We start from the raw sequence: 55,729 nt of genomic DNA on the forward strand, positions 1-55,729 counted from the left end.
ATGGTACTGCAGGGGGGACCCTGTGGGAGAGTAGGACACCGCCGAACAAATATTGAGAAAGCCCCCGCACTTCGGTGCGGGGGCTTTCTGCGTTTTCGGCACTGCTTTCCTGAATTTCTAGAAGGCCACATCCGCCGTTTCGACGGTCCCGCCCTCGCGGCCGGGCGCGCTGTGCCACTTCCAGTAGAGGTTGGTGTGGGCGATCACCTGCTCCGGTGCGGGAGCGCCGTACTCGGTGTTGTCCTCCGTGGTGTGGGCGTCGGCGACCAGCGTGGCGTCGTACCCACGGACGAGGGCGCCGTGCAGCGTCGAGCGGATACAGACGTCGGTCTGGGCACCGGTGACGACGAGCCGGCCTACCTTGCGCTCGGCCAGGGCGGCCTCGAGTTCGGTGTCCTCGAAGGAGTCCGGCCAGGACTTGTGGACGAGGGGCTCGGTGTCGTAGCGGGTCAGCCCCGCCACGTACTCCCAGCTGTCGCTACCGCGTTCGAGGTGTTCGTCGTTGTGCTGCACCCAGATCACCGGCACGTCCTCCGCACGTGCCTTGTCCAGCAGGGTGTTGATGTTGGCTATGACGGCGTCACGGCCGGGCGAGCCTGCCATCACGCCGTTCTGTACGTCGATGATGAGGAGTGCTGTGTGGGGCCGACCGAGCAGAGTCGTCATAGGGCTTCTCCCTGGTTCGCGTGTGCCTGTCGGCACGGAGCATGCACGGCAAAACAGTAGGACCTGCCACTGACATCGGTACTACGGTGGCTTGCATGACCACCATGACCAGCGGTGACTACGTGATCCGGGCGATTCGCGCCGACGAGTGGCCCGCCGCCAAGGCGCTGCGGTTGCTCGCGCTCCAGGATCCGGTCGCGCATCTCGCCTTCTTGGAGACGTACGACCAAGCCATGGCGAAGCCCGATTCCTTCTGGAAGGGGCGGGCTGAGGGAGCCGCGGAGGGCGCCACCGCGGCGCAGCAGATCATCGCCGAGGGGCGGGACGGGGAATGGGCCGGGACGTTGACCGTGCTGGTTGAGGAGGCAGGAACGAAGGACTGGGCCGGTCTTCCCGTGGAGCGGAGGCAGGCGCATGTCGTCGGAGTGTTCGTGCGGCCCGAGTGCCGAGGGATCGGCCTGACGGAAGTACTCTTCAACGCCGGCGTGGAGTGGGCCTGGGAGATGGGGGCCGAGCGCGTGCGGCTGATAGTTCACGAGGACAACGGGCGTGCCAAGAGGTTCTACGGCAAGGCCGGATTCGTACCCAGTGGGGTCGTCGTGCCGTTGGAGCAGACGCCCGGGGAGACCGAGTTGGAGTACGTCCTTGAGCGGGATGGAAGCTGACTGACGGGCTACACGGGCAACTCGTCGTGCGGCCAGCGGCTGCGGGCCTGTTCGCGGGAGCGGAGGAGGGCCAGGGCCGGCAGACCGTGGTCCGCTCCCGTGGACAGCAGGTCCGGGAGCCGCGGGAGCGGGGCCACGGCCGCGATGTCGTCCAGGACCAGGGTCAGTGGTGGGTCGAGCCGACCGGAGGATGACCGTTCGGCCATGTGCCGGCCGCGCTCGACCACGCTGGAGACGAGGGCCGTCAGGAGCGGCATCGCGCCGGGGTTGGTCCTGGGGTCCTCGATGGATTCACCGACCACATAAAGCGTGCCCCCTTCGTCGACGAAGGAATCCAAGGCGAGGGCATCAGTTCGGTTTGGAGTGCATGCTTCGCGGATGTTGACCGTGGAGAGCGCGGACAGGGCACGGCTCGTCAGTTCGTGGGCCATGTCCCGGCGTTCGGGATGCGAGGTGAGCGCGGCCTCCAGTTCGCCCGCGGCGCCGGGGGCCGCCTTGGGGTGGGTGCGCAGAGCGCGGACCGCGTCCTGGATCTGCGTGCCCTGGGCCCAGCGATGGACGTGGCGGATGCTGCGGCTGTCGAGGGCGGCGGCGTGGAGGTAGCTGCGCAGGAGGATCTCGGCGGTGTCGCTGACGGCCTGGTCCAGACGGGCGGTCGGCTTCACCGGGGCGAGCAGGGCGGCTGCCCGCTGGACCGCCGTCTGCTTGTCATGGCAGCCCGCGGCGGGGGACCAGTGCAGTCGGGCGGGGGTGTCGCAGAGGTGGGTGGGGTCGTAGAGGAGGACCGGGCCCAGTTTGGCTCTCGCGTCCTTGGTCTCCTGCCAGAGGCCGGCGTTGGACGTGACCACGATCAGGGGGCCCGCCGCGTCGCGGATGGCCTGGGCCGCCGTGGCCTGGCGGGTTGCCGGCGTGCCGTACAGCACCGCGCCTTCGGCGCGGTTCGTCTCCCAGCCGCCCACTCCTCCATCGCCTGCGAGGGGGACGGCCGTTTCCACAGGCTCCGGCTCACTACGAGGCGCAGGCACCTCGGGCAGCGGCTCGGGCGCCCGAACAGGTGCCGGTGCCGGCACATCTGCCGGCGCCGGGGAAGCCGCGCCCGTCGCCGCCGCAGCCTCCGTCCCGGCACCTGTCCCGGCACCCGCCCCGGCCTCCATCTCGTATCGCCGCCGGGCCCGCCCCGCCCGCCACCGCGCGACCGTCCCGATCACGAACACGGTCAGTACGAACAGCACCATCAGCTGCCCTATGAACAGCCCCCAGAACAGCCCGTACCCCGACAGCTGTGCCGCCGGGGTGTCCGGCCAGGCGCCCGTGATGTCGTGCGGATGGCCGATCAGGTGGCGCATGGCCACGGGGGTGCCGGTGAAGGTGACGCCGGACGGCCAGGCGCCGCCCGCGAACCAGCCCGCGAGGCCCGTGGCCGACCACACCAGCAGGGTCATGCCGAGCAGGAAGGCGAGGAGGCCGATCAGCAGGCCGTCCGGGATGCCGCCCTGGCCGTCCCGCCGACCGCGCCCGTCGTCGTATCGCCCGCCGTCGTATCGCCCGTGGTCGCGGCCGTCGGGTCTCACGCCGCCTCCCCTACGCCACCGTAGACTCCGACGACCCGTCCAGGTCGCCGATGTGCTGTTCCACGAAGGCCGCCGCCCGCTGTTCCGCCTCCAGTTCGGCGGCACGCAGGGCGTCGTCGGCGGCCAGGTCGAAGGACGACTCGGTCATCGCGCGGTCGGTGAAGACCAGCGGGCGTTCCGTCTCCGTCACCAGGTGCTTGACCACCTGGACGTTGCCGTTGACGTCCCAGACGGCGATGCCGGGGGTGAGGGTGGGGATGATCTCCACCGCCCATCTGGGCAGCCCCAGCACCCGGCCCGTGGCCCGCGCCTCGTCGGCCTTCTGGGCGTAGATCGTCCGTGTCGACGCCATCTTCAGGATCGCCGCGGCCTCCTTCGCCGCCGCTCCGTCCACCACGTCGGACAGATGGTGGACGACCGCGACGAAGGACAGGCCGAGCCGCCGGCCGAACTTCAGCAGCCGCTGGAACAGCTGGGCCACGAAGGGGCTGTTGATGATGTGCCAGGCCTCCTCGACCAGGAAGATGCGCTTCTTCCGGTCGGGGCGGATCCAGGTGTGCTCCAGCCACACGCCGACGATCGCCATCAGGATGGGCATGGCGATGGAGTTGCGGTCGATGTGGGAGAGGTCGAAGACGATCAGCGGGGCGTCCAGGTCGATGCCGACCGTGGTCGGGCCGTCGAACATGCCGCGCAGGTCACCGTCGACGAGCCGGTCCAGGACCAGAGCCACGTCCAGGCCCCAGGCCCGTACGTCGTCTATGGCGACGTTCATCGCCTCGGCGGACTCCGGTTCCGGGTGCCGTAGCTGCTCGACGATGTCGGTGAGCACGGGCTGGCGGTCGACGATCGTCTCGTTGACGTAGGCGTGCGCCACCTTCAGGGCGAAGCCGGAACGCTCGTCGAGGCCGTGCCCCATCGCGACCTCGATGATGGTCCGCAGCAGCGCCAGCTGACCCGTGGTCGTGATCGCGGGGTCCAGTGGGTTCAGGCGGATGCCGTGGTCCAGGGCCGCCGTCGGGTCCAGCCGGATCGGGGTTATCCCCAGCTCCTCCGCGACGAGGTTCCACTCGCCGACGCCGTCCTCGCCCTGTGCGTCCAGGACGACGACCTGGCGGTCGCGGAAGCGCAGCTGGCGCAGGACGTACGTCTTCTCCAGCGCCGACTTGCCGTTGCCGGACTCGCCGAGGACCAGCCAGTGCGGGGCGGGGAGCTGCTGGCCGTACAGCTGGAACGGGTCGTAGATGTAGCCCTTCCCGGAGTACACCTCGCGGCCGATGATGACGCCGGAGTCGCCGAGGCCGGGGGCGGCGGTCGGCAGGTAGACGGCCTGGGCCTGGCCCGTGGAGGTGCGCACCGGCATCCGGGTCGACTCGATCCTCCCGAACAGGAAGGACGTGAAGGCTTCCGTGATGGCGGACAGCGGGTCCCGCATCAGCGCATCAACTCCTACCTTCGGATTCCGGTGGCGAACGGGAGCGTGTTCACGAACGCGCGGTGGTGCTCGCGGTCGCACCATTCGAGCTTCAGGTACGACTTTCCGGCCGACGCCCTTATCGTGCGCTTGTCGCGGGCCAGCGCCTCGGGGGTGCGCGAGGAGACGGTGATGTAGCCGACCAGATTCACTCCGGCGGCGCCGCTGGCGAGGTCCTCACCGCGCTGGTCGAGGCGGCTGTGGGCGGCCACGTCGCGCGGGTCGACGGTCCGGTTCATCTTGGCGGCGCGGGAAGCCTCGGCCTCGTCGTTGGTCTTCTCCGTCAGCATGCGCTCGATGGCGATCTCGGTGGGTTCGAGGTCCATCGTCACGGCGACCGTGCGAATCACGTCCGGGGTGTGGACGAGGAGCGGCGCGAGGAAGTTCACGCCGACGGGCGTCATCGGCCATTCCTTGACCCAGGCCGTGGCATGGCACCAGGGCGCGCGGGTGGCGGACTCCCGGGTCTTGGCCTGGAGGTAGGTGGGCTCCATGGCGTCCAGTTCGGCCGGCCAGGCGTTGCGCCTGGTCATCGCCTGGATGTGGTCGATCGGGTGGTCCGGGTCGTACATGGAGTGGACGAGGGAGGCGAGACGTCCCTGCCCCAAGGGCTGGCGCACCCGGATGTCGGCCTCCTGGAGCCGCGAGCAGATGTCGGTGAGCTCACGCGCCATGACGACGGCGAGCCCCGCGTCCCGGTCCAGCTTCCGCCCGCCCTGCGGCCGGGCCGCCCGGGCCATGGCCTGTGCCTCGGAGGCCAGCTCGCGTGTGTAGTGCATGCAGGCGACGAGGTAGGCGCGGTGCTGCTCGCTGCTGGTGGACACCATGGACTGCAGCTGGTCGTACGACTGCTTGAGCCATCCCGGCGAACGGTCGTCCCCGCGCTGGGCGACGTCCTTGGCGTGGGCGTCGGGGTCGGCGGGCAGGGTGCGGGCGAGCATCTGCAGGCGGGTGACGAAGCCGTCGCCGTTCGCCACGTGCTTCAGCAGTGTGCCGAACCGGTCGACCAGGGCCTCCTGGTCCTCGGAGTCGCGCAGGCCGACACCCGGGCCCTCGATCTCGATGGCCGCGGTGACGGTCTTGCGGTCGGCGTGCAGCAGTACGGCGATCTCGTCCGGCCCGAAGGGCGCGGCCAGCCAGGTGATGCGGCCGATGCCGGGCGGCGGCCCGATCTCGACCTCACGGCCGTCCATGCGGGTACCGGCCTCCATGACGTCGGAGCGGTAGACGGCACTCCGCTTGACGGTGCGCTTGAAGCTGCGGTTGATCTCGAACCACTTGTAGAAGGTGCGGCGCTTGTACGGCACGTACACCGCCGCCAGCGCCAGCATCGGGAAGCCCGTCAGCAGCACGATCCGCAGGGACAGGACCGGGACGAGGAGGCCGCACATCATGCCGAGGAACGCGCCCGCGATGATCAGCGCGATCTCGCCGGACTCGCGGTTCCGGCCGATGATCCCGTTCGGCCGGGCGCGGCCGATCAGATACGTACGGCGGGGCGTGATCGGATGGGACATGTGGGACTCGGTCGTCAACGCCCTTCACCTCCCGAGCGGTTGCTGTTGCGGGTGTTGCTGGCGTGCGGGGTGTTGGCCGGGCTGGGAGCGCGCGGCGCGGGCGCGGCGCCGCCGCCCCCGCTCGGGGTGCGGCTGCTGTGCGCGGCGACTCCGCCGGAGGCCGGGTTGGCCGGGCGGGGGGCGCCGGACGACTGGCCGCCGCCTCCGGTGTTGTCGGCGCGGGTGCTGTGCGTCTTGATGCCCTGCGCGACCAGGGTCGCCGGGGAGCTGATGACCGCGGCGGCCTTGCCCTCGGCGCCCTGCATGATGCGGTTGTTGCGGCCGCTCGCGATCTCGTCGCCGAAGCCGGGGACGAAGCGGTAGATCATCGCGCTCGCGAAGATGGCGAGCAGGATGATGGCGAGGCCGGACACGACGGCGGAGAAGGAGTCCGGGCCGTTGTCGCCGGACAGCGCCCCGGCCAGGCCCAGCACTATCACGATGACGGGTTTGACCAGGATGACGGCGATCATGATCCCGGCCCAGCGGCGGACGTGTCCCCACAGGTTCTTGTCCACCAGGCCCGCGTAGACGACGGTGCCGAGGAGGGCGCCGACGTAGAGCAGGGCGGCGCGGATCACCAGCTCCAGCCAGAGGACGCCGGCGGCGAGAATGCTGACCAGCGACACCACGATCAGCATGATCGGGCCGCCGCCGATGTCGTTGCCCTTGTTCAACGCGCCGGAGAACGTGCCGAAGAACGTGTCGGTCTGGTCTCCGGTCGCCTTGGCCAGTACGTCCGTGACTCCGTCGGTGGCGGATACCACCGTGTACAGGATCAGCGGTGTGAACGCGGAGGCCAGCACCGTCAGCCAGAGGAACCCGACGGCTTCCGACAGGGCGGTGGTCATGGGCACGCCGCGTACGGCTCGCTTGGCCACGGCCAGCAGCCACAGCAGCAGCGTGAGGATCGTCGACGCCGCGAAGACGACCGCGTACTGCTTCAGGAACTTCTCGTTCGTGAAGTCGACGTTCGCCGTCTCCTTCACCGCGTCACTGAGCTTGCCGATGGTCCACGACGCGGCGTCGGCGCAGCCCTTGGCGAGGGAGGCGAGGGGGTCGAGGGTGTCGGAGAGGGGGTCGTTGCTGGTTAGGCCGGATTTGCCGCCGGAGCCGCTGCTGCCTTTTTCGCAGTAGTCCTTGGCCGGCCCGTGGATCAGGTCGCACGGGTCATTGCTCTTGGACGGCGACGGACTGGGTGCCGCGAAGGCACGGCCGGCCATGAGGACTGCCGCCGTCTGCACGGCCGTAATGGCGGCGGTCAGCTTGAGTACGCGGCTAGCGGGCATAGGTGAAGCCTCCGTACTCCTCGACTGCCTTCGCCATGTCATCAGCGCTGGAGGCCTTGTCGTCACCGGGGACGGGCGCCGGGCCTTCCTTCTGGGAGTGCGTCACGATCTTCCAGTCACCACCGGACCATTCCAGCTTCATGGTGATGGTGAACCAACTGTTGGTGACCGGGTTGGTGGAGTTGTCGCCCGCGAGCCCGAGCAGCCCGCTGCACCAGACCTCGACGGTAGCGTTGCTGGTGGTGAACTCGGTGACCTTGGTGCCGATCGGGCTTGTGCGGGAGACGAACGTGTAGCCCTTCGGGGCGGTGCCGTCGTCGTTCAGGCCGACACTCCTGCTGAACGCGGGCGTGTACGCCTGGTCGAGGGACGTCTCGAAGCTGGTGACACGGGATGGCGTGATGATGGTCTGCAGGATGGCGTCGCGCTGCGTCTTGCTGAACATCTCGGCCGAGCCCAGTGCAACGGAATAGTTGGCCGCCGCACTCTCCGCCCCCTGCTGATCCCGCGAGAACCCCGTAGGAATCCCCCCGGCCTTCGAAGTGACCGGCTTCGTGCCGCTCGCCGCCGTCGCCGCCGTCTTCGGCTTGTTCCCGGAACCGTTGTCGTCGCCGGAGGCACTGTCATCGCCCCGGTTCGCGAAGGCGATCGCCGCGATGAGGAGGACGACGACGCCGACCACCGTGACCAGGCTCCGGGAGGATGACCGACCGCCTCGGCGGGCCCCACCGTAGGGGTCGCCGCCCCGTTCGGGCAGCCGGGTTCTGGTCTCGCCCGCGCCGCCGTAATCCTGCTCGTCTCCGAGACTCATGCCGCGTACGCCCCCTCGACCTCGTACCGGAACGCGTAGATGTACGACGGTAGCCGTGCTGGCTCCCGCGCGGGCGCGGTGTGGTGACTCGACATCAGGGAAACGCAACCTCAGCCGGTGGGCACGACGGGCGGGTGGGGTGGTGGGGGCCGGGCGTGCCCGGAGGACTGGAGGAGTGGGGGGACCGCTACACGGCCATGCCGTACACGATGGTGAACAGCGTGCCCAGGGAGCCGATGATGAAGACTCCCGTCAGACCGGCGATGATGAGGCCTTTGCCCTGTTCGGCGCTGAAGGTGTCCCGGAGGGCCGTCGCGCCGATGCGCTGTTTGGCCGCACCCCAGACGGCGATGCCGAGGCAGAGCAGGATGGCGACGGCCATCACCACCTCGATCATCACCTTCGCTTCGTTGCCGAGGCTGCCGAAGGGCCCCCAGTCCGGAGCGATTCCGCCGATGATGGTGTTGATGTCTCCCTTGTCGGCCGCAAAGAACACGTAAGTCACCGCCCCTGGTGGGTATTTCCGCAGTCCCCCTGCGGTGTGCAGAGGTCAGGCCTCATTGTCGCCGACGATGGCGCCGCCGTATGTCGACTTGGCGTCATTGAATGGCGGGTTTCGCACGAGTGGACCGTACGGTCACTCTGTGTATCACGGCAGGTCACGCCGGGCAATGAGGCCTGAGCGGAACCTGTCGTGTGGTTCCGTCGTTGTGCTCCTCTATGACCCCGTGCGCTTTCTGACGGCTGGTCGGATGAGGTGCCGTCACGATGGTCTCACGACGAAGGGGCCCCGGCGATTGCCGAGACCCCTTCGGTAAGAGAAACGGGTCACGGCCGGCTGCCGTGACCCGTCCTCTTTGCGTGCCGCCGAGGGGACCCCACGTCCCCCTCACCGTGGCGGCTCCCCGTGACCCGACGGGGAGGTCAATCCCTGGTGCTCACCCGGTGAAGGCGTCCGTGCCCTGCGGGGTGCCCCAGCCGGTCGGGCCGTCGTAGCCGGACCCGGCGGTGCACAGGTAGGTCGCACTGGAGGAGCAGCTGCCGTTGCTGCCGCTGGTCACGTCGTTGAGGGCCGAGGTGCCGGCCGACTCGTACGGGTACTCGGCGGGGTAGTCGCCGCTGCCCGGGGTGCCCGCGAGGGCGTAGACGCCCGCGATGATCGGGGCGGAGGCGCTGGTGCCGCCGAAGGTGTACCAGCCGGCGGTGACCCCGTAGGAGTCGTAGACCGAGACGCCGGTCGCCGGGTCGGCGACGGCCGAGATGTCGGCGATGGTGCGCTTGGCGCAGCCGGTGTCGGTCTGCCAGCTGGGCTTGGTGTCGTAGGAGGAGCAGCCCGATCCGGTGCCCTCGGTGCTGCTGGTGTTCCAGACGCTCTCGGTCCAGCCGCGGGAGTTGGAGGAGGTCGACAGGGCGGTGCCGCCGACGGCGGTGACGTACTGGGAGGCGGCCGGGTACTCCGCGCCGTAGCCCTCGTCACCGGCGGAGACCGTGATCGCGACACCGGGGTGCTTGTAGTACTTGGTGTCGTAGGTCGAGTCGGAGGAGGACTCCGAGCCGCCGTAGCTGTTGGAGACGTACTTCGCGCCGAGGGCGACCGCCTCGTTCACCGCGGTGCCGAGGTTGGCGGTGGTGGCGGACTTGGCCTCGACGAGCGTGATGTCGCACTGCGGGCAGACGGCGGAGGCCATGTCCAGGTCGAGCGATTCCTCCTCGGCCCAGCCGCTGTCGGCGGTGGGGAGGGAGGCCGTGGAGCCGGTCTGGCTGACCTTCTTGAAGCAGCCGTTGGACGTGGTGCAGGCGCTCAGGCCGTAGTACGAGCGGTACTTCGCGAGGTCGGCCTCGGCGTTCGGGTCGTCGTAGGCGTCGACGATCGCGATGGTCTCGCCGGAGCCGTTCGAGGCGGCGGCGTCGGTCAGGCCGTAGGCGTCCTGGAGGTCGCTGGGGCCGAATCCGGTGGGGCTGGCGGCGGCGGCCTTCGGCGTGACCCTGGCGGCCTTGCCGGACTCCTTGGCCTGCGCTTTCTGGAAGGCGGTGGTTCCGCCGGTCACCCGGAAGGAGTCGCAGGCCAGCTCGCCCTTGTGCTTGGGCGTGGCGCAGGGGGTGGCGGCCCACGTCACCTTTGAGGAGACGGCCTTTGAAGATGCGTCCGTGGTGGTGGCGGCGTTCGCCTGGGCCGCGGTGCCGAGACCGGCGAACAGAAGTGCCGCGGTGGCGGCGCCGGCAGCACCGGCTCGGCGCCATCTGCCGGGTATGTGGGGGGAGTCGGGGGTGGTCGTACGCAACGTACAGCCTCCTGGGAAGGGGGGGACAGAGGCCTGCGGGTGGGGGGCCACCGGTGTGCTCACCGGTGGGGGCGGCGGCCCGCGACGACGATGTCTTGTTGAGTACGCGACAACAAGACGGGTGGCGGAATCCTGACTCCCGCGTTACTGAAACGGAGGCCGGGCTTACGGATCATTTGCGGGCGGATGGCACCGGGGTGGGGGCGGCTTGACCCCGCGCACAGCCCGGTCACAGCCTGGTTCCGGGGGCTGTCTACGCCGGTTGCGACGGCCCGTTCTCCACTCCCTCCACGAAGTGGTCGAACTCGCCCGCTTGCACGCCGAGCACGAAGGCGTCCCACTTGCGCCGGTTCGTGGTGACCACGTTCTCCGGGTCGCTCGTCTCCCGGATGTAGACGGGTGCCTCTCCGTCGTCCCCCTCGCCGAAGGCGATCTCGATCCAGGGCCCGGGCCCGGTCGCCTCCGGCGGGGCGGCGCGTTCCCAGGTGAGATCCGGGGGGAGGTCAGGCATGGTGTGACTCCTTCTTGAGGGCGGCGAGCAAGGCGCCGAAGGCGGTCGGGGTGGTGGTGAGGATCGCGGGGGTGGGGGCGGCCGATTCGGTGAGGTGGATCGCGTCGGGGTGGGGGGTGGGGGTGGTGGCTATGTGGATGCAGGAGTTGCCCTGGGCGCAGTAGGACGACTTCTGCCACATGAGTTCAGGCATCTTCGGTTCCCTCACAGGTCCTGGATCACTTTGCGGATGAAGTCCCGCGACTTCTCGGGTGAAAGTGCGCTGGCCTCCATGCGGTCGAGGAGGACCCGGTACTTGTCGAGCTGGGCTTCGGAGTCGAGGAACACCGGGCCGTGGGATTGGTCGAGGTTGACGGTGTCGAGCTGGGGAACGGGCCCCATGGAGTAATAAATGGACTGTCCCGAGCCCGGGAAGGTGCCGGCATCGAACGGAATCACGAGGACGGTGACATGGTCCCGTCCGCTCGTGTCCAGTAGGTGCTGAAGCTGCGCTCGCGTCACCGATGGCCCGCCGAACTGCATACGCAGGGCGGCCTCATGAATGATCGCGTGATGGGGAGTCGGTCGGTCGCGATAGAGCACCGCCTGGCGTTTGATACGGAACGAGATCCGGTGCTCGATGTCCGGCGGTGACATCTCCGGCACGTCCTGGCGGAAGATCTCGCGGGCGTAGTCCGTCGTCTGGAACAGGCCCGGAATGTGGATCGCCACCGCTGTGCGCAACCCGGTGGCGTGATGCTCGACCTCGGCGAGGTCGAGGAGTACGGCCGGCAGAAGCCCCCGGTACTCCTCCCACCACCCGCGCGTCCGCTCGATCGCCATATCGCTGAGAGCCTCGATCAGAGCCTTGTCGCCGCAGTCGTAGTGGCAGGCCAGAGTGCGCACTCGCTCGGGGCTGACACCAGCGCGTCCGGCCTCGACATTGCTGATCTGGTTCTGCTGCACGCCGAGGAGTCGACTCGCCCGAGTCGAGGTCAGGCCGGCGCGCTCGCGGAGTTTGCGCAGCTCAGTACCCAAACGGAGTTGGCGGCCCGTCGGGTTGTTTCTCACGGGTGTCCCGCCTTCCTCGTCACCCACACGGGTGGCAAATCAGCACTTTTACGAGAACCGTCTAAGAACTTTCCATCCGATCGCTACCTTACAACTGGGCCTCTCGCTCAGAAGCGCACCGTCCGACGGGACGGCAGGACACTGAGCTTCCAGTCAACTTCCCTCAGTGATCGGAAACTTCCATGGCCACCGTATCCCCGCCCTGGACCTACACCCTCCAACTCCCGCACGATCCACGCGCCCCGGGTATCGCGCGCGCGACTCTCCGGACGGTCCTGGCCGCCCACGACCTGTCCGCGCTCACCCCCACCGCCGAGCTCCTCGCGGCAGAGCTCCTCACCAACGCCCACCGGCACACCCGGGGGCCCTACGCGCTCCGTCTCCTCTCGACAGAACCGGGAGGGGTACGCGTGGCGGTCTGGGACAGCGACCCCCGGGTCCCGCCGGGCTTCGAGGCCGAGGGCGGTCCGGCCGTCGCACCGCCGCTCGACGCCGAAGGCGGGCGCGGGCTGCACCTCGTCCGGGCCTGTGCGGACTCGTGGGGGGCCTCCGTACTCCGGGAGTTGGGGGCTTCGAGGGGCGGAAAGCTTTTGTGGGCCGACTGCCAGGGGTAAGCGCGTCACAGTCAAATCTCAGATAAGGCGGGTATGAATCCTCACCTTCGTCGGACAAGGTGGGCCTGATGAAGCGCACCTCACGCATCTCGGTCACCTCACGTCCCGCCCTGCTCGGCGCCGTGGTGCTGCTGGCGCTGACGTCGGCCTCCGTGGCGGCCGCCGATGACGGCCCGGGCCCCTTCGGGGTCACCGTCGTGGCCGCCACGAACCGGGAGAGCGCGAGAGTCGGGGCACTCTTCGACGCGGACCGGGTCGGCAAGCTCGCCGGCGGGCACTTCTGCACCGCCTCGGTCGTGCACAGCGCTCACGGCAACCTCATCGTCACCGCCGCGCACTGCGTGGACGGTGACGACGGCGGCGACTCGGTGTTCGTGCCGGGCTACCGCGACGGCAAGGCGCCGTACGGAGTGTGGAAGGTGACGCGGCGGTTCCTGCCGGACGGCTGGTCCAAGGGGCAGGACGAGGACAGCGACGTGGCGTTCGCGGTCGTGGAAGGACTGGGCGGGGCGCGGGGGAAGCGGATCGAGGACGTCGTCGGCGCCAACCGCTTCGCCACCCGGACGACGACCGGGGCCACCGCCGTCACGGTCACCGGCTATCCCAACTCCGACGAGGCCCCGCTCATCTGCACCAACAAGCCGAGCGCGCACAGCGACACCCAGCAGCGGATCTCCTGCCCCGACTTCGCCGGCGGGACCAGCGGCAGCCCCTGGGTCAACGGGGACCACGAGGTCGTGGGCATCCTGGGCGGCCACGAGCAGGGCGGGACGACGCCCGACATCTCGTACAGCGTGGTGCTGGGGGCGGAGGCGGCCGAGCTTTACGGGGACGCGGCGAGCGATCCCTGAGGCCGCCGGGGCCCCCGGCTTTCCCACGGTTCCTTCACGTACTCTGACGATCTCTCAGTGGCCTGAATAGGCCGAAATGCTGGCCGAGTCGGTCGGTCTGAGGCCAAAGCGGACTTGAAGCGGGCGTGGATGGGGGAGGGTTGAGCCGTGCGGAAAGTATGGGTGGCCGGTGCGGCCGTGAGCGGGCTCGGGCTGAGCTTCGTCGCGCTGCTCGTGGTCGGGGTGTACGTCGTCGCCGGGAACCTCGCGGGCGGGGTGGGCGGCGGGGCCGTCTCGCTGGCCAAGGGAGCCGTGCCGGCCGCGTACCAGACGCTCGTTCAGAAGTGGGGCAATCTGTGTCCCGCCCTCAACCCGGCTCTGCTCGGCGCCCAGTTGTACCAGGAGAGCGGATTCAACCCGAGCGCCAGGAGCCCGGCCAAGGCGGAGGGGATCGCGCAGTTCATCCCGGGGACCTGGGCCACGCACGGTATCGACGGCGATGGGGACGGCGACCGGGATGTGTGGGACCCGAATGACGCGATCCCGTCGGCCGCTTCGTACGACTGTCAGCTCGCCTCGTACGTGAAGGACGTCCCCGGCGACGTCTCCGACAACATGCTCGCCGCCTACAACGCGGGGGCGTACGCGGTGATCCAGTACGGGGGCGTGCCGCCGTACTCGGAGACCCGGAACTACGTGAAGACGATCAGCACGCTCGAGAAGAGCTTCGCCGCCCCCGTCACCCGGGTCGACCCCAGCCGGCAGGCCGCCGCCGCCATCGCCTATGCGCAGAAGAAGCTCGGGACGCCGTACCTGTGGGGTGGGAACGGCACCGCTGACCAGGGCGGACGGTTCGACTGCTCCGGTTTGACCAAGGCGGCGTACGACAGCGTCGGGGTCACGCTTCCGCGTGTCGCCAACGATCAGTACAACGCGGGGCCGCACCCGAAGCGGGCGGAGCTGCTGCCGGGTGATCTGGTGTTCTTCTCGGATGATCTGACTGACTCTCGGGCCATCCGGCACGTGGGGATCTACGTCGGGGGCGGATACATGATCGACGCGCCCAAGCCGGGGGCCGTCATCCGGTTCGACCCCGTCGACACCCCCGACTACTTCGGAGCCACCCGGGTAACCGAAGATGGCGCGAAAGCGCTCCCGACCAAGGTGTGACCGTACGTGAACCCGCCCCCTGAGCTGCGGCTATGAGTCTCTCTTCGATAACGTCTGAGTGATCTTTCGGTGGAGAGTGGAACGTTGGGGCGGGGGACGTGCGTTCCTGTTGACGTAGCCGAGCGGACGACAGTGCGTCAGTGCAGCGGAAGCGGATCTACGAAACCACGGGGGTGGGTAGGAGCGGCGCACGAGAGGTGCGCCCGGAGAACGACGAAGGGGCCGCAGCACCATGGCTGTACTCGCCGATTCCGGATCTAACCCCGACGTCGACCTGCTGTACGACATCAACGGACTGGCCAAGGACGCGCCCCGGTGGGTCGACCGGGTGATGGAGTTCGTGGGTGAGTACGGACTGCTGCTCGCCATGGTGCTGGTGGTGCTGTGGTGCTGGTGGTCCGTGCGGAAGCGCTCCGCCAGTGGGGACGAGGCGGCCGCGTCCGTCGCCGGGCTCGTGTGGGCGCCGCTGGCCGCCGGGATCGCCGTGCTGGTGAACGTGCCCATCCGGGGGTTCGTGGAGCGGCCCCGTCCGTTCGTCGATCACCAGGGGCTGGACGTACTCGTCTCCGGGAAGAACGACTACTCGTTCGTGAGTGATCACGCGACGCTGACCATGGCCATGGCGGTCGGGCTGTTCGTCGCCAACCGGAAGTTCGGGCTCGTCGGGATCGGGCTGGCGCTGTTCGAGGGGTTCTGCCGGGTGTACATGGGCGTGCACTATCCGACCGATGTGGTCGGGGGGTTCGCGCTCGGGACCGCGGTGGCGTTGCTGCTGTCGCCGGTGGCGATGGCTTTGCTCACGCCGGTGATGAAGGCGGTGGAGCGGTCGCCTCGGGTGGGGTGGGTTGTCCGGCGGCGGTCATCGGAGGCCGAGGGTGCCTTTGTCCCCGAGGCGCGGAAGTCCGTGGCCTCGGAGGAGCGGGATCTCGCCGCGTAGGTGGCCGCCCCCCCCCGCCTACACTCCCTGCGGGTAGCTGAAGAACCTCTCCGGGTCGTACTGCTTCTTCACCTGGGCCAGGCGTGTCGCCGCGTCGCCGTAGTACGCCTTGCGCCAGTTCGTGAGGGTCGGGTCGGTGTAGTTCTGGTAGGCCGCGCCGGAGGCGTAGGGCTGCATGGCGTTGTGGGCCGAGGTGAGCCAGGACTGGGCCGTCGTGCCGGAGGCGCCCGCGCCCCAGGAGGCGATGTACTGGGCCAGCATCCGGGAGCGGCGGTGGACGAAGGCCGTGGCGGTGGGGGAGACGCGGTTGACGGCGCCGCCGAGTGCGGTGAGGGCGATGCTGCCCGCGCCGCCCCGCACCGACGTCAGCTGGGCCAGCAGCTTCTGGATGCCGGCCGCCGAGAGGGAGCGGTCGAAGAAGTCGGAGCGGGCGGCGTACGTTTCGCGGCCCAGGGCGCCCTGCGGGGAGCGGCCCGGGGTCGAGCCGGGGAGGTGGCACTGGGCGTCGGTGGAGAAGGAGGAGCAGCCCGCGTAGATCTCCATCGCCTCCTCGTAGCCCCGGCGGTGCAGCGAGACGCTGCTCGCGTTGGCGCCGACCTTGTCCGCGAGGCGGTCCACCGCGTTCTTGAGCTCGCCGTAGGTGCCGAGGGAGAAGGCGGCCACGGAGATCGTCGGGGTGTGGCCGGGGGTGTTCGCCAGGTGCAGGGAGGACCAGATCTCGTCGGGCTGGCTCGGGCCCCACTCCTGCCAGGCCTTGACCACCGCGGCGGCCTTCGCCCAGGGCCAGGTCAGGTATCCGGTGACGGCCTGGGGGGCGGGGTGGGTCTTGAAGTGGAGTTCGGTGACGACGCCGAAGTTGCCGTTGCCGGCGCCGCGCAGGGCCCAGAAGAGGTCCTTGTTGGTGGTGGCGTTGGCGGTGAGCTGCTTGCCGTCCGCGGTGATCAGGGTGGCCTGGGTGAGGCTGTCGCAGGTCAGGCCGTACGCGCGGGAGACCACGCCGTGGCCGCCGCCGAGCACCAGGCCGGAGACGCCGACCGTGGGGCAGGAACCGGCGGGGATGGTCACGCCCTTGGCGCCGAGCGCGCGGTAGACGTCGATCAGTTTGGAGCCGGCGCCGACGACGGCCTCCTGGCCGCTGACCCGGATCCGGTTGAGCTTGGAGACGTCGACTATGAGGCGGCTGTCGCCGGAGGACCAGCCCGCGTAGGAGTGGCCGCCGTTGCGTATCGCCACGCGTATGTCGTGCGCGTGGGCGTAGGCCAGCGTCGTCCGGATGTCGTCGGCGTGGGCGACGTAGGCGACCGCGGCCGGTTTCAGGCCGTCGAAGCGGGTGTTGTACAGCTGGTGGGCGGTCTTCCAGGCCGTGTCGCCGGGGCGGACCAGGGTGCCGTCGAGGTCGCGGGCGAGGCCCGCCCAGTTCGCGGCGACGGCCGCGCTGGTGGTCTTCATCGGCGTACGGGAGGATGTCGACGTCAACGCCCGCGCCGACGGGTCCGACGTGCCCGTCGCGTGCTTCGCGGGCCCGTCGGCCAGGCCGCCGCTCCCCTTGCAGCCGGCCACCGCGACCGTGGCCACCGCGGCCGCGCCGCCTGAGATAAACGTACGCCGTTCCATGCCCGTGCCTTTCGTCGGCTCCCGTGGAACGAGACGGCGCTTTGGGGGCCAAAGGTTCCACGGTGCGTAACCCGGCCGTTGGAACCTGTGCGTGCCCTCCCCGTGAGCATTCCGTGACCTCACCGGGCTGACGGCAGGGGTTCACTCCCCGTTCACTTCCGGCCATCGGCGGCTTCACCTGTTCTGCCTAATTTCGGCCTTACCCGGTGCGGAGTGCGGCCTTGTGGGCGCGCTGGCGCATCACACGACTTCGCACGCCGCCGACGGTGGCGGCTCCTGGAAGGAACTCCCGAAAGTGAAGCTTCAGCGCAAGAACCGGCTCCGCGCCCTCTCCCTCGGTGCTGTGGCCGTCTCCGGCGCCCTGGCCCTGACGGCGTGCGGCTCCGACGACACGGGCAAGAAGGCGAGCGACGACTCCTCCTCGTCGACGAGCGCCAGCTCGATCAAGTGCGACAACGCCAAGGGTCAGCTCCTCGCCGACGGCTCCTCCGCGCAGAAGAACGCGATCGACGCGTGGGTGAAGAGCTTCTCCCAGGCCTGCGGCGTGCAGATCAACTACAAGGGCGGCGGCTCCGGCGCCGGTGTCACCGCGTTCACGCAGGGCCAGGTCGCCTTCGCCGGTTCCGACTCCGCGCTGAAGCCGGAAGAGGTCAAGGCCTCCAAGAGCGTCTGCAAGGGCGGTCAGGGCATCGACCTGCCGATGGTCGGCGGCCCGATCGCGGTCGGTTACAACGTCCCGGGTGCCGACAACCTGGTCCTGGACGCCCCGACCCTCGCCAAGATCTTCGACAGCAAGATCACCAACTGGAACGACCCGGCGATCAAGAAGCTGAACCCCTCCGCGAAGCTTCCGAACCTGAAGATCCAGGCGTTCCACCGCTCCGACGAGTCGGGTACGACGGACAACTTCACCAAGTACCTGATCGCCACCACCCCGGACAACTGGAAGTACTCCGGCGGCAAGGCCTGGCAGGCCAAGGGCGGCCAGTCCGCTCCGCAGTCCGCGGGCGTGGCCCAGCAGGTGAAGCAGACCTCCGGCGCCATCGGCTACTTCGAGCTGTCCTACGTCTCGGACGGCCTCAAGGCCGTCTCCATCGACACGGGCGCCAGCAAGCCGGTCGCCCCGTCCACCGAGTCCGCCACCGCCGACATCGCGGCCGCCAAGGTCGTCGGCACCGGCAAGGACCTGTCGCTCCAGCTCGACTACAAGACCAAGGCCGAGGGCGCCTACCCGCTCACCCTGGTCACGTACGAGATCGCCTGCGACAAGGGCAACAAGGCGGACACCCTGCCCGCCACCAAGGCGTTCCTCCGCTACATCGCCAGCGAGGACGGCCAGAAGGCCCTGTCCGGGATCGGCTACGCCCCCATCCCCGACGCGATCATCTCCAAGGTCCGCACCACCATCGAGGGCCTGAGCTGACCTGAGTGCGGTCCGGCCCCGGTTCGGGGCCGGACCGCATCGTCCGGTGCACCGCCGCCAGGAGCCGACCCTCGTGAACGGCTCCACCGAGCCGCCCACCCGCAAGCGGCTCCGCAGACCGGAGAACCCGATGGACATGACGACGCAGACAACCGACGCACCTCCCCCCGTACCCGAGCCGACCGTGGCCGAGCAGAAGCGCAACGCCCGTGGCGCGACCCGCCCCGGTGACCGCATCTTCCTCGGCCTGTCCCGTGGCTCGGGCATCCTGCTGCTGGTGATCATGGCCGCGATCGCGGTCTTCCTCACCTACCGCGCCTCCCTCGCGATCAGCAAGGACCACGGCAACTTCCTGACCACCTTCGAGTGGAACACCAACCTCCAGCCGCCCTCCTTCGGCATCGCGGTCCTCGCCTTCGGCACGGTCGTCTCCTCGATCGTCGCCATGGTCATCGCGGTCCCGGTCGCGGTCGCCATCGCGCTCTTCATCACGCACTACGCGCCGCGCAGGCTGGCCGGCCCCGTCGCGTACGTGATCGACCTGCTCGCCGCCGTGCCGTCCATCGTGTACGGCCTGTGGGGCGCGCTCATCCTGGTACCGCACATGACCGGCCTCTACGACTGGCTCGACAAATACCTCGGCTGGACCGGCATCTTCTCCTGGGAGGGCGGCGCCCCCCGGTCGATGCTCACCGTCGGCATCCTGCTCGCGATCATGATCCTGCCGATCATCACCAACGTGAGCCGTGAGGTCTTCCGGCAGGTCCCGCGGATGCACGAGGAGGCCGCGCTGGCCCTCGGCGCCACCCGCTGGGAGGTCGTCCGCATGTCGGTGCTGCCCTTCGGCCGCTCCGGTGTGATCTCCGCCTCGATGCTCGGCCTCGGCCGCGCGCTCGGCGAGACGATGGCCGTCGCCACCGTGCTCTCCCCGACCTTCAACATCCAGGCCAGCCTGCTCGACCCGGGTGGCGGCACCTTCGCCCAGAACATCGCCAGCAAGTTCAGCGAGGCGACCCAGGACGGCCGTGACGCGCTGATCGCCTCCGGTCTGGTCCTGTTCGTCATCACCCTGCTGGTCAACGGTGCGGCCCGGGCGATCATCGCCCGCCGCAAGGAGTACTCGGGGGCCAACGCATGAGCACCGCCAGCCTCGCCGACAAGCGCCCCAGCACGCTGCGCGGCGCCAGCCTCCCGAAGTGGTCCCCGTGGGCCATCGCCGCCGGATCCCTCGTGGTCGCGGCCGGCATCGGCCTCGCCGCCGGCCTCGACAACAAGGCCCAGTGGGGCCTGATCGCCGCGATCCTCTTCGTCCTCGGTACGTTCGGCATCGCCGCCCGCGTCGAGGGCCGCCGCCAGGCCAAGGACCGCGTCGCGACCTCCCTCGTCTGGGTCGCCTTCCTGCTCGCCGTGATCCCGCTGGTCTCCCTGATCTGGGTGACCGTGGCGCGCGGCGTGAAGGTCCTCGACGTCTACTTCCTGACCCACTCCATGGGCGTCGTCGCCGACTCCGAGCCGGGCGGCGGCATCTACGCCGCCATCATCGGCAGCCTGGAGCAGGTCGGGCTCGCCACCCTGATCGGCGCGCCGATCGGCATCCTCACCGCGATCTACCTGGTCGAGTACGGGCGGGGCAGGCTCGCCACGGCCGTCACGTTCTTCGTCGACGTGATGACCGGTATCCCGTCGATCGTCGCGGGTCTGTTCATCCTCAGCCTGATGCTGATCTTCGACATGCAGCCCTTCGGCTTCGCCGGCTCGCTGGCCCTGGCCATCCTGATGATGCCGGTCGTGGTCCGTTCCACCGAGGAGATGCTCAAGCTCGTACCGAACGAGCTGCGCGAGGCGTCCCTGGCGCTGGGTGTGCCCAAGTGGCGCACGATCCTGAAGGTGGTCCTGCCGACCTCGATCGGCGGCATCACCACCGGCGTCATGCTCGCCATCGCCCGTATCGCGGGAGAGACCGCGCCGGTGCTGCTGCTGGTGTTCGGCAACCCGTTCATCAACAACAACCCCTTCGAGGGGGCGCAGTCCTCGCTGCCGCTGTACATCTACCAGCAGTACTCGCAGAGCGCGGGTGCCAATGCGGCGTACGACCGCGCGTGGGCGGCGTCCCTCACGCTGATCGCCTTCGTGATGATCCTCAACCTGGTGGCCCGGGGCATTGCCCGCTGGAAGGCCCCGAAGACCGGTCGCTAAGGCGACACTATCCGGCTCCGCCGGGCGGGGCCTCTCAGCGACCGAAGAGTCTGGAAGTGAAGTAGTTATGTCCAAGCGAATCGACGTGAGCGGGCTCACCGCCTACTACGGCTCTCACAAGGCGATCGACGACATCTCGATGACGGTCGAGCCGCGCTCGGTGACGGCGTTCATCGGGCCGTCGGGGTGTGGCAAGTCGACGTTCCTGCGCACGCTGAACCGGATGCACGAGGTCACGCCGGGTGGGCGGGTCGAGGGCAAGGTGATGCTCGACGACGAGGACCTGTACGGGACCGGGATCGACCCGGTGTCGGTACGGCGTGAGGTCGGCATGGTGTTCCAGCGGCCGAACCCGTTCCCCACGATGTCGATCTTCGACAACGTGGCGGCGGGGCTGCGGCTGAACGGGAGCTACAAGAAGAGCGAGCTCGCGGACGTCGTCGAGAAGTCGCTCAAGGGCGCGAACCTCTGGAACGAGGTCAAGGACCGGCTGAACAAGCCGGGGTCGGGGCTGTCCGGTGGTCAGCAGCAGCGGCTGTGCATCGCGCGGGCGATCGCCGTCGAGCCGAAGGTGCTGCTGATGGACGAGCCGTGCTCGGCGCTGGACCCGATCTCCACGCTCGCCATCGAGGATCTGATCGGTGAGCTCAAGGAGCGGTTCACGATCGTCATCGTGACGCACAACATGCAGCAGGCCGCGCGTGTCTCCGACCGTACGGCGTTCTTCAACCTGGCGGCTGTCGGGCAGCCGGGGAAGCTGATCGAGATCGACGACACGGAGCGGATCTTCTCCAACCCGTCGGTGCAGGCGACCGAGGACTACATCTCTGGTCGCTTCGGCTGAGCCGGCGGTCTGCCGAGACCCCTCGCGGTGCTGCATGGCGGTGCCACCGCGAGGCTGTGAGGGCCCGCCCCTGGCTCCCGGGGGCGGGCCGCTCCGCTGGGTGGGGCCGTTTCTTGTACGTCCCGGGGTGTGCGCGCTCGCCGGGTTTTCGCGGGGCTCCCTGGGGCTCCGCCCCAGACCCCGCCAGGGGCTGTCGCCCCTGGACCCCGTTTCCCACCCACCCACCCGTGCGGGTCGGCTGGAAGGTCGCCCCACCCTGGGGCTCCGCCCCAGACCCCGGCGGGGACTGCGTCCCCTGCACCCCACCCTGGGGCTCCGCCCCAGGCCCCGGCGGGGACTGCGTCCCCTGCACCCCACCCTGGGGCTCCGCGCCAGGCCCCGGCGGGCTGCGGTTCGGGTGCTGGCGGGGGCTGCGTCCCCCTGCGGGCTTCGCCCCCGCCCTCGGCGCGGCTGCGTCTCGCAGTCCCGTGGGGGTGCGGGGGCGCAGCCTCCGGTGGGGTTGAAGGGGCGGAGCCCCTGGGGGTGGGAAGGGCAGGGGCGGAGGGGGCGAGAGAGTGGTTCGCAGGGGCGCCCCCCTGTACGCGACAGCGGCGGCGCGGGCCTCCGCCCCACCCGGGGCGGAGGCCCCTCCCCGCCTACAGGAAAGCCAGGTGCACGATCCCGAATGACGCCGCGGCCACCAGGGCGGCTGCCGGCATGGTGATGAACCAGCCCAGGACGATGTTCTTGGCGACGCCCCAGCGGACGGCGTTGACGCGCTTGGTGGCGCCTACGCCCATGATGGCGGAGGTGATGACGTGGGTCGTGGAGATCGGGGCCTTGAAGAGGAACGCGGTGGCGAACATGATCGACGCACCGGTGGTCTCGGCGGCGAAGCCCTGGGGCGGGTCGAGTTCGATGATCTTTCGGCCGAGGGTGCGCATGATGCGCCAGCCACCCGCGTATGTGCCGAGGGAGAGCATCACCGCGCAGACGAGCTTCACCCACACCGGGATCGGGTCGCCGAAGGTCTTGTGGCCGGAGATGACGAGGGCGAGTACCACGACGCCCATGGTCTTCTGTGCGTCCTGGAGGCCGTGGCCGAGGGCCATGCCGGCCGCCGAGACCGTCTGCGCTATGCGGAAGCCGCGCTTGGCCTTGTGCGGGTTGGACCGGCGGAACAGCCACAGGATCAAGGTCATCACCAGGTAGCCGACGATCAGGCCGACCACCGGGGACAGGAACATCGGGATGATGATCTTGTTGAGCACGCCGTCCCAGTGGACCGCGTCACCGCCCGCGAGCGCCGCGCCGACCATGCCGCCGAACAGGGCGTGGGAGGACGAGGAAGGCAGGCCGAAGTACCAGGTGATCAGGTTCCAGACGATCGCGCCGACCAGCGCCGCGAAGAGGATCGCCATGCCCGTGGAGCCCGTGGGCGTCTCGATCAGGCCCTCGCTGACGGTCTTGGCGACACCGGAGCCCAGGAAGGCACCGGCCAGGTTCATCACCGCCGCCATCGCCAGCGCGGCGCGCGGGGTCAGGGCCCGGGTCGACACCGACGTCGCGATCGCGTTCGCCGAGTCGTGGAATCCGTTCGTGTAAGTGAAGACGAGCGCGACCGCTACGGTCACGATCAGAGCGAAGGTGTCCATGAAGCGGTCAGGACTCCTTGACGGCGATGGTCTCCACCGTGTTCGCCACGTGCTCGAACGCGTCCGCCGCCTCCTCCAGCACATCCACGATCTGCTTGAGCTTGAGCACCTCGATCGCGTCGTACTTGCCGTTGAAGAGGTGCGCAAGAAGCTTTCTGTGGATCTGGTCGGCCTGGTTCTCGAGGCGGTTGACCTCGATCCAGTACTCGGTGAGGTTGTCCATCGTGCGGAGGTTCGGCATCGCCTCCGCCGTCAGCTCCGCCGCCCTCGCCAGGACCTCGATCTGCTGCTCGACGCCCTTGGGCAGTTCCTCGACGTTGTAGAGGACGACCAGGTCGACGGCCTCCTCCATGAAGTCCATGATGTCGTCGAGGGACGACGCGAGGGAGTAGATGTCCTCGCGGTCGAAGGGCGTGATGAACGAGGAGTTCAACTGGTGGAAGATCGCGTGCGTGGCGTCGTCACCTGCGTGTTCCGCGGCCCGCATACGCTCTGCGATCTCGGCCCGGGCGGAAGCGTCCGCCCCGAGCAGTTCCATCAGGAGTTTCGAGCCGGTGACGATGTTGTCCGCGGAAGCGGCGAACATGTCGTAGAAGCTCGTCTCCCTGGGGGTCAGACGAAAGCGCACGTGGGGTCCTCGGGGTGCTTCGGTTTCGGTCAGGCTGATGCTAGGCGCATCATCCGGCCACGGCTAATGGGCCGTCCCCCAGTGTCACCCATCAGTCAAACCGATCATCACGGGGGCGTACCAAGACGCGTATACCCAGCAAAGTTGGCTACCATATACCCTGTAGGGGTATCTGTCCGGAGCCGTTCCGGAGCTATGGTCCGGAACTCGCTGTGACTGGAGGGGCGCGATGACGACGACCGAGGCCGGTGCCACGGCGCCCTCCGAGGCGGGCGGCACCACGCACGGGTACCACAAGCAGAAGGACGAGCACCTCAAGCGGCTGCGCCGGATCGAGGGCCAGATCCGGGGCCTGCAGCGCATGGTCGACGAGGACACCTACTGCATCGACATACTCACGCAGGTGTCCGCCTCCACCAAGGCCCTGCAGTCCTTCGCCCTGCAGCTCCTGGAGGAGCACCTGCGCCACTGCGTCGCGGACGCGGCCGTCAAGGGCGGGACGGAGATCGACGCCAAGGTGGAGGAGGCCACGAAGGCGATCGGCCGCCTGCTGCGTACCTGAGTGCCCCCGCGGGTCAGCTGTCGCGTTCCTCCGCCACGCGCAGCACCTCGTCGATGCTCGCCAGGCTGAGCCGGTCCTCGGCGGCGGACGCCGCGATGATCAGCTCCCCGCACAGCTCGATCTCGGCGAGGGCCACGTGGTCCTGAACTGCCGTACCGCCGACCGGAGCCACGTGCATCACCTCTTCTCTGCCGTTACCGACTTCCTAGAGTAGGCAGGGCTCTACACACCGCGCATGGCACGGACGGGCTAGTTCACGGGCCGCCGCGCTGACTAGTGCCCGGGGTCGCCGGCCGGTGCGTCGGGTGGCTGGTTTTCGGCGATCCGGCCCGCGTAGATGTCCTTCGGCAGCGGCAGCCGGACGTCCACCGGGGTGCCGAAGCCGTACAGCAGGGTCGTGGAGGCGACGGCCACGGCGGCCTTCCGGCGGCCGTTCACAAATCCGAAGCTCTGCCGGAGCTTGCGGATGCGGCCCTCGTCGTCGAGGTAGGCGTCGAACGGCACCTCGGCCGTGGCGAACCCCTTCGCCGCCGCTGCCAGTGCCTCCCGGTTGCCAGCGGAGGCGTCGCGCGCCGCCGTGACCAGGTCCGCGGTGCCGCGGAAATGCCGCACGTCGATCCCGCCGAGCTCGGTACGCCCCACGTACGTCGCCGTCCGCGTGCCGCGCAGCAACTCCGCGGCGGCGTACGGGTCCGTCGCCCCGCCCGTGACCAGGTTGCCGTCGGAGAGGGTCGCGGTGTCCACCCGTACCCATTTGTCGGCGGGCACCCCGGCTCCGCGGTTCTTCATGAACAGCGCGCCGGGGGCGAGGAGTTCGGTGATCGGGCGGTGCTCGGCCTGCCCGGCCGGGTCCTGCGGCAGCTGCACGGTGAGCCGGCCCAGCTGTCCGCGGAAGTCGTAGACGCCCTTGCCGCGGATGGTGACCCGGGTGCCGCCGGTGGCCATCTCCATCGAGGTGGTGACCTTTGAACTGCCCGCCTCGCGCAGGGTGTCGGCGGCGCGGTGCAACGTGGTGACCGGGTCGCCCGCGCCGCGCCCGTCCTCGGCGGCGGCACCGCTGAAGGAGCAGCCCGTGACACCGAGGCCCAGACCGGCCGCGATCCCCACCGCGAATCCCGCTCTGCCGGCCGTCCCGCCCCGCCTGTACTGCCGCCGATCCATAGCCTGCCTACCCCCAGCCGGTACGTCCGTCACGGGCCCCCTGTCGATCCGGTTAACGACGAGTAGGGGGCGGCCGTCACGCGCGGGCAGAGCTTGGACGGGGGTGGACGTACGCTTTACTTCAAGTGGGTAACGTTGTCGGTGTGGCGCAGCAGGACGGTCCCGAACGAACCCGGCACGGGCAGGAACACCTCACGACGACGAGCGAACAGGGCCGCTTCTGTGTGGCCCGTTGCACGTGCGGCTGGCGCGGTCCCGCCCGCCGGGCCCGCAGCCAGGCGAGAGCGGACGCGGAGGGCCATGCCACCGCGAACTGACGGGTTCGCGGGTCACACCGGCGAGTCGCAGACCAGGTCGTCGACCAGGTCCCGGTCACGGGGCTGGGTCAGGCGGGCCCGGGCCGGGGCGGGCGCCAGCCACAGGATGCGGTCCACCTCGGCGTTGGGGGTGAAGTCGCCGGCGACGGCCTCGGCCGCCCAGTAACGGACCTCCTTGGGGCGGCCGTTGGCGTAGTAGCACACCGTGGGCAGTTCGGCGCCGGGCTCGGCGGTGTACCCGGTCTCCTCCGTCACCTCCCGCAGGGCGCCCGACAGGGCCTCCTCGCCGCGCTTGAGCTTGCCCTTCGGGTGTGACCAGTCGTCGTACTTGGGCCGGTGGACGAGACAGACCTCCAGGCCGCCGTCCACCGGCGAGCGACGCCACAGTACGCAGCCCGCGGCCTGTACGGGGGTGTCCTTCGCGGTCGTCACCGGTGCTTCACCGCCTCGCGTCGAGGGTCGAGGGTCGGAAAGGTCAGGGAGCAGTGACCGTCTGCTTCTGCCAGCACTGCTCGAACGCGAACCGCGACGCCTCCACCTCGTGACGCTGGTCGGCGTGGAGCACGCCGAGGGCGTACGCCGTCGCCGGGGCGATGCGCGGGGTGCGGGCCGCCTGTGCCGCCGCCGCGGCGGCCTCCGAGGCGTCCCGGTGCCGGTTCAGGGCCTGGCCGGCCGTGAGCAGGCGCATGTCGACGGGGGAGCCCGGGCCGTGCAGTACCTCGCGGGCGTAGCGGTGCAGGCGCAGCAGCAGGCGGACCTGGTGCCACGGGCCGTCCTGGGGGTGGGAGGACGGGTCCGGGGACAGACCGTGGATGAGGGCCTCCGCGTTGTAGGGGTGGCCCGCGGTGACCAGGGGGAGCGCGGTGACCGCGTCGGTGAGACGTTCCTCGGCGGCGTCCGCCATGGGGTGCAGGTCGGTGGAGGTGGCCGCGGGGGTGAGGGGGACCTCGCTGGCCAGTACGGCCACCTTGTCGGCGACGGCGTGGAAGCGGGAGGAGCCCAGGGCCTGGAGGGCCGTGGAGTGGGCGCGGGTCCGGGCGAGGGTGAGCTGGCGGTCGAGCAGCGCGCCCGCCTTCGCCGCGCCGACGGTCAGGTTGCCGTTCGGGGGCGTTGCCTTCAGCGGGGCGGGCGCCGCCCCGTCGGTGGGGCCGCCGACGGCCGCGCCGACCGCCTGCGCGGGCACCGCCGAGGACCCTGACAGCCGGTGCAGCGCGAGGAGCAGCCGCTCCAGCCGGCCCTCGTACGCGTGCTCCAGCCCCAACGTGCCGGACAACCAGGCCAGTTCGGGCCGGATCTCCTCCGACCATGCGGTCTCGAGCAGCGGGCGGAAGGTGTGCAGGCTGCCGCTGATGCGGCGGGCCGAGCGGCGTAGGGCGCGCGCCGCGTCGACGGACTCCTCCGCGCCGTTGGAGCTGCCCCCGGTCTCCCGGTGCAGCCGCAGCGCGCGGAGGAACTCCGTGGCCTGGGCGCGCAGGTAGCCCGCGAGGGTGTCCCCGGTCACCGCCCCGGCCGTGGGGTCCGTCGGGTCAAGGTGTTGCTGTGCCACGCCGGCGCCTCCGGGCGTCTATGAGCATCTCCTGGACGTTGCGCAGGGGTTGGCCGTCCCCGTCGGTCGCGTGCCGCAGCCACTCGCCGTCCGGGCCCAGGTGCCAGGAGATGGTGGTGTCGGACATGCCGGTGTCGAGCAGCCGGTTGATGGAGGACCGGTGGGCGGGGTCGGTGACCCGCACGAGGGCCTCTATCCGGCGGTCGAGGTTGCGGTGCATCATGTCGGCGCTGCCTATCCACACCTCGGGCTCGCCGCCGTTGCCGAAGATGAACACGCGGGAGTGCTCGAGGAAGCGGCCGAGCACGGACCGGACGCGGATGTTGTCCGACAGGCCGGGGACGCCGGGCCGCAGCGCGCAGATGCCGCGCACCCACACGTCCACCGGTACGCCCGCCTGGGACGCGCGGTAGCAGGCGTCGATGACGGCCTCGTCCACCATCGAGTTGACCTTGATGCGGACGAACGCCGGACGCCCGGCGCGGTGGTGCTGGACCTCCTTGTCGATCCGTGAGACCAGGCCGTCGCGCAGGGACTTGGGGGCCACCAGCAGCCGGCGGTAGGTCTCCCGGCGCGAGTAGCCGGAGAGGCGGTTGAACAGGTCGGAGAGGTCCGCGCCGACCTGCGGGTCGGCGGTGAGCAGGCCGAGGTCCTCGTACAGCCGGGCCGTCTTCGGGTGGTAGTTGCCCGTGCCGACGTGGCTGTAGCGGCGGAGCGTCTCGCCCTCCTGGCGTACCACCAGGGACAGCTTGCAGTGGGTCTTCAGCCCGACGAGGCCGTACACGACGTGGCAGCCGGCCTCTTCCAGCTTGCGCGCCCACTTGATGTTGGCGTGTTCGTCGAAGCGGGCCTTGATCTCGACGAGGACGAGGACCTGCTTGCCGGACTCGGCGGCGTCGATGAGCGCGTCGACGATCGGGGAGTCGCCGGAGGTGCGGTACAGGGTCTGCTTGATGGCGAGGACGTCCGGGTCGGCCGCGGCCTGTTCGAGGAAGGCCTGCACGGACGTCGAGAAGCTGTCGTACGGGTGGTGCAGCAGCACGTCGCGGCTGCGCAGGGCCGCGAAGATGTCGGGCGCCGAGGCGGACTCCACCTCCGCGAGGTCCCGGTGGGTGCCCGCGACGAACTTCGGGTACTTCAGCTCGGGCCGGTCCAGGGAGGCGATGCGGAAGAGGCCGGTGAGGTCCAGGGGGCCCGGCAGCGGGTACACCTCGGCCTCGCTGATCTTCAGCTCGCGCACCAGCAGGTCGAGGACCTCACGGTCGATGGACTCCTCGACCTCCAGGCGCACCGGGGGCCCGAAGCGGCGCCGCATGAGCTCCTTCTCCAGGGCCTGGAGCAGGTTCTCGGCGTCGTCCTCCTCGACTTCGAGGTCCTCGTTCCGGGTGAGCCGGAAGGCGTGGTGCTCCAGGACCTCCATGCCCGGGAAGAGCTCCTCCAGGTGGGCCGCGATGACGTCCTCCAGCGGCACGTAACGGCCCGGGGCGGCCTCCAGGAAGCGGGACAGCAGCGGCGGCACCTTCACGCGGGCGAAGTGCCGGTGGCCGCTGACCGGGTTGCGTACCACCACGGCCAGGTTCAGGGACAGGCCGGAGATGTACGGGAAGGGGTGCGCCGGGTCCACGGCCAGGGGGGTCAGGACCGGGAAGATCTGGTGCCGGAAGAGCGTGAAGAGGCGCGCCTGCTCCTTCTCCGCCAGCTCGCTCCAGCGGACCAGGTGGATGCCCTCCTCCGCGAGCGCGGGGGCGACGTCCTCGTGGTAGCAGGCGGCGTGCCGGGCCATGAGCTCGCGGGAGCGGGCCCAGATCATCTCCAGTACCTCACGGGGCTGGAGACCGGAGGCCGAGCGGGTGGCGACGCCCGTCGCGATACGGCGCTTCAGACCGGCGACCCGGACCATGAAGAACTCGTCCAGGTTGCTGGCGAAGATCGCCAGGAAGTTCGCCCGTTCGAGGAGGGGCGTGTTCGGGTCCTCGGCGAGTTCGAGGACCCGTTCGTTGAACGCGAGCCAGCTGCGTTCCCGGTCGAGGAATCGACCCTGTGGCAGCTGTACCCCGTCAACCTGCGATTCCTCGTAAGCGTCGAGGTCGGCATCGATGTCGGGTTCCAGGTCGGAGACCACGGCCGCCACGGTGTGCGGGCGGTGCGCGGCTATGGAGCCCACGGAGGGCTGCGCGTGCTGGACCTGTGCCTGGGTGTCTGGCTGGCTCATGACCCCATTGTTCCGCGCCAGGAGCGATACGGGCGCGTCGGAACGTGCGGGTGGGAGCTTCAGGGCCCCGTTCCCCGCTGGCCCCTCGGGGGGCGGCGAAGGTTCTGGCACGGCGGGCTTCATTGGCTGAGCGTCGCAAGGTCGTCTGAATCGATGGTTACGGAGACATGACGTGCGGGATATCTGGGGGCGGCTCCCGGGCGTTCGTCACGCTGGGAGCACGGTGAAGATGACGATGAAGATGACGATGAAAACGACGAGGAAATGACGATCCCGTACGTCCTTCCCCCCGTGGGAGGACGTACGGGATCGCCGGTCCCTCACGCGGTGCGCCGGCGCAACACCGTGTAGGCCGCCGTGGTCGCGGCGGCTGCCAGGGTGAGGACGATGCCGGTCTCCACCAGGTGGAGGGGCCAGTAGTGGGACTCCGGGTGGTAGACGGCGAAGTAGCCGTCGGCGTTCCGGCCCCAGTTCACCGGCCAGGCGTCGGCGGGCAGCACGGGCCGCTTCGGTGACGTACGGGTCACCGTCGGCCACAGGTCCGCCCGGTAGCGCTCCAGCACGAGGTGCAGCGGCCACATCGCGGCGAACGCGGTGCCGAGGGCGGCCAGGGCGCGGCGCAGCAGCAGCGCGGCGAGCGCGCCGAACGCGAGGGCGCACAGGCCGTACGCCACCATGAGCGGACCCCGGGCCACGAACACGCCGGCGAAGGTCCAGTCGTCGCCCATCAGGTCCCGGTTGGCCGCCCAGCCCCAGCGGTACGCCGGCACCAGGGCGGCACCGCCGGCCGTGATCGCCAGTGCGGGCAGCGCGAGCTTGGCGGTGAGCCAGCGGGTGGGGGTGACTCCCTGGGTCCAGGCCAGCTGGGCGGTCCCGGACTCCAGTTCCCGGCCGATCAGCGCGCCGCCCGCGAAGGCGGCGACGGCGAGGAAGCTGTAGCAGATCAGCGAGGCGATCCAGTCGGTCGGTTTGCTGTAGTCGAGGGAGGCCAAGGCGTCGGCGCACATGCCGTGGCGGGCGCAGGACCCTTCCACGCGGCGGACGTCGTCCGCGGTCACCTCGTTCAGCCAGACCAGCCAGCCGATCAGCCCGGCCACGAACGCGGTCCAGGCCAGCAGGGCCCGGCGGTGCAGCCGCAGGACCGTGCGGGGCAGGCCCCCGAGGGCGGCGGCGCTCATGCGGTGGCCGCCTTCGCGAGCCGGAACGCTCCGGTGAGCCGCCTGAGCACGAGGAACGCGCCCGCGGTGAGCAGGGCGGCCAGGGCCAGCACCAGGGCGGTGGTGGTCAGCTGGAGCGGCCAGTAGTGCGAGGCGGGGTGGTAGGTGTTGTAGTAGCCGACCCCGCCGAGCTTCTCGTAGAGCCGCCAGCACGCTTCGGACGTGCTCGCGGAGCACGCGGGCTGGGGGATGTGCGCGCCGGTGGCGGTGACCAGGCCCATGTCGATCTCTGGGCCGCTGTAGAGATCGCCGTAACCCTGCTTGAAGCTGGTCACGCGCGTGACGGCGGGCCACAGGCGCGGCATGAGCCAGTAGGCCAGGCTCCCGATGCCCGAGGTGAGGATCAGGGCGCCGGCCAGCGCGGCCAGGGTGCGGCGCAGGACCAGGCCCGCGAAGGCGCCGGCGGCCAGGCCGGCCAGGGCGAGGGCGACGGTGGTGGGGCCGTTGGTGTGGAAGGTCCAGAGGGTGTGCCAGGCGTCGAGGCTGCCGACGCGGCCGTGGGCCGCCGACCAGGCGCGGTGGTGCAGGAGCACCAGCAGGCTCGTTCCCGCGGTGATCGCGGCGGCGGGCAGTGCCAGCTTGGCCGTCAGCCAGCGGGCCGGGGTGACTCCCTGCGTCCAGGACAGCCGCGCGGTGCCGGACTCCATCTCCCGCCCGACGAGCGCGGCGCCCGCCCAGGCGGCCACCAGGAACGGCAGCGCGGCCATGGCGAGGGTGAGGTAGGTGTAGGTGTCGTTGAAGCGCACGATCGGCTTCTGGTCGTACGTGCACATCGGCGCGTCGCAGGATCTCCACTGCCGCCACCCCTCCGCCGCCGCGTCGGTGAGCGGCCCGGCCAGCCACAGCAGCAGCGCGGCCCCGAGGATCACCAGTCCCGCCCAGACGAGCAGCGCCGGACGGTGCAGACGCACCAGCCACCGGTTCAGCCGCGGGCCGCCGGCCTCTTGCCGCACGGCCTCCGAAGTAGACGCGGTCATGACACTCATATGGCGGCCTCCGCGGACGTCGTGGCCGGGGTGGCGGTGAGGGCGGGGGCCTCGGGATTGCGCAGGTGGGCGAGGACCAGTTCCTCCAGGGACGGGGTGCCGGTGCGCCAGTCGGCGGGCAGCGGGCCGGCCGGGCGGACGAGGGCGCTGAGCTGGCGGCCGGTGACGCGGGACTCGACGACCGTGTGCGGGGCGAGGCCGGCCGTGTCGGCGGGGGCGCTCACGCGCGTGTGGGCGGCGAGCAGGTCGTCGATCTCCCCGGCCAGCCGGATCCGGCCGCCGCCGACCAGCAGCAGGTGGTCGCAGGAGTCCTCCAGCTCGGCGACCACGTGCGAGGACATCGCGATCGTGGTCCCGTGCTGGGCCGCCTGGGCCATCAGTACGCCCATCAGCTCGTGCCGGGCCAGCGGGTCCAGGTCGGCCATCGGTTCGTCCAGGAGCAGCAGTTCCGGCTGCTTGCCGAGGGCCAGGGCGAGCGCGACCCGGGTGCGCTGACCGCCGGAGAGCGTGCGGACCTTGGCGTTCGGGTCCAGGTCGCCGGCTGCGGTCGTCCGCTCGGCGGTGGCCGCGTCCCAGCGCCCCGGGTTGAGGTCGGCGCCCATGCGGAGCGTCTCGGCGACCGTGAGCTGCGGGTGGAGCGGCTTGTCCTGGGCGACGTAGGCCACGCGGGTACGCGCCCCGGCAGGGCTCGTCCCGAGGACGGTGAGCGTGCCCTCGGTGGGGACGAGCAGCCCGGCGCTCAGGGTGAGGAGCGTGGACTTGCCCGCTCCGTTGGGCCCGACGACGGCACAGACACGTCCGGCGGGCAGCTGGAAGGTGCAGTCGCGCAGCGCCCACCCGTGCCGCCTGCCGTAGCGCTTGCCCAGCGCGTCGGCCCTCAGCGCCGTGTTGGTCATGACGGGTCTCCCTGGAAGTGCTTTTCGAGTACGGAGGTGAAGAGTGCGGCCACGTCGTCGCGCTCCAGCCCGGCGTCCTGGGCGCGCGCCGCCCACTCCTCCAGTTCGGCGCGCAGGGGTGAGTCGACGGGGGCGGCGCCCAGAGAACGCCGTACGAAGGTCCCGAGCCCCCGCCGGGCCTCCACGAGCCCCTCGCGCTCCAGCTCGCGGTACGCCTTCAGGACGGTGTTCGGATTGATCGCGGTGGCCTCCACGACCTCGCGCGCCGTGGGCAGCCTGTCCCCCGGCTCCAGCAGGCCCATGCGCAGGGCCTGCTTCGTCTGCTGGACGATCTGGACGTAGGTGGCCACGCCGCTGTGCCGGTCGATGCGGTACTCGACCACTCAGCACCACCCTTTCACTAATTGAGTAGTGAAAGGGTGGTGCAAGGAAGGGGGCGGCGTCAAGATCGCCGCCCCCTATGGTCCTTAAGACCCCTATGGGCTTTAAAAGAGGTACATCAGGTTTCGGTGCGGTACATCAGGTCCGTCTCGTACGTCGTGAACCCCAGCCGCTCGTACACCGACACCGCCGCCTTGTTGTCCGCGTCGACGTACAGCATCGCCGTCGGCAGCCCCTGGGCCGCCAGATGCCGCAGGCCCACCGTGGTGAGCGCCTTGCCCAGGCCGCCGCCCTGCCTGCCGGGGGCCACGCCGAGGACATACACCTCGCCGAGCTGCTCGGCCGCGTGGACCTTCGTCCAGTGGAAGCCGACGACCTCACCCGCCCGCTCGCCCGCCCGCTCGGCCAGGAAGAAGCCGGCCGGGTCGAACCACGGCTGGGCCTTGCGGTCGTCGAGGTCGCGCTGGGTCAGGGAGCCCTGCTCGGGGTGGTGCGCGAAGGCGGCGGCGTTGACCGCCAGCCAGGCCGCGTCGTCGGCGCCGGGCACGAAGGCGCGTACCGTCACACCCTCGGGCAGCACCGGATCGGGCAGGTCCAGATCGGCCAACGGCCGCCGCATCTGCCGCAGTTCGCGGAACAGGGTCAGCCCGAGCACCTGGGCGAGATGCCGGGCCGCGGAGTGCCCGCCGTGCGCCCACACCCGCAGCCGCTTGCCCGAGGCCGCCAGCAGGGCCGAGCCCAGCGCCCGGCCGTGCCCGTGCCCGCGGTACGCCGGGTGGACGACGAGTTCGGCGGCCGGCGCCTCCACCGGGTCGGTGTCCTCCAGCTGGGCGTACCCGACGAGTTCGTCGCCGACGAGCAGCAGCAGATGCGATACGCCCTCGCGGGCGCCGCCCGAGAGTTGCAGCCGCCCCTGCTCGGACACCGGCTGCTGCCCGTCGACGCGGGCGGCCTCCACGAGCAGCCCGAGCACGGCCTCGGCCTGGTCCGGGGAGAGCGCGGAGTAGGTCTCGATGGAACGGGTGCGGGCGGGCCGTACGGGGTCGTCGCTGGTCATGCGTATGAGGGTACGGGGAGGCGCCGGTCCGTCGCCGAAAGGTGGAACGGCAAAGAAAACGGCAAAGGGACACCGCGCGTCGACCCCGGGCCGTGCCGGGCCCGCCCTCAGGCGGACGCCTTCGTGGCGGGGGCTTCGGCGCCGGCAGCCTGCAAGGCCGCCAGCGCCCTGCGGGCGTACCACCGTGCCCCACGCTGCTGGAACCGCCACTCGGGTGGGTCCTCGCGCAGTACCTGCTGCAGCGCCGAGACGGCACGCGCCCGGAACTTCTCGCCGAGACCCGCCAGCAGTGCGGCCGCCAGGCCCAGCTCTTCGGCGTCCTGGCGGAGGATGATCTCGACGAGGTGCTCGGCCGCCTCGGACCGGTACTCTCCGCCCCGCTCGATCAGGAACTCGGCCATGTCCGTGCGTGGCATGCGATGGTCCCAGCGCGTCCGTCTGCCGGCCTCTCTCAGCGCCTTGACAGCGGTGTCGACGTGCTCGCCGCCCAGGGCCGCCAGTCTTTCCGCGGCATCTGTCCGCTCGTACGAGCGGGATTTCCGCCCGCGGATGACACCGAGCAGGACCGTGACGGCGGAACTCCGGTACTCCCGTCCCAGCCCGAGCAGGAACCCGCCCACCGTGAGTCGCTCGCCGGCGTCGGGCCGTCGGAGGAACCGCCTGCGGGCCACGGATCGGGCGATGACCCCGACGTAGGGCTCACCGAGGAGTCCGATGGTCCGCGCCACATCGCCGACGAGGTAGTACTTGGAACGGACCATCTGCTGGAACGCCCTGACGGCCGTAGGCCGGTGCGTCTCACCGAGTTGGAGAAGCAGGCGAGCCGCCTCCTCACCGAACACCGTGCGGCGGGGCTCCGAGCCGACGGAGTACACGAGCCCCGCCAGTTCCGCCGCCCTCTGCGGTTGCAGCAGGAGCAGCACCTCCAGGGCGTGCAGCCGCTCGGTATGGCTGCATTCCCGGTGGACGGCGATGTCGTACAGCAGGTCTGAGTCGACGGGCACGTGCGGTCCGTCCAGCAGCAGTAGTCCCCCTGCCGCCAGGCGCCGGGCTCCGGCGTCCGCTTCCGGACGCGTGGCGTCGGCCGCCAGCGACGCGGCGGCCGACTCGACGTGGGACTCGCCCAGTTCACGCAGCGTCCGCGCGGCGTGCCGCCGGTCAGAGGTACGGCGGTCGGTCAGGCGGGTGCGCAGCTCCGACGCGACGCGGCCCAACTGCTCCTCGCCCAGGGCGGTCAGTACCTCGACGCCCTTCTCCCTGATGCGGGTGTCGGTTTCCGGGTCGGTGACCAGCGTCCGCAGCAGCGCGGTGTCCACGGGGGGCCGGAGCTCGCCGAGGGCGAGCATGGCCCGTGCCGCCCCGAGCCGGGCCGCCCGGCCGGTGTCCGGGGTGGTGAGCCTGGTGCGCAACTCCTCGACGACCTCCCCCATGAGGGGCCCACCCAGCGACCGCAGCGGATCCACCACGGCCGGGTGGTACCGGGTGGGGCCGTCCGGCTCGCTCAGCACCGCACAGATGGCCGCCACCGGGTCGGCGGGGTACTTGCGGCCCAACCTCGCGGCCACTCCGACGGCCAGGTAGAGCGGATGGGACCGCGGATAGGTGACGTAGCGTCGCCAACGCTCCACGGCGTCGTCCTCGCCGAATCTGACCTTCAGACGCAGGAAGCGGCGGGTCAGTCCGTGTCCGACGGAGCCGACGCGTCGCGGGCTCGAACGGAGCGTCCCCACGCCCTGTTGCGCCTCCTGCGCGTAGGCGCCGCCGAGGCGCAGCAGTCCCTGTGTGGCGCTCAGACGGTCGGTGAACCCGGCATCCGCACGATGGAGGACGGCTCGGTAGGCGTCGGCCGCCAGGTCCTGGTAGTCGTCGCCGAGTTCTTCCAGCATCCGGGCGAACCCGCGTCGCTCGCGCGGGCTGGTACCGGTGTCGTCGACGAGGGCCCGGATACACCGCGCCGCCGCCTCGACATGGGGTCCGCCGAGTGCGATGAGCTCCCCCAACGCCATGCTGCGGTAGAAGTCACGGGTGAGCGGAGCCTCGACCACGGCGTGCAGGATCCGGGCCGCGGCCACCACGGACCGCCCACCCGATCTCGCCATGCGCCTGGCCAGGTCGATCTCCTGGTACGTGCCGCGCAACAGGGTGCGCGCCAGTCGGTCGATCCGGCGCTCGGCCTGCCGTGCGGGGGCACCATCCAGCTCGACCAGGCTCTGGAGCGCCAGGGCCTGGACGGTCGACAGCGGGGGCGGCGGCGCTTCGTCGACGAGAGCCAGCAACGCCCGGGCGGCCGACTCCACGTGTTCCTCTCCGAGTTCGGCCAGCTCCCGTGCCGCCGACAGCCGTTCGGTCGCGGAGGCGCGCCGGTGCCGCGTGACGGCCCGCAGTACCGTCGCGGCCTCCGCCGGATTCCGGGATCCGGCGAGGGCCTCCGCCGCCCGCTGCAGGGCCTGCGGTTCCACGCTCGGCAGGTCGGCGACCTGGACCAGGATCCGGGCGGCGGCCACCGAATCATGCGGCATCAGCGCCACCACGGCTTCCATCCGGCTGGGGGCATCCGGCTGATGGGCGATGCGATGCAGATACTCCTGGACTCTTTCGTGCCGGATTCGGCTCAGCAGATCCCAGATCCGTCCCTCGGGCGCCGAGACCCGCAGCGAGTCGACGGACGCCAGCAGCCGCCGATAGTGGATCTCCTCGGCCGGGCACCGGGCCGCCAGCAGTTCCCCGGCGAGCAGTTGGTGGGGATCCAGGCCCGCTTGCAGCCAGTCCAGCAACTTCCGTCCCCCGGCGCGGTGCCGATGGCAGTAGTGGGCCAGGGCCATGCGGTAGATGTGTTCGAGATGGTGTCCGGTACGTCCTGACGCGGCCAGGATCGCCGCTCGCCACCGCGGGTGTGCGATGTCGAACGACTCCGTCAGCTCCTCCTCCACGAGGCGCTCGGCCACGAGGTGTTCGGCGAACGTCGTGTGCAGGAACTCCAGATCGTGTCCCTTGCGTACCAGCAGGCCGGTCCCCAGCAGTGCGTCCGTCACGGCGTTGGGCCATCCCGCCAGTGGCTCGTCCGCTCCGAAGCGGCGCCCCGCCCCGTCGGCCGCGGTCTCCTCCCACCAGCGCCGCGCGACCTCGGGGAGATCCTGTTCACCACGGACGACCTGCGCGTGTGCGAGGTGCGCCAGCAGCGTCTCGACGCCGTCCCTCAGGCAGGCCACGGCGTCGCGCCCGCGGGAAGTGACCGAGGCGCGCTGCTCCAGCTTCCGCCACATGGTCTCGACCTGGCCGGATCGGGCCTCGCGCAGCAGCGCTCGGTACCGCAGATACAGACCCCGTCGGTTGTCCGGAAGCCGGTCACCGGGAGCGTTCTCGAAGACGATGGCGGTGACGGTGGCCAGCAGCGGGTTGCGCAGCGGATCGCTCAGCCCCGCGTCGTCGATCTGCCGCAGGAAGTCCAGGGCGAGCCCCGGGTGGCCGGAGTCCTTGAACCAGGTCTCGGCGAACTCCTCCAGGCGCTTGCGGTCGAAGGGATCGAGCAGGTGATGGTGAAACCCCGCTGCGACCAGTTCCTCGATGGCCTCGGGGTCGGGCCGGGTGGTCAGCACCATACGGATCGGTGACCGCGTGCCCTGTCCGGCCTGGTCCGCGAGGCGCCGGATGACGCGGCCGCGCTGATCGTGGTGGACCTCGTCCAGGGCGTCGACGAGGAGCAGCCAGCGGACGCCCTCCGGCAACCGGGGCAGGGTCCCGTCCCCCGGGCCGAGCCCGGTCTCGGCTGCCACCGCGCTCTCCAGCGAATGTCCGGCGCCGGCGAGCCTGGCCGCGGCGACCCACACCGGTACGAACCTGCCGTCGGCGACGGCGGAGTCCAGTGCCTCCCGGCCGTAGCGCAGGGCGCAGTTGTGCAGGAGCGTCGATTTCCCGGTGCCCGGGCCGGCCTCGACGAGCAGATGGCCGCCGGTGCCCTGCCCGAGCATCTCGTCGAGCACGTCCTCGAGGCGGCGAGGCGGGCCGGCCTGCTTCGCCGGGCTGGGACCCGCGGGTCTGGCCGGGGTCTGCCCCGGCCGGTGGGAGCCGCCGCGCCTGGGTCTGCCCTCCCGGACGGCGGGGTGCTCCTTCAGCTCCTCCGTGGACTTTTCCAGCTGCTCCAGGTCCGCGGGGTCGTCCGGCGCGATGCCCCGGCTCAGTACCTGCCGGATGTACACCGTGGTCAGCCGGCGTGTGCGGCGGTCCTGGTGGAAGCGGTACGGAAGCTCGTCCGCGGCCTCGCGCTGCCGGTCCAGCACCGCTCGCACGGGCGGTTCCAGCCAGTGGTGCACGGCATCGGCGGCGGTGGCGGTCCGCCGGATCGGGACGGGCTCGGCCTCGACGCGGTGCGCGGCGAGAAGAGACAGGAAGTCCGGGTCTCGCAGGTCGCAGAGGTCCGTGGCCGTGACGTTGCGCCGGTCCCGGCCGGGGAGGTGGCTGGTGGCGACCCCGGCGAGCAGTCCCTCGTCCTTGGTGAGGATGCCCGCGCCCGAGTAGCCCTTCCACGGTGAGTCTCCGGGGCGGGGTGCCCGCGGATCCGAGCTGTGCACGGACAGCTGAAGCTGGTGGGCCCGGCGGTCCGAGCCGAGCTGGATCGTTCCGTCGATCTGGTGTCCGCTCGGCCGGCCCTTCTCCTCGGTGAACCAGGGATAGCCGACCGCGTGTACCGCGATCTGCCCCATCTCCTGAGGCAGCAGGGCGAACCGGATCGGCGGCACGGTCAGGCACTCCGTGTCCAGGACCAGGAGTGCCACGTCCCGGTCGGGGTGCGGTACCACCCGCTGGACGACCGCCCGGGCGCCACGACCGGGACCGCGCACCTCGAGGCCGGCGGGCTTGTCCCGCACCGCATGGGCGGCGGTGATCGCCAGGTCGCCCACCAGCAGGAATCCGGACGCCTCGAAGTAGGTGTGACCGTCGCGTTCCCGGCGGACGACCTGCACGACGCGGTCCAGACGGCTCACCATCCGTGCTCTGCCCCCGTATGCCGCGGCCCGCAGGCGGTCAGTCGTCCGCCAGCGGCACCCTGTTGGCCGGGTCGGAACCGGTCAGCACCCGGTTGCCGTCAGCCGTCTCGGCCTTCAACTGGAGGGACACGGTGTGGGTGACGGCCTTGGAGGCCGCTGCCTTGCCGTTCGCCGACAGGACCCAGAACTTCACCCCGCCGCCCGCCTCCACACTGCCCTCGACGGCGACCTGGAGGTCCAGGTTGACCGTCTCGACATGCAGCCGCACCGGCTGGCCCTCTGCCTCCAGCGCGGCCTGCGCCAGTTCGTTGCGCAGCGCCCTGAGAGCCTCCGCGAGCCCGATCTGCATTGCTTCCCCCCACATCCGGCCTGACGTGCCGTCATGGTAGCGGCGCGTGAATAAACCTGGCAATGATCTCGGTAAGTTCCATGTGAGCGCGGTAATAAATTCTGTGTGAGTGGCGGGCTGGTTCCAAGTCGCTGCTGAAAATTTCACTCAGCCGCAATTCATCGAGGTCTAAGCGAAATTGGCTTTCTTGTGCGCCGAGGTGCCGTAATGTTTTCCATGTCGAAAGCGAACGATGACGAAAGGCAAAGCCAATGAGCTTCCGCAAGATCGCCCCGGTCAAGAAGGCCCACAAGTGCACCCCGGCCCCGAAGCCCGCCCCGAGGAAGCGCGAGCCGAAGAAGCCCGACCTCAAGCGCCCGGTGGGGCATAAGTAGGCACCGCTGTAAGCGGCGAGCAAACCAGGCTGAATAGCCAGTCCGAATAAACGCAGATAAACCTGAGAATCGTAAAGGAAATCCCTATGAGCTTCCACAGGATCGCCCCCGTCAAGAAGCACCACAAGCCCGCCCCGGCCCCCAAGAAGCCGGCGCCGAAGAAGCCCGCGCCCGCGCCGAAGCGCCGCCCGGTGGGACATCAGGGCTGAGGCATGCCGTGAGGCGGGGTCACCGGTTACAGCGTGGTCGCACCGGTGGCCCCGCCTCGGCCACGTACAAGGGAGTTGTCGACATGAGGGAAGCCCGCGAGGCCTTCCGCCGCTTCTGGCCGCTGACCCGCGGCGACCGAAGGTGGCTGGCGGCGATCGTGGCCTGCGTGGTGGTGTCCGCGCTCGCCGAGACCGCCGCGATCCTGCTCTTCGCCGACCTCACCGACAACGCCCTGAAGGCCGGCTCGCTTTCCGCCTTCTGGGGGCCGGCCGCCGCCTGGCTCGGCGTCGCCGCCCTCGGCGCGCTCGTCGGCTACCTCGGCAACTCGCTGGCCACCTGGACCGCCGAGAGATTCGTACTCCGCCTGCGCGCAGGCCTGTTCCGGCACGTCCAGGGCCTGCCACCGCACTTCTTCCAGAAGCACCGCCGGGGCGACCTGGTGGAACGCCTCACCGGCGACGTGGAAGCCATCGAACAGATGGTCGTGTCAGGCGTCGTCGGCACGATCTCCGCCGCCTTCTCCGCCGTCTTCTACGCCTGCGCCGCCTTCTGGCTCCGCTGGGACCTGGCCCTCGCCACCTTCGTCCTCGCCCCCCTCTTCCTCCTCGCCGCCCGCCGCTTCTCCGGCCGCATCAAGCAGACCTCCCAGGACGAGCGGACCGCCGACGGCGCGATCACCTCGGTGGTGGAGGAATCCCTCGGCAACATCATGCTGACCCAGGCGTACAACCGCCGCCGGGACGAGGAGAAGCGCCTGGACACCGAGGCCCGCGCCTGGATGCGGGCCAGCGTGCGCGGGGCGCGGCTGAGCGAGATGTACGAGCAGTTCGTCGAGGTCATCGAGACGCTGTGCGTGCTCGCGGTGATCGGCCTGGGGGTGTGGGAGATCTCGGCCGGCCGCATGACCCTCGGCCAGCTCCTCGCCTTCGCCGCCTTCCTCGGCTACCTCTACCCCCCGATCCGGGGCCTCGGACAGCTGGGCCTCACGGCCACCGCGGCCACCGCCGGCGCCGAACGCATCACCGAGATCCTGGACGCCGAACCGGCCGTCACCGACCCCGCCGAGCCGGTCCCCGCATGGCCGGTACGCGGCTGGGTCAGCTTCCACGGCGTGTCCTTCCACTACCCCGAGTCCCGCCGCGCGTCCCTGCGCGACGTGACCTTCACCGCCGGACCAGGGGAACTGGTCGTAGTAACGGGCGCGAGCGGCGCCGGCAAGAGCACCCTCTCCAAGCTCCTCACCCGCTTCTACGACCCCTCGACGGGCGCGATCTGCCTGGACGGCGTCCCGCTCACGGACGTAACGCTAGGGTTTTTGCGGGAGAACATCGCCCTCCTCCCCCAGGAGACCCTCGTCCTCCACGGCACCATCCGCGAGAACATCGGCTGCGGCCGCCCCGGCGCCACCGACACCGAGATCGAGCAGGCGGCCAGGGACGCGGCGGCCCACGACTTCATCGCCGCGCTGCCCGACGGCTACGACACCGAGATCGCCCCCGGCACCGCCGCCCTCTCCGGCGGCCAGCTCAAGCGCGTCGCCATCGCCCGCGCCATGCTGCGCGCCGCCCCCGTCCTGGTGCTGGACGAGCCCACGGCGGGCCTGGACGCGGTGGCCGCCCGCCAGGTGGTCCAGCCCCTGCGCCGCCTCATGTCCGGCCGCACGACCCTCATGATCACCCACGACCTGACCCTGGCCCCGGACGCCGACCGCGTCCTGGTGATGGACCACGGCCGGCTGGTGGAGACGGGCACCCACACCGAACTGGTCGCCCGGGGCGGGGTGTACGCGCGGCTGGCGTCACCGCTGCCGGAGACGATCGCGGAGCCGACGCCGACGGCGGCGGACGAGACGATGATCCTCAGGTGGTAACCGGGGGCATGCGCCGAGCAGCGGCGACGATGCCGCGCAGCACCTCCACCTCGGCGCGCAGATCCGCGACGAACCGCTCGTTGACGTTCGGCAGCGAGATCCGGCGGCCCGCGGAGTCGTACAGCCAGGCTCGGTGCCGAGGGGCGGACCCGCGCGCGTTGCCGTCGGTCTCGACGCGGAGGTCGTCGATCTCGCGCCAGGTCCACTTCCTGACCCGCAGCGGGGTGGCCAGAGCCCAGTGCAACGGCCCACGCCCCCGGTACGACCGCTCGATTCCGCCCCGTCCTGCCGCCCCGCCTTTATCCCCTCCCGGACCCCCGTTCGGGAAGAGGGTGGGCCGGGCAGGGTCTCAGGGGCTCAGGAAGCCGTAGGCGTCCAGCCCTCCAGCCAGTCCGCGACCTCCTGGTTCGCCGCCTGGGCGTCGGTCAGTTGGGGGCGGTTGGTGCTCGCCGCGCCCGAGCCGGGGCCGGTGTTCTTGTACTCGGCGAAGCGGTCGTCCTTCCAGGAGAAGCCGCTCATGTCGGTCCACGGGGTGGTCTTGATCGCGGCGCTCAGGGTGGTGTTGCGGACCGTGGTCTGCGGGTCGAGGGTCGCGTCGCCGCCGGCGTGCCAGGGGCGGCCGAGGTAGAAGCTGCGGTCGGACACGTCCCCGCTCACCGTGGAGTTGGCGATCAGGATGCCCTTGCGGTCGGCGGCGGTCGACGGGGCGGTGACGAAGCCGGCCGAGGTGCCGTTGTAGCGCTTCTTCAGGGTGATGACGGACTTGTCGATCACGGTGGTCGCGCGGCCGAAGATGAAGTCGACGTTGCCGATCACGTAGGAGTTGGCCATGTAGACCCGGCCGAGCTTCTCCTTGGCGGCCGTGTCCACCAGCAGGGTGTCCTGGTCGCCGCTGACGATCACGCCGTCGAGGAACACCTTGTCGGCGGCGGTGCGCAGGGCGACGGCCTGCTGGCTGATGTCCTGGTGTGCGGCCTCGTCGAAGTCGTTGGAGATGGTGAGGTTACGGGCCTGGAAGTCGTCGGCCTCGACGGCGACGGTGGCGCTGCCGCCGGTGCCGTACGGACCCGAACCGTCGGGCTTCTGCGTACCCGCCGCGTTGTTGTAGACGATCACCGTGTCCTTCCGGCTGCCGCCGGCGCCCTGGATGGTGACGTGCGGCTTGTTGGACGGCACCTTGACCAGCTCGCGGTACGTGCCCGGCTTGACGCTGATCACCACGCGGGAGGGGTTGCCCGCGGGGACGGCGTTCACCGCGGCCTGGACGGTCTTGTACTGGCCGGAGCCGTCCTGGGCGACGGTGAGGGTGGTGGCGGCCGCTGCCTTGGTGGTGGTGGCGGCGGTCGTCGTCGTTCCGATGGAAGTACGCGGCCCTGCACCGGACTTCAGGAGGGCGGGGATGTCCGCGGCCTTGTCGAGGGTGTAGCCGTAGTACGTCTTCGGGTCCCAGGCCGTGCCGCTGCCCCCGCTCTCGTTCCTGCCGCTCGTGCCGGAGAAGACGTTGCCGCGCTGGACCAGGGTGGCCGTGCTGTCCCGGATCACGGGGTTGTTCATGCCCTGGAAGTAGGAGTTCTCCAGCAGCATGTTCGTCCTGCCGCGCGAGTAGTCGCCGTAGGAGGACTTGATGGTGGTGCCGGCCTCGTCCTCCAGGTAGTTGTTGTAGAGGTGGGCGTGGGCCACGTTGTCCGTGGAAGGGTTGCGCTGTTCCGTCTCGCGGATCCAGTTGTGGTGGATCGTGATGTCCGCGGTGACGTTGTCGGTCCAGCCGATGCCGAAGGCCTTGTTCTCCTGGCTGAGCCTGTTCCAGGAGACGGTGAGGTAGGTGGTGTCCTTGCGGCTGTCGATGAGCCCGTCGGCCATGTGCCGGATGTCGTTGTGGTCGATCCAGACGTGGTGGGCGCCGTCCATCTGGATGCCGTCGTAGTCGTGCTCCTTGTCGTTCCAGGTGCCCTGGTACGCGTCCCGGATCGTGAGGTTCCGGATGATCACGTTGTGGACGCCCTGGCCGAGGAAGAACCCGCCGCCGACGATCTGGCCGGAGGTGCCGGAGCCGACGATCGTCTTGTTCGACTGGACCTTGATCTCTTTCCCGACCGGGTCCATGTTGATCGCCGCCGCGACGACGATGACGTAGGGGTCGGAGGAGGTCGCGTACTTCTCGAGGTCCGCGAGCGTCTTCACCGTGACGGTCTTGCCGTCCCGGCCGCCGTACGTGCCGTTCTGCCCCAGCGCGTTGACGGAGGCGAAACCGTCGGCGGTCGCGGTGGCCCAGGCGGGGGTGACGGCGGTCGCGGCCGAGGCCTTCTGCTCGGTGCCGGTTACTCCGTAGATGACGGCGGCGGCGGTGCTCAGCGCGAGGGGGACGCCGAGGGCGAGAGCGGTACGGCGTCTGCGGTGGCGCGGCTTCGAGTGGGGGGTGGCCATGGGGCGGCTCCTGTTCGGGTCGTTCCCGGTTGGGGGTGAACTGGAGTTGCCGCGGGGCGGGGGAAGGTTGCCGCCCGCAAGGGGGCGCGTGAGCGGATGGGCCGCACCCAGGCGCGAGCTCTCTGAGACAGGCTTCGTGAAGACCAGGTGCTTCTTCATCAGGACACATGACGATATGACGATTACGCTCCGGAGTGGAATCGAAACAGAGAGTGTCGCCGGAGTACGGCAACGCGACATCCATGCAGGTCACCTCCGAAAGGGCAGAGTCATGACCACTACGGCACCAGACGTCGTCCAGCTCAAGCTGGAACGAGCCTTCGACACCATGGACGCCAACAACGACAGCTACGTGGACTGGTCGGACTACCAGCAGCTCGTCGACCGCTACATCAGCGTCTTCAAGCTTGCCAAGAACGACCCCCGGGCCGGCGGAATCCAGGCCTTCTACCAGATGTACTGGCAGGAGCTCATCCGGCACGCGCGACCGAACGGGCAGCAGCAGCGGCTCTCCAAGGAACAGTTCGTCGAGGCCAACCGCCTTGCGAGCATCGACACCAGTCGGCTCAACATGGTCGAGGGCATCGGCCACGCGATCTTCGACTGCATGGATGTCGACGGCGACAACGAGATCAGCAAGGAAGAGTTCGAGAACTTCCTGAGGAAGGTCTGGAAGGTCTCCCAGCCCGACGCGATCGAGACCTTCCACAGGCTCGATCTCGACGGGGACGGCTCCATCTCGCGGCAGGAGTTCATCCGGGCGGCACATGAGTACTTCTACTCGAACGATCCGAACGCTCCGGGCAGCCTCTTCTTCGGGCACGTCTGATCGTCCCGGCCCGTTCGGGGCAGGGACCCGATGGTCGGTCGGTATGCCGTCACGGTGGCATGCCGACCGCACCGATCGCCCCGTAGAGCCGGACGGCCAGTCCTCAGCTACGGCGTCTCGCCGTCAGCCGCGTTCGAAGCAGTGCGAGTAGCCGATGACGGAGAAGCCGCGCCGCTCGTACCAGTGGCGCGGCCAGTCCGCCGCGTCTGCGGTCAGGAACCGGGTGGCGCAGCCCGCATCGACAGCCAGGCGCAGTGCGGTGGTCAGGACGGCATCGGCGTAGCCGCGTTTGAGGTGGGACTCCGAGGTGATCAGGTCCTCGATCTGGGCCGTGCCGGTTGCCGGGTCCATGTAGAGGTCGGCCCATGAGGCGACCTCGCCTTCCTCCGTGCGCGCGCCTATGAAGCGAACGGCGTCGGCCCCGCGCCGTCGGGCCTCGCGGCGTTCGACGAGGTGGCGTACGACCTCGTCGTCGACGTCCGGGAGGAGGCCACGCCATCGCCGGGCGAGTGGGGTACGTATCGCGTCGAGGTCCACCTCGTCCGCAGCGAGGCCGCCGGCCGGCGCCGGGCCCGTGTGCAGCATGACCAGATAGGTGGAGTGGGTGTATCCGGCGCGGATCAGCGGCTCTGCGCAGGCCGTTGCGACCTCATGGTCGAGGACGGAGATCATTCGGTGCGGCAAATGGCCCAGTGCTTGCTCCGCGATTGCGGGCAGCGCCTCGGGATCGACGGTCGTATCGATGACGACCTGGTTGTTCGCGTGAGAGTGGGCGAAGGCGTCGTCGTATACGGCGAACCCGCCGGGGAGGCTGACGGTGTGTGCGGCCTGGCGGCGAGCGAAGGCGGACAGGAAGGCGTTGATCCGCTGAAGTTCTGAGCTCGGCATGGGGGGAGCCTACGAAGCCGTCAGCATGGCCGCCTTCGAATTGCCCGGCGGACCGTGTCCGGCTCGCCCCTGCCCGCCTCTACTCATCGTCCGATTGGGTGATCCTCAGGTATTGCCACTGGTCAGTCGTCATGCCGTACCTACGGTGATCGCGTTGCTTGTGCCGCGAGCACACCCGGCCCACACTTGAGGAGGTGACGCCATCATGACCGCGCTCGCGCACGAGAGGCCCGAGACCATGACCGAGATCAGGACCGAGGCCGTTTCCGCGAACGGCCCTGACCTGGACGAGGTCGTGTGGCACGCATGGAAGGCCATGGAACTCCCCGAGGGCTACCACGCTGAGATCATCGAGGGAGCCATCGAGGTGTCGCCCACCGGTCGCCTGTCCCATGCTCAAATCGTCAACCGCCTGCGCAACGCGCTGGTGCGCTATCTGGGAGAAGGCGAGTACGCGGCGTACCAGGACACCAACGTCATCTTCCGGCGCAAAGGGTGGATTCCCGATCTCCTTGTCGCGCCAGAGGATCTGGAACCGTACGCGGACGAGGACGGGCTTGGTGTCGATGCCGCAGCGGTTCGTCTGGTCCTCGAAGTCGTCTCACCCGGCAAGCGCAACCAGGAAAGGGACCGCGTCAGGAAGCGCCGCGAGTACGCTCGCGCCGGCATCCCCGTGTACATCGTCATCGATGACTACGACGACCACGGCATCGTCACCCTCCTCACCGACCCTCAGCCCGACAAGGCCGACTGGGGTGAGTTCCACCGGGTTCCCTACGGCACCGAGGTTGTCATCCCCAAAGGCCCCGCCAAGGGTTTCGTGATCGGGGAAGCGATCACCGGACCGAAGCGCGGCTGAAGGGGCGGCGGAGTCGTCGGCGCTCCCGGCGGGAGGACATCGAGCATGGCTGCCCACGTCGCAAAACCGGATTCGTTCGTCCCTCCTATGCCCGAGCGGACCCCGAAGGCGCTGCGCAGGGCCATCGCCCAGCACGTGCCCAAACTGCTTCCCGACTTCGACCAGCATTGGAAGAGGGCGGTCGCCGACGCCTACGACGTAGGGCCCGTGCCCGCGTTCGTGGCCTTCTGGTGGGGCGAGTACGCCCTGGCCCGGGGCCCCGAGTTGGACGAACACGTGCACGACCTGGAACTTCGGGCCGCAGACTCCACCGACACCGCTGAAGCGAAGGCTCTCCTCGAAGAAGCGGCGAAGATCCGTCACCGGGTGCAGGGAATGGAGCCTGGTGAGTGACTGACGGGTTCAGCAGCCAAGGCATCTCCGGCCGACCCGTAAACCCGCCTGACCTCGGGCAGTCGGAGATTCACGGGCATTCGGGCGGAGGCGTAGGCGCTCCCGGCAGCCGTACGGTCGCGACCGTGCCGCCGCCGTCCGCGTGGGTCAGGGAGACCTCGCCCCCTGCCTCCTGGACCGTGCGGGCGACTATGGACAGGCCGAGGCCGGAGCCGGGGAGGGCGCGGGCGGAGGGGGAGCGCCAGAAGCGGTCGAAGACGTGGGGGAGTTCGTCGGCGGGGATGCCGGGGCCGTGGTCGCGGACCGTGAGTACGCCGTCGGTGAGTTGGACCTCGATCGTGCCGGCCTCGGGGCTGAACTTCACCGCGTTGTCCAGGATGTTGACCACCGCCCGCTCCAGCGCGGCCGGCTCCGCCCGGGTGTACCAGGGCTCCAGGGACGCCGTGATGGTCAGTTCCGGGCCGCGCAGACGGGCGCGGTTCAGGGCCGCCTCCACGGTGTCCTCGAGGGAGACCACCTGGACGCGTTCGCCGCGCTGGCCCTCCGAGCGGGACAGTTCCTGGAGGTCGCCGATGAGTGACGCCAGCTCCGTCATCTGGGCCTTCACCGAGGCGAGGAGTGCCTTGCGGTCCGCCGGGGGGATGGGGCGGCCCGTCTCCTCGCTGCGGGTGAGGAGTTCGATGTTGGTGCGGAGGGAGGTGAGGGGGGTGCGGAGTTCGTGGCCCGCGTCCGCGATGAGTTGCTGTTGGAGTTCGCGGGAGTTGGCCAGGGACGAGGTCATGGAGTTGAAGGAGCGGGAGAGGCGGGCTACCTCGTCCTCGCTGTCCTCCTCCACCGGGATGCGGATGCTCAGGTCCTCCGTGCGGGCCACGTGTTCGACGGCTTCGGTGAGCTTGTCGACCGGGCGGAGGCCCGCGCGGGCTACGGCGAGGCCGGCGGCGCCTGCGCCGACTACGCCGATGCCGGAGACGAAGAGAAGGATCAGGGCCAGCTGGTTGAGGGTGGACTGCGTGCCCTTCAGGGGCACGGCCACCATCAGGGCGGCACCCTTGAGCATGACCTTGTCTCCGCCGTCCTGGACGACGAGGGCTGTGGTCAGGACACGTACGGGGTTGCCGTCATTGTCCGTTCCATTCCGGGTGGTTCCGGTGCCCAGCTGCGGGTTCTCCGCCACTTCCTTGTCACTCTTCGTGACCTTCACCAGTCCGTTGGAGCCGTTGAAGAGGCACGCTTTGCCGTCCGGCTGGACGATCTGGATGTAGCCCCTGAACCGCGGGCCGCCGAAGTTCGTCGGTGACTGGCTGCAGTCCTGCAGCGCGGCCGTCACGGCGGTTGAGGGCAGTGGACGTTCCACCCCAGACGTCAGGTCGTTCTGGAGCTCGTCGTACAGCTTCTGCTGCACAATGAACCAACACGTCACCGAAACCGCCGCCACCGCGAACGCCACCGCCGCCGCCACCAGCAGCGCGAGCCGGGAGCGGATGGGGAGGGAGCGGTAGCGGCGTACCAGCCTTCTCACTCGGCGCCGCCCTGTCGGAGGACGTAGCCCACGCCGCGCACGGTGTGCACGAGGCGGGGCTCGCCGCCCGCCTCGGTCTTGCGGCGGAGGTACATGACGTAGACGTCCAGGGAGTTCGACGAGGGCTCGAAGTCGAAGCCCCAGACCGCCTTCAGGATCTGCTCGCGCGTGAGCACCTGACGGGGGTGGGCCATGAACATCTCCAGGAGCGTGAACTCGGTGCGGGTCAGTTCCACCTGGCGGCCGCCGCGGGTGACCTCGCGGGTCGCGAGGTCCATGCGCAGGTCGGCGAAGGTGAGGGCCTCGTCCTCCTGGGCCTGGGCGGAGACGGCCGCCGCGTAGGAGCTGCGGCGCAGCAGGGCGCGGATGCGGGCGAAGAGTTCGTCGAGTTCGAAGGGCTTGACCAGGTAGTCGTCGGCTCCGGCGTCCAGGCCGGTCACCCGGTCGCCGACCGTGTCGCGGGCCGTGAGCATGAGGATCGGCGTCGTCTCGCCCGCGCCTCGGATGCGGCGGGCGGCGGTGAGGCCGTCCATGCGGGGCATCTGGATGTCGAGGACGACCAGGTCGGGCTTGTAGGCGGTCGCCTTCTCCAGGGCGTCGGCGCCGTCGACGGCGACCTCGGTGTCGTACCCCTCGAAGGCGAGGCTGCGCTGCAGTGCTTCGCGTACGGCGGGCTCGTCGTCGACGATCAGGATGCGCTGGGGGTCACGGTCGCCTTCGGCGGGGCTCATCGGTCGCGGTTCCTCGGGGTGCGGCGGGTGGGGACGCTTTCAGCGTCGCATGACTGCGGGCTGCGGAGTAGGCACGAGGCCGGTGTCAGCCGGGCATCGTCGTCAGGCGCTTCAGCGGCACCTTGTGGCGGTGGGTGCGGCTGGCGGGGACGCGCAGGCCCATCAGCTCGGGGGCCGCGACCTCGGGGGCGCGCGGCGCGGGCACCGGCGCGTGGAGGTCGTACGCCACCTCGAGGGCCAGGGTGATGGCGGCCGGGTCGGTGCCGGTGACCGGGTGCGAGACCTGAATGATCATGACGTACTCCCTAGACGTGCGGGGCCGCGGTTCAGCTGCCGGAGCCTGCCCGCAGCTTGGCCAGGTCGGCCTTGACGGTGTTGATCGGGATGGCGAAGCCGAGGCCGATGCTGCCCGCGTCGGAGGACGAGGACGACTGCTGACTCGACGAGTACATCGCGGAGTTGATGCCGATGATGTTGCCGCCGGCGTCGATCAGGGCGCCGCCGGAGTTGCCGGGGTTCAGCGAGGCGTCGGTCTGGATCGCCTTGTAGGTGGTGGTGGAGGAGCCGGTGTCGCCGTTGAACTGCCGGCCGCCGAACTGGAAGGGCCACTGCTGCCCGTCGCCGCCCTGGCCCTGGCTCTGGCTCTGGCCCTGGTTCTCGTCCGTGGAGACGGTCACGTCACGGCTGAGCGCGGAGACGATGCCGCTGGTGACGGTGCCGGTCAGGCCCTCGGGGGAGCCGATGGCCACGACCGTGTCGCCGACCTGGACGCCGGAGGAGTTGCCGAGGGTCGCGGGCTTCAGACCGGAGGCGTTCTGGAGCTTGATGAGGGCGAGGTCCTTGGAGCTGTCGGTGCCGACGACCTGGGCGGTGTAGGACTTGCCGTCGCTGGTCCGCACCTTGATCGAGGAGGCGCCGGAGACGACGTGGTTGTTGGTGACTATCTCGCCGTTGGAGCTGATGATCACGCCGGAGCCGGTGGAGGAGCCGCCGCTGAGGGTCGCCTTGATCTCGACCACGCTCGGGCTGACCGCGGCGGCGATGGCGGCGACGTTGCCCTTCTTGCTGGAGGGCACCACGTTGGTGGTGGTGCTGGAGGTGGCGACGGTGTCCTTGCCGGTGAGCTCCTGGAAGGCGTACGCGGTGCCGCCGCCCACGGCCGCGGCGACGATCGCCACGGCGGCCAGCAGGGCGATCGGGCCCCGGGTGCGCTTCTTCTTCGGCGCCGGGTCGGCGTCGGCCGGGACGGTGGGGAGGAGAGCGGTCCCGCCGCCGTGCCCGCCGTCCGCAGCAGTCTGGGGGGTCGGCCAGACGGGGGCACCCGCCTCGGCGGTGACCGGCTGCGCGGGCTGGTACGCCGGAGGCGCCGGCCACTGGGGGTCCACGGGGGAGGAGGCGTGCTGCTGCCGGGGGTACGCGCCCTGGTAGGCGTCACCCTGGGGGTTCTCGTACGCGCCGCTGCGGCGGAAGCTCTCGGTCATGGCATAGAGCTTCGCCCCCGACCATGAGAGCTGGCTGAGTGCTTGCTGAGAAGCCCGGCAGAACCTCGTATGCCCGATATAAAGACCGTCCTCGCAGCTCGGGACGGGTTCTCAGAGGGCGTTCATTCCGGCGTCATTCTGACGGGTACAGGTCACTCACAGCCGCACGACCCGCGCACCACCAACCGCGACGGGAACGTCTTCAGCCGCTCCCGCCGCGATCCCGCCACCCGCAGCCCGTCGTCGAGGACGAGGTCCACCGCGGAGCGGGCCATCGCGGAGCGGTCCGAGGCGATCGTGGTCAGCGGCGGGTCGGCCAGTGCCGCTTCCTTGATGTCGTCGAAGCCGGCCACCGCCAGCTCTCCGGGTACGTCGATGCGCAGTTCGCGCGCGGCACGCAGCACGCCGATCGCCTGGTCGTCGGTGGAGCAGAAGACCGCGGGCGGGCGGTTCGGGCCGGAGAGGAGTTCGAGGGCCACGCGATAGGCGTCGTAGCGGTTGTACGGCGCCTCGAAGAGCCGCCCCTCGGTCGGGATGCCCGCCTCGGCCATCGCGCGCCGCCAGCCCTCGACGTGATCGGAGACCGGGTCGCCGACGGCGGGGGTCTCGGCGGTGCCGCCCACGCAGGCCACGTACTCGTAGCCGTGTTCGAGGAGGTGGCGTACGGCGAGCTGGGCGCCGCCCAGGTCGTCCGTGACGACGGCGACGTCGTCGATGGCCTCGGGGCGCTCGTGCAGCAGCACCACCCGGGCGTCCCAGGCCTCGATCTCGGCGGCGGCCAGGTCGTTCAGCGCGTGGGAGACGAGGATCAGGCCGGAGACCCGCATGCCCAGGAAGGCGCGCAGGTAGTGGACCTCGCGTTCGCTGACGTAGTCGGTGTTGCCGACGAGGACCATCTTGCCGCGCTCGGAGGCGGCCTGCTCGACCGCGTGCGCCATCTCCCCGAAGAAGGGCTGGCGCGCGTCCGGGATGATCAGGCCTATCAGGTCGGTGCGCCGCGAGGCCATCGCCTGGGCGACCCGGTCGGGCCGGTACCCCAGCTCCTTGATCGCGGCGAGTACACGCTCGCGCGTGGCCGGGGCGACCGGCCGGGGTCCGTTGTTGATGACATAACTGACCACGGCGGTGGAGGTACCCGCCAGCCGCGCCACATCATCCCGAGTCACCTTGGCCACGCGCGGAGTCTACGCGGAGAGACCCGCTCTGGGCAGGGCGTATCGCGGCTCGATCACGGCTCGGCTGTGCGGTGGCGGCGAAGCGATGCCCTGCCCGAGGGTCCGCTAGGCCTCCGCGGGGACCTCGGCGTCGTCCAGGGCGGGCGAGGTGTCCGCATCGCCCGGCTTTGCCCGGTCGGCCTTGGCCTTCGCCTCGTCCGAGGGCCGGTCGGACCGGTCGCCCTTTTCGGGAGTAACGAATCGATAACCGACGTTCCGGACGGTCCCGATCAGCGACTCGTGCTCGGGGCCGAGCTTGGCGCGCAGCCGCCGTACGTGCACGTCGACCGTGCGGGTGCCGCCGAAGTAGTCGTAGCCCCAGACCTCCTGGAGCAGCTGGGCGCGGGTGAACACACGGCCCGGGTGCTGGGCGAGGTACTTCAGCAGCTCGAACTCCTTGAAGGTGAGGTCGAGCACCCGGCCCTTGAGCTTGGCGGAGTAGGTCGCCTCGTCCACCGACAGGTCGCCGTTGCGGATCTCCATCGGGGAGTCGTCGGCGACGATCTGCTGCCGGCCCATGGCCAGCCGCAGACGTGCCTCCACCTCGGCGGGGCCGGCGGTGTCCAGGAGTACGTCGTCGATGCCCCAGTCCGCGGTGACGGCGGCCAGGCCGCCCTCGGTCACGACGAGGATGAGCGGGCAGCCGGGCCCCGTGGAACGCAGCAGCTGACACAGGCTCCTCACCTGCGGCAGGTCGCGGCGGCCGTCGATCAGGATGACGTCGGCGCCGGGGGTGTCGACGAGTGCGGGTCCCTCCGCGGGGGCCACGCGCACGTTGTGCAGCAGCAGTCCCAGGGCGGGGAGCACCTCCGTCGACGGCTGGAGGGCGTTGGTCAGGAGCAGCAGAGAACTCATACGTCTGTTTCCTCCTCGGTCCCCGCGAGGACGTGGGCGGTACGGAACTGCTCTGCGATCCCGAAGGCCCCGTACACCTGCGGTTTCCCGCTTCGTATACAACGCTTCCGAAAGCACAAAAGGACCCGGGGGCAACGCTGCCCGAGTCCTCTGCCCAGAGAATAGCCCACATGAGCAACGGTCCGGCAGGTCATACGGCGCATTCCGCCATTCGTCCGAACTGCGAGACGAGCAGACGTACAGCTATGCGGACGTTTCTGCGCACCGCGGACGGGATTGCGATCGATTCCGTATACAACCCGGGTCCGGTCGTATACGACGCCTCCGCGCCACCCGCTCGTGACCTGGTGTTCGTGATCGCGCACGGCTTCACCGGCGATGTGGACCGGCCGCACGTGCGCCGGGTGGCGGAGGTTCTCGCCGGGTACGGGGCCGTCGTCACCTTCTCCTTCCGTGGGCACGGCGCGTCCGGTGGCCGCTCCACGGTCGGCGACCGGGAGGTGCTGGACCTCGCCGCCGCGGTCGAGTGGGCCCGCGGCTTCGGGCACGCGCGCGTGGTCACCGTCGGCTTCTCCATGGGCGGCTCGGTGGTGCTGCGGCACGCGGCGCTGCACGAGGGCACGGACGCCGTGGTCTCGGTGAGCGCGCCGGCCCGCTGGTACTACCGGGGCACCGCCCCCATGCGCCGCCTGCACTGGCTGGTCACCCGCCCCGAGGGCCGCCTGGTCAGCCGCTACGGCCTGCGCACCCGTATCCACCACCGCGACTGGGACCCGGTGCCCCTCTCCCCGGTCGAGGCGGTGCCGCGGATCGCCCCCACGCCGCTGCTGATCGTGCACGGCGACAGCGACGGCTACTTCCCCGTCGACCACCCCCGGATGCTCGCCGAAGCGGCCGGTGACCACGGCGAACTCTGGCTGGAGCCCGGCATGGGCCACGCCGAGAACGCCTCCGAGGACGCCCTGCTCGCCCGGATCGGGGACTGGGCGGCGAGGCGGGCGAGCTAGCCTGGCTTCATCCGTCTCTCACTTTTGTTCCATGCTTCTTCCTTCGATTGAGGAACCAGATGTCCAAGGTCACGGTGCGCTACTGGGCCGCCGCCAAGGCCGCGGCCGGGGTCGCCGAGGAGCCGTACGACGCGGCGACCCTCTCCGAGGCGCTCGCCGCGGTGCGGGAACGACACCCCGGCGAACTCGTGCGCGTACTGCAGCGTTGCTCGTACCTCATCGACGGTGACCCCGTCGGGACCCGCGAGCATGAGACGGTACGGCTGGCCGAGGGCGGCACGGTCGAGGTGCTCCCGCCGTTCGCAGGAGGGTGAGCGATGACCGATCAGCCGTATGAGGGCCAGAACCCCTATCAGGGGTACGGACACCAGGGTCAGCAAAGCTACGAGGGTTACGAGGGTTACGGGCCGTACCAGCAGCAGGCGCCGCAGGCATGGCCCGAGCAGCAGGGATACGGCCAGGGCGGTTACGACCAGTCCGGGTACGGCCAGCCGGGGTACGACCAGCCGGGGTACGACCAGCCCGGGTACGAGGAGCAGCACACCCAGCAGTGGCAGGGCCAGACCTGGGACACGCAGCTGCACACGCCGGTGCAGCCGCCGACGCCGGCCGCCGAGACGGCGTACCTGCCGCAGCAGCCGCCCGCACAGCAGCCCTCCGCCCCGGAGCCCGCTTCGGAGTCCGGGCCCGGCTACGGACCGGCCACCCTCTCCGGCAACTCCCGCATCACCGACGCCCAGCGCGCCCGCCTGGAGGGCCGCTCCCCGATCATCGAACCGGGCATGCAGCCCGCCGCGCTGACCGCGCTGCTCGGCCTGCTGCTCTCCGGTACGGCGGCGGTCGGCACGTACGCCCTGGTCGTACCGCTGGTGCTGCTCCAGGCGGTGACCGCCGCCGGCTGGTTCCGGCTGAACGGCATGTGGCCCGCCCGGCAGGGCATCGTCCTCGCCTTCGCAGGGGCGCTCACCGCGGACGTGGCCGTACTGGTGGCCGGCCGGGACAACGCCCCCGCCGCGATCCTCGGCCCGCTCGGGGTGTGGGTCCTGCTCGTCCTGGTGCTCCAGCTGCGCTCGCACGCCTCGCCCGACGAGCGCATGTACGGCCTGATGGCGACGGTCGTCTCGACGGCGCTGGCGGTCATCGCCACCGGCTATCTGGGCGCCGAACCCGACGCGGTGACGGTCGGCGCGGCGGCGGTGGCGGTCGCCCTCCTGGCCCGCGCCCTGCCCCTGCCGACCCCGGCCTCCGTGGCCGTCGCCGTGCTCGCCGCGGCGGGCGCCGGTATCGCGCTGGGCGGTATGACGGACCTGGGCACCAAGGGCGCCGTGCTGGGCGCCGCGGCCGCGGTCTGCGCCCTGATCGGCCACCGCGTCGCCGCCTACGACTACCCCTCCCGCTTCGTCCACTTCACCGCGGGCGTGGCCCTGCCACTGTCGGCGGCCGCACCGGTGGTGTGGGTGCTGGGGCGGGCGCTGGGGTAACCGGGCAGAAGGGCACCTTCGCCCCCCTGTCACAGGTGATCGACAATTTCCCTGCGGCCCGGCCCCGCGGGGATACCGTCGGCGTTGCACCGCACGCACCACACGTGACCGAACGCCACAAGACCGCCGAGCCGGGGGAAACAACGAATGCGCGCCCTGC

Annotated in this window: 55 protein-coding genes (1 of these 55 cut by a window edge); 20 read left to right on the forward strand and 35 right to left on the reverse strand. The window is 70.2% G+C overall.

Features of this window, described 5'->3' with window-relative positions; genetic code table 11:
* Positions 1–117 precede the first annotated feature (117 nt).
* On the reverse strand, positions 118–666 hold the full coding sequence (locus tag ACH45E_RS40685; protein WP_361454334.1) for a cysteine hydrolase family protein: 549 nt from the start codon (positions 664–666) through the stop codon (positions 118–120).
* A gap of 95 nt (positions 667–761) precedes the next feature.
* On the opposite strand from ACH45E_RS40685, the gene ACH45E_RS40690 reads away from it, so the two are divergent.
* Positions 762–1,331, forward strand: coding sequence for a GNAT family N-acetyltransferase (locus tag ACH45E_RS40690; protein WP_361454331.1), 570 nt, complete (start codon positions 762–764; stop codon positions 1,329–1,331).
* An 8-nt stretch (positions 1,332–1,339) separates the two neighbouring features.
* On the opposite strand, the gene ACH45E_RS40695 is transcribed toward ACH45E_RS40690, so the two are convergent.
* From ACH45E_RS40695 to ACH45E_RS40740, 10 genes are all read right to left on the reverse strand, one after another.
* Positions 1,340–2,902, reverse strand: a complete 1,563-nt coding sequence (locus tag ACH45E_RS40695) for a type IV secretory system conjugative DNA transfer family protein (protein WP_361454328.1) — start codon at positions 2,900–2,902, stop codon at positions 1,340–1,342.
* A gap of 10 nt (positions 2,903–2,912) precedes the next feature.
* A complete protein-coding gene (locus ACH45E_RS40700) occupies positions 2,913–4,337 on the reverse strand; it encodes an ATP-binding protein (RefSeq protein ID WP_361454325.1) in 1,425 nt (474 codons plus the stop codon).
* A 14-nt stretch (positions 4,338–4,351) separates the two neighbouring features.
* Positions 4,352–5,893 (reverse strand): SCO6880 family protein, encoded by a 1,542-nt coding sequence (locus ACH45E_RS40705; RefSeq protein WP_399042600.1) that lies wholly within the window; start codon positions 5,891–5,893, stop codon positions 4,352–4,354.
* Between the two features lie 14 nt (positions 5,894–5,907).
* Positions 5,908–7,221: a hypothetical protein gene (locus tag ACH45E_RS40710; RefSeq protein ID WP_361454319.1), complete on the reverse strand. Its 1,314-nt coding sequence runs from the start codon at positions 7,219–7,221 to the stop codon at positions 5,908–5,910.
* On the reverse strand, positions 7,211–8,032 hold the full coding sequence (locus tag ACH45E_RS40715; RefSeq protein ID WP_361454316.1) for a hypothetical protein: 822 nt from the start codon (positions 8,030–8,032) through the stop codon (positions 7,211–7,213). Before ACH45E_RS40715 ends, ACH45E_RS40710 begins: the two co-directional genes overlap by 11 nt.
* Before the next feature lie 187 nt (positions 8,033–8,219).
* Positions 8,220–8,528: a hypothetical protein gene (locus ACH45E_RS40720; RefSeq protein ID WP_355155411.1), complete on the reverse strand. Its 309-nt coding sequence runs from the start codon at positions 8,526–8,528 to the stop codon at positions 8,220–8,222.
* Positions 8,529–8,970: 442 nt separating this feature from the next.
* Entirely contained in the window at positions 8,971–10,314 is a 1,344-nt protein-coding gene (locus tag ACH45E_RS40725) for a S53 family peptidase (protein WP_361454313.1), read from the reverse strand.
* 253 nt (positions 10,315–10,567) lie between these two features.
* A complete protein-coding gene (locus ACH45E_RS40730; RefSeq protein ID WP_361454310.1) occupies positions 10,568–10,825 on the reverse strand; it encodes a DUF397 domain-containing protein in 258 nt (85 codons plus the stop codon).
* On the reverse strand, positions 10,818–11,018 hold the full coding sequence (locus tag ACH45E_RS40735; protein WP_361454307.1) for a DUF397 domain-containing protein: 201 nt from the start codon (positions 11,016–11,018) through the stop codon (positions 10,818–10,820). The genes ACH45E_RS40730 and ACH45E_RS40735 overlap by 8 nt, the downstream gene beginning before the upstream one ends.
* Before the next feature lie 11 nt (positions 11,019–11,029).
* Entirely contained in the window at positions 11,030–11,875 is an 846-nt protein-coding gene (locus ACH45E_RS40740; RefSeq protein ID WP_361454304.1) for a helix-turn-helix transcriptional regulator, read from the reverse strand.
* 182 nt (positions 11,876–12,057) lie between these two features.
* On the opposite strand from ACH45E_RS40740, the gene ACH45E_RS40745 reads away from it, so the two are divergent.
* The 4 genes from ACH45E_RS40745 to ACH45E_RS40760 all read left to right on the forward strand — a co-directional run bounded on the left by ACH45E_RS40745 (position 12,058) and on the right by ACH45E_RS40760 (position 15,426).
* Entirely contained in the window at positions 12,058–12,489 is a 432-nt protein-coding gene (locus tag ACH45E_RS40745; protein ID WP_361454301.1) for an ATP-binding protein, read from the forward strand.
* 68 nt (positions 12,490–12,557) lie between these two features.
* The gene (locus ACH45E_RS40750) at positions 12,558–13,340 is read left to right on the forward strand and encodes a trypsin-like peptidase domain-containing protein (protein WP_361454298.1); all 783 of its coding nucleotides are present in this window, start codon (positions 12,558–12,560) and stop codon (positions 13,338–13,340) included.
* A 147-nt stretch (positions 13,341–13,487) separates the two neighbouring features.
* Entirely contained in the window at positions 13,488–14,489 is a 1,002-nt protein-coding gene (locus ACH45E_RS40755) for a bifunctional lytic transglycosylase/C40 family peptidase (RefSeq protein WP_361454295.1), read from the forward strand.
* Positions 14,490–14,721: 232 nt separating this feature from the next.
* Positions 14,722–15,426: a phosphatase PAP2 family protein gene (locus ACH45E_RS40760; protein WP_361454292.1), complete on the forward strand. Its 705-nt coding sequence runs from the start codon at positions 14,722–14,724 to the stop codon at positions 15,424–15,426.
* An 18-nt stretch (positions 15,427–15,444) separates the two neighbouring features.
* On the opposite strand, the gene ACH45E_RS40765 is transcribed toward ACH45E_RS40760, so the two are convergent.
* Positions 15,445–17,040, reverse strand: a complete 1,596-nt coding sequence (locus ACH45E_RS40765) for an FAD-dependent oxidoreductase (RefSeq protein WP_361454289.1) — start codon at positions 17,038–17,040, stop codon at positions 15,445–15,447.
* A 295-nt stretch (positions 17,041–17,335) separates the two neighbouring features.
* Between ACH45E_RS40765 and pstS the strand changes: the two genes are divergently transcribed.
* The 4 genes from pstS (at position 17,336) to pstB (ending at position 21,503) form a co-directional block, all read left to right on the forward strand.
* Positions 17,336–18,463: a phosphate ABC transporter substrate-binding protein PstS gene (gene pstS / locus ACH45E_RS40770; protein ID WP_361454286.1), complete on the forward strand. Its 1,128-nt coding sequence runs from the start codon at positions 17,336–17,338 to the stop codon at positions 18,461–18,463.
* A gap of 130 nt (positions 18,464–18,593) precedes the next feature.
* Positions 18,594–19,601: a phosphate ABC transporter permease subunit PstC gene (gene pstC / locus ACH45E_RS40775; protein ID WP_361454346.1), complete on the forward strand. Its 1,008-nt coding sequence runs from the start codon at positions 18,594–18,596 to the stop codon at positions 19,599–19,601.
* On the forward strand, positions 19,598–20,659 hold the full coding sequence (pstA, locus tag ACH45E_RS40780; protein WP_361454283.1) for a phosphate ABC transporter permease PstA: 1,062 nt from the start codon (positions 19,598–19,600) through the stop codon (positions 20,657–20,659). The genes pstC and pstA overlap by 4 nt, the downstream gene beginning before the upstream one ends.
* Before the next feature lie 67 nt (positions 20,660–20,726).
* Positions 20,727–21,503, forward strand: coding sequence for a phosphate ABC transporter ATP-binding protein PstB (gene pstB, locus ACH45E_RS40785; RefSeq protein WP_361454280.1), 777 nt, complete (start codon positions 20,727–20,729; stop codon positions 21,501–21,503).
* A 635-nt stretch (positions 21,504–22,138) separates the two neighbouring features.
* On the opposite strand, the gene ACH45E_RS40790 is transcribed toward pstB, so the two are convergent.
* Together ACH45E_RS40790 and ACH45E_RS40795 are read right to left on the reverse strand one after the other, a co-directional pair.
* Complete coding sequence (locus tag ACH45E_RS40790) at positions 22,139–23,137, reverse strand: inorganic phosphate transporter (protein WP_361454277.1); 999 nt, start codon at positions 23,135–23,137, stop codon at positions 22,139–22,141.
* A gap of 7 nt (positions 23,138–23,144) precedes the next feature.
* A complete protein-coding gene (locus ACH45E_RS40795) occupies positions 23,145–23,765 on the reverse strand; it encodes a DUF47 domain-containing protein (protein ID WP_009326469.1) in 621 nt (206 codons plus the stop codon).
* 229 nt (positions 23,766–23,994) lie between these two features.
* Between ACH45E_RS40795 and ACH45E_RS40800 the strand changes: the two genes are divergently transcribed.
* Entirely contained in the window at positions 23,995–24,327 is a 333-nt protein-coding gene (locus tag ACH45E_RS40800) for a metal-sensitive transcriptional regulator (protein WP_361454274.1), read from the forward strand.
* A gap of 13 nt (positions 24,328–24,340) precedes the next feature.
* Here ACH45E_RS40800 and ACH45E_RS40805 read toward each other — a convergent pair whose 3' ends face one another.
* The 12 genes from ACH45E_RS40805 to ACH45E_RS40860 all read right to left on the reverse strand — a co-directional run bounded on the left by ACH45E_RS40805 (position 24,341) and on the right by ACH45E_RS40860 (position 39,434).
* The gene (locus ACH45E_RS40805) at positions 24,341–24,505 is read right to left on the reverse strand and encodes a hypothetical protein (RefSeq protein ID WP_361454271.1); all 165 of its coding nucleotides are present in this window, start codon (positions 24,503–24,505) and stop codon (positions 24,341–24,343) included.
* Positions 24,506–24,600: 95 nt separating this feature from the next.
* Positions 24,601–25,488, reverse strand: a complete 888-nt coding sequence (locus ACH45E_RS40810; protein WP_361454268.1) for a hypothetical protein — start codon at positions 25,486–25,488, stop codon at positions 24,601–24,603.
* 329 nt (positions 25,489–25,817) lie between these two features.
* A complete protein-coding gene (locus ACH45E_RS40815; protein ID WP_361454264.1) occupies positions 25,818–26,237 on the reverse strand; it encodes an NUDIX hydrolase in 420 nt (139 codons plus the stop codon).
* Positions 26,238–26,280: 43 nt separating this feature from the next.
* Complete coding sequence (locus ACH45E_RS40820) at positions 26,281–27,351, reverse strand: CHAD domain-containing protein (protein WP_361454261.1); 1,071 nt, start codon at positions 27,349–27,351, stop codon at positions 26,281–26,283.
* Positions 27,332–29,686, reverse strand: a complete 2,355-nt coding sequence (locus tag ACH45E_RS40825; RefSeq protein WP_399042573.1) for an RNA degradosome polyphosphate kinase — start codon at positions 29,684–29,686, stop codon at positions 27,332–27,334. The genes ACH45E_RS40820 and ACH45E_RS40825 overlap by 20 nt, the downstream gene beginning before the upstream one ends.
* Positions 29,687–29,883: 197 nt before the next feature.
* The gene (locus ACH45E_RS40830; RefSeq protein ID WP_361454256.1) at positions 29,884–30,741 is read right to left on the reverse strand and encodes a hypothetical protein; all 858 of its coding nucleotides are present in this window, start codon (positions 30,739–30,741) and stop codon (positions 29,884–29,886) included.
* The gene (locus tag ACH45E_RS40835; RefSeq protein ID WP_361454253.1) at positions 30,738–31,766 is read right to left on the reverse strand and encodes an ABC transporter permease; all 1,029 of its coding nucleotides are present in this window, start codon (positions 31,764–31,766) and stop codon (positions 30,738–30,740) included. The genes ACH45E_RS40830 and ACH45E_RS40835 overlap by 4 nt, the downstream gene beginning before the upstream one ends.
* Positions 31,763–32,662 (reverse strand): ABC transporter ATP-binding protein, encoded by a 900-nt coding sequence (locus ACH45E_RS40840; protein ID WP_361454251.1) that lies wholly within the window; start codon positions 32,660–32,662, stop codon positions 31,763–31,765. The genes ACH45E_RS40835 and ACH45E_RS40840 overlap by 4 nt, the downstream gene beginning before the upstream one ends.
* Positions 32,659–33,045, reverse strand: a complete 387-nt coding sequence (locus ACH45E_RS40845) for a GntR family transcriptional regulator (protein ID WP_361454248.1) — start codon at positions 33,043–33,045, stop codon at positions 32,659–32,661. The genes ACH45E_RS40840 and ACH45E_RS40845 overlap by 4 nt, the downstream gene beginning before the upstream one ends.
* A 116-nt stretch (positions 33,046–33,161) precedes the next feature.
* Positions 33,162–34,100 carry a mycothiol synthase gene (mshD, locus tag ACH45E_RS40850; RefSeq protein ID WP_361454245.1) on the reverse strand — a complete coding sequence of 313 codons (939 nt, stop codon included), beginning with the start codon at positions 34,098–34,100 and terminating at the stop codon, positions 33,162–33,164.
* Positions 34,101–34,207: 107 nt separating this feature from the next.
* Positions 34,208–39,085, reverse strand: a complete 4,878-nt coding sequence (locus tag ACH45E_RS40855; RefSeq protein ID WP_361454242.1) for a trypsin-like peptidase domain-containing protein — start codon at positions 39,083–39,085, stop codon at positions 34,208–34,210.
* 37 nt (positions 39,086–39,122) lie between these two features.
* Positions 39,123–39,434, reverse strand: coding sequence for a trypco2 family protein (locus ACH45E_RS40860; protein ID WP_361454239.1), 312 nt, complete (start codon positions 39,432–39,434; stop codon positions 39,123–39,125).
* A gap of 251 nt (positions 39,435–39,685) precedes the next feature.
* On the opposite strand from ACH45E_RS40860, the gene ACH45E_RS40865 reads away from it, so the two are divergent.
* The 3 genes from ACH45E_RS40865 (at position 39,686) to ACH45E_RS40875 (ending at position 41,888) form a co-directional block, all read left to right on the forward strand.
* Positions 39,686–39,808, forward strand: a complete 123-nt coding sequence (locus ACH45E_RS40865; RefSeq protein WP_399042577.1) for a hypothetical protein — start codon at positions 39,686–39,688, stop codon at positions 39,806–39,808.
* Positions 39,809–39,894: 86 nt separating this feature from the next.
* Complete coding sequence (locus tag ACH45E_RS40870) at positions 39,895–40,017, forward strand: hypothetical protein (RefSeq protein WP_361454236.1); 123 nt, start codon at positions 39,895–39,897, stop codon at positions 40,015–40,017.
* Positions 40,018–40,100: 83 nt separating this feature from the next.
* The gene (locus ACH45E_RS40875) at positions 40,101–41,888 is read left to right on the forward strand and encodes an ABC transporter ATP-binding protein (RefSeq protein ID WP_361454233.1); all 1,788 of its coding nucleotides are present in this window, start codon (positions 40,101–40,103) and stop codon (positions 41,886–41,888) included.
* On the opposite strand, the gene ACH45E_RS40880 is transcribed toward ACH45E_RS40875, so the two are convergent.
* Positions 41,878–42,132 (reverse strand): hypothetical protein, encoded by a 255-nt coding sequence (locus ACH45E_RS40880; protein WP_361454230.1) that lies wholly within the window; start codon positions 42,130–42,132, stop codon positions 41,878–41,880. The genes ACH45E_RS40875 and ACH45E_RS40880 overlap by 11 nt on opposite strands.
* Positions 42,133–42,245: 113 nt before the next feature.
* Positions 42,246–44,312 carry a pectinesterase family protein gene (locus ACH45E_RS40885; protein ID WP_361454227.1) on the reverse strand — a complete coding sequence of 689 codons (2,067 nt, stop codon included), beginning with the start codon at positions 44,310–44,312 and terminating at the stop codon, positions 42,246–42,248.
* A gap of 271 nt (positions 44,313–44,583) precedes the next feature.
* Here ACH45E_RS40885 and ACH45E_RS40890 point away from each other — a divergent pair, with 271 nt between their 5' ends.
* A complete protein-coding gene (locus ACH45E_RS40890; protein WP_361454224.1) occupies positions 44,584–45,141 on the forward strand; it encodes an EF-hand domain-containing protein in 558 nt (185 codons plus the stop codon).
* A gap of 123 nt (positions 45,142–45,264) precedes the next feature.
* Here the strand turns inward: ACH45E_RS40890 and ACH45E_RS40895 are convergent, their stop codons facing one another.
* On the reverse strand, positions 45,265–46,029 hold the full coding sequence (locus tag ACH45E_RS40895; protein WP_361454221.1) for a GNAT family N-acetyltransferase: 765 nt from the start codon (positions 46,027–46,029) through the stop codon (positions 45,265–45,267).
* Between the two features lie 205 nt (positions 46,030–46,234).
* On the opposite strand from ACH45E_RS40895, the gene ACH45E_RS40900 reads away from it, so the two are divergent.
* The gene (locus ACH45E_RS40900) at positions 46,235–46,888 is read left to right on the forward strand and encodes a Uma2 family endonuclease (protein ID WP_361454218.1); all 654 of its coding nucleotides are present in this window, start codon (positions 46,235–46,237) and stop codon (positions 46,886–46,888) included.
* An 87-nt stretch (positions 46,889–46,975) separates the two neighbouring features.
* Positions 46,976–47,281 (forward strand): DUF6247 family protein, encoded by a 306-nt coding sequence (locus ACH45E_RS40905; RefSeq protein ID WP_361454215.1) that lies wholly within the window; start codon positions 46,976–46,978, stop codon positions 47,279–47,281.
* 70 nt (positions 47,282–47,351) lie between these two features.
* Here ACH45E_RS40905 and ACH45E_RS40910 read toward each other — a convergent pair whose 3' ends face one another.
* The 6 genes from ACH45E_RS40910 to ACH45E_RS40935 all read right to left on the reverse strand — a co-directional run bounded on the left by ACH45E_RS40910 (position 47,352) and on the right by ACH45E_RS40935 (position 53,081).
* Entirely contained in the window at positions 47,352–48,800 is a 1,449-nt protein-coding gene (locus tag ACH45E_RS40910; RefSeq protein ID WP_361454212.1) for a HAMP domain-containing sensor histidine kinase, read from the reverse strand.
* The gene (locus tag ACH45E_RS40915) at positions 48,797–49,531 is read right to left on the reverse strand and encodes a response regulator transcription factor (RefSeq protein WP_361454209.1); all 735 of its coding nucleotides are present in this window, start codon (positions 49,529–49,531) and stop codon (positions 48,797–48,799) included. The genes ACH45E_RS40910 and ACH45E_RS40915 overlap by 4 nt, the downstream gene beginning before the upstream one ends.
* 85 nt (positions 49,532–49,616) lie before the next feature.
* Positions 49,617–49,826 carry a hypothetical protein gene (locus ACH45E_RS40920; protein WP_361454206.1) on the reverse strand — a complete coding sequence of 70 codons (210 nt, stop codon included), beginning with the start codon at positions 49,824–49,826 and terminating at the stop codon, positions 49,617–49,619.
* A 31-nt stretch (positions 49,827–49,857) separates the two neighbouring features.
* On the reverse strand, positions 49,858–51,012 hold the full coding sequence (locus tag ACH45E_RS40925; protein WP_361454203.1) for a trypsin-like peptidase domain-containing protein: 1,155 nt from the start codon (positions 51,010–51,012) through the stop codon (positions 49,858–49,860).
* 152 nt (positions 51,013–51,164) lie between these two features.
* Complete coding sequence (locus tag ACH45E_RS40930; protein ID WP_361454200.1) at positions 51,165–52,187, reverse strand: LacI family DNA-binding transcriptional regulator; 1,023 nt, start codon at positions 52,185–52,187, stop codon at positions 51,165–51,167.
* A gap of 105 nt (positions 52,188–52,292) precedes the next feature.
* Entirely contained in the window at positions 52,293–53,081 is a 789-nt protein-coding gene (locus ACH45E_RS40935; protein ID WP_361454197.1) for a response regulator transcription factor, read from the reverse strand.
* A 170-nt stretch (positions 53,082–53,251) separates the two neighbouring features.
* Between ACH45E_RS40935 and ACH45E_RS40940 the strand changes: the two genes are divergently transcribed.
* From ACH45E_RS40940 to ACH45E_RS40955, 4 genes are all read left to right on the forward strand, one after another.
* A complete protein-coding gene (locus ACH45E_RS40940) occupies positions 53,252–54,088 on the forward strand; it encodes an alpha/beta fold hydrolase (RefSeq protein WP_361454194.1) in 837 nt (278 codons plus the stop codon).
* A gap of 59 nt (positions 54,089–54,147) precedes the next feature.
* Entirely contained in the window at positions 54,148–54,402 is a 255-nt protein-coding gene (locus ACH45E_RS40945; protein ID WP_361454191.1) for a MoaD/ThiS family protein, read from the forward strand.
* 3 nt (positions 54,403–54,405) lie between these two features.
* Complete coding sequence (locus ACH45E_RS40950) at positions 54,406–55,569, forward strand: hypothetical protein (protein ID WP_361454189.1); 1,164 nt, start codon at positions 54,406–54,408, stop codon at positions 55,567–55,569.
* Between the two features lie 147 nt (positions 55,570–55,716).
* Positions 55,717–55,729, forward strand: the 5' portion of a protein-coding gene (locus tag ACH45E_RS40955) for a DUF2993 domain-containing protein (protein WP_361454186.1). The gene runs 725 nt beyond the window's last position; only the first 13 of its 738 coding nucleotides appear in the window; its start codon is at positions 55,717–55,719; its stop codon lies beyond the right edge, outside the window.

The sequence above is a fragment of the Streptomyces sp. NPDC020299 genome, from assembly GCF_044387825.1.
Taxonomy (GTDB): Bacteria; Actinomycetota; Actinomycetes; order Streptomycetales; family Streptomycetaceae; genus Streptomyces.

Bases quoted from the DNA above. Each gene is read 5' to 3' on its own strand.
- pstA (WP_361454283.1), top strand. From the start codon at position 19,598: ATGAGCACCGCCAGCCTCGCCGACAAGCGCCCCAGCACGCTGCGCGGC.
- ACH45E_RS40705 (WP_399042600.1), bottom strand. From the start codon at position 5,893: ATGTCCCATCCGATCACGCCCCGCCGTACGTATCTGATCGGCCGCGCC.
- ACH45E_RS40685 (WP_361454334.1), bottom strand. From the start codon at position 666: ATGACGACTCTGCTCGGTCGGCCCCACACAGCACTCCTCATCATCGAC.
- ACH45E_RS40735 (WP_361454307.1), bottom strand. From the start codon at position 11,018: ATGCCTGAACTCATGTGGCAGAAGTCGTCCTACTGCGCCCAGGGCAAC.
- ACH45E_RS40875 (WP_361454233.1), top strand. From the start codon at position 40,101: ATGAGGGAAGCCCGCGAGGCCTTCCGCCGCTTCTGGCCGCTGACCCGC.
- mshD (WP_361454245.1), bottom strand. From the start codon at position 34,100: ATGACCAGCGACGACCCCGTACGGCCCGCCCGCACCCGTTCCATCGAG.
- ACH45E_RS40810 (WP_361454268.1), bottom strand. From the start codon at position 25,488: ATGGATCGGCGGCAGTACAGGCGGGGCGGGACGGCCGGCAGAGCGGGA.
- ACH45E_RS40700 (WP_361454325.1), bottom strand. From the start codon at position 4,337: ATGCGGGACCCGCTGTCCGCCATCACGGAAGCCTTCACGTCCTTCCTG.
- ACH45E_RS40790 (WP_361454277.1), bottom strand. From the start codon at position 23,137: ATGGACACCTTCGCTCTGATCGTGACCGTAGCGGTCGCGCTCGTCTTC.
- ACH45E_RS40905 (WP_361454215.1), top strand. From the start codon at position 46,976: ATGCCCGAGCGGACCCCGAAGGCGCTGCGCAGGGCCATCGCCCAGCAC.
- ACH45E_RS40840 (WP_361454251.1), bottom strand. From the start codon at position 32,662: ATGACCAACACGGCGCTGAGGGCCGACGCGCTGGGCAAGCGCTACGGC.
- ACH45E_RS40885 (WP_361454227.1), bottom strand. From the start codon at position 44,312: ATGGCCACCCCCCACTCGAAGCCGCGCCACCGCAGACGCCGTACCGCT.
- ACH45E_RS40710 (WP_361454319.1), bottom strand. From the start codon at position 7,221: ATGCCCGCTAGCCGCGTACTCAAGCTGACCGCCGCCATTACGGCCGTG.
- pstC (WP_361454346.1), top strand. From the start codon at position 18,594: ATGGACATGACGACGCAGACAACCGACGCACCTCCCCCCGTACCCGAG.
- ACH45E_RS40915 (WP_361454209.1), bottom strand. From the start codon at position 49,531: ATGAGCCCCGCCGAAGGCGACCGTGACCCCCAGCGCATCCTGATCGTC.
- ACH45E_RS40690 (WP_361454331.1), top strand. From the start codon at position 762: ATGACCACCATGACCAGCGGTGACTACGTGATCCGGGCGATTCGCGCC.
- ACH45E_RS40750 (WP_361454298.1), top strand. From the start codon at position 12,558: ATGAAGCGCACCTCACGCATCTCGGTCACCTCACGTCCCGCCCTGCTC.
- ACH45E_RS40900 (WP_361454218.1), top strand. From the start codon at position 46,235: ATGACCGCGCTCGCGCACGAGAGGCCCGAGACCATGACCGAGATCAGG.
- ACH45E_RS40825 (WP_399042573.1), bottom strand. From the start codon at position 29,686: ATGAAGCCCGCCGTGCCAGAACCTTCGCCGCCCCCCGAGGGGCCAGCG.
- ACH45E_RS40940 (WP_361454194.1), top strand. From the start codon at position 53,252: ATGAGCAACGGTCCGGCAGGTCATACGGCGCATTCCGCCATTCGTCCG.
- ACH45E_RS40730 (WP_361454310.1), bottom strand. From the start codon at position 10,825: ATGCCTGACCTCCCCCCGGATCTCACCTGGGAACGCGCCGCCCCGCCG.
- ACH45E_RS40855 (WP_361454242.1), bottom strand. From the start codon at position 39,085: ATGGTGAGCCGTCTGGACCGCGTCGTGCAGGTCGTCCGCCGGGAACGC.
- ACH45E_RS40805 (WP_361454271.1), bottom strand. From the start codon at position 24,505: ATGCACGTGGCTCCGGTCGGCGGTACGGCAGTTCAGGACCACGTGGCC.
- ACH45E_RS40715 (WP_361454316.1), bottom strand. From the start codon at position 8,032: ATGAGTCTCGGAGACGAGCAGGATTACGGCGGCGCGGGCGAGACCAGA.
- ACH45E_RS40870 (WP_361454236.1), top strand. From the start codon at position 39,895: ATGAGCTTCCACAGGATCGCCCCCGTCAAGAAGCACCACAAGCCCGCC.
- ACH45E_RS40890 (WP_361454224.1), top strand. From the start codon at position 44,584: ATGACCACTACGGCACCAGACGTCGTCCAGCTCAAGCTGGAACGAGCC.
- ACH45E_RS40935 (WP_361454197.1), bottom strand. From the start codon at position 53,081: ATGAGTTCTCTGCTGCTCCTGACCAACGCCCTCCAGCCGTCGACGGAG.
- ACH45E_RS40760 (WP_361454292.1), top strand. From the start codon at position 14,722: ATGGCTGTACTCGCCGATTCCGGATCTAACCCCGACGTCGACCTGCTG.
- ACH45E_RS40765 (WP_361454289.1), bottom strand. From the start codon at position 17,040: ATGGAACGGCGTACGTTTATCTCAGGCGGCGCGGCCGCGGTGGCCACG.
- ACH45E_RS40865 (WP_399042577.1), top strand. From the start codon at position 39,686: ATGAGCTTCCGCAAGATCGCCCCGGTCAAGAAGGCCCACAAGTGCACC.
- ACH45E_RS40950 (WP_361454189.1), top strand. From the start codon at position 54,406: ATGACCGATCAGCCGTATGAGGGCCAGAACCCCTATCAGGGGTACGGA.
- ACH45E_RS40800 (WP_361454274.1), top strand. From the start codon at position 23,995: ATGACGACGACCGAGGCCGGTGCCACGGCGCCCTCCGAGGCGGGCGGC.
- ACH45E_RS40945 (WP_361454191.1), top strand. From the start codon at position 54,148: ATGTCCAAGGTCACGGTGCGCTACTGGGCCGCCGCCAAGGCCGCGGCC.
- pstB (WP_361454280.1), top strand. From the start codon at position 20,727: ATGTCCAAGCGAATCGACGTGAGCGGGCTCACCGCCTACTACGGCTCT.
- ACH45E_RS40860 (WP_361454239.1), bottom strand. From the start codon at position 39,434: ATGCAGATCGGGCTCGCGGAGGCTCTCAGGGCGCTGCGCAACGAACTG.
- ACH45E_RS40745 (WP_361454301.1), top strand. From the start codon at position 12,058: ATGGCCACCGTATCCCCGCCCTGGACCTACACCCTCCAACTCCCGCAC.
- ACH45E_RS40925 (WP_361454203.1), bottom strand. From the start codon at position 51,012: ATGACCGAGAGCTTCCGCCGCAGCGGCGCGTACGAGAACCCCCAGGGT.
- ACH45E_RS40895 (WP_361454221.1), bottom strand. From the start codon at position 46,029: ATGCCGAGCTCAGAACTTCAGCGGATCAACGCCTTCCTGTCCGCCTTC.
- ACH45E_RS40835 (WP_361454253.1), bottom strand. From the start codon at position 31,766: ATGAGTGTCATGACCGCGTCTACTTCGGAGGCCGTGCGGCAAGAGGCC.
- ACH45E_RS40830 (WP_361454256.1), bottom strand. From the start codon at position 30,741: ATGAGCGCCGCCGCCCTCGGGGGCCTGCCCCGCACGGTCCTGCGGCTG.
- ACH45E_RS40920 (WP_361454206.1), bottom strand. From the start codon at position 49,826: ATGATCATTCAGGTCTCGCACCCGGTCACCGGCACCGACCCGGCCGCC.